We start from the raw sequence: 57,377 nt of genomic DNA, 5'->3' as shown, positions 1-57,377 counted from the left end.
AGGCCGCACTGCTGCTCGGCGCCTTCCGTGAGGCCGCGCACCAGCACACTTCGCTGCCCGCCCTGGCCGATGCCCTGGACCAGAGCGTGGAGCGCTACCAGTCCGAGTTCTCCGAGCCGGAGGGCGAGGTGGGGGAGCGTTTCGTGACCGCCCTGCTGCTGGAGATCCCGGACGAGGGCCACATCACCCGGATGACCACCTGCGGCCACCCGGCGCCGCTGCTGCTCAGCCCGGGCCACTCCGTCACCGTCCCCAGCCTGCACCCCGCGCCCCCGTTGGGGCTCGGTGTGCCGGTCCGTGGCGACCACACGCTCGATGTGTTCACCTTCGAGGTCGGAGACACCCTCGTCCTGTACACCGACGGTGTCATCGAGGCGCGTGATCACGCCGGAGTCTTCTATCCGTTCGCGGAACGAGCCGCGCAGTGGACCGACTGCGACCCCAAGACGCTCCTGCACCACATCCGGCGGGACCTTCTCGCTCATGCCGGCGGGCGCCTCGGTGACGACGCCGCCCTCATCGCGATCCACCGGGCACCCCCGCATCACATGTTCCGCCACGGCAGCTGAACCCGGACCCGGCCGGCGGGCGCACGGCTTTTCGCAACCGGTCCTTGAACCTCCCGCGACGGGAGGTCCTAGCGTGAGCGACGTGATCGGGAAGGACGCCACCGTACGCCGGTGGAGCATCGGAGAACTGGCGGACGCGAGCGGGCTGACCGTGCGTGCGCTGTACCACTACGACGAGATCGGTCTGCTGAGTGCGAGCGAGCGCACCGCGTCGGGCCACCGCCGCTACACCGAAGGGGACCTGCGGAGGCTGTACCGGGTGCGGGCGCTGCGCTCCCTCGGGCTGTCTCTGGAGGAGATCGCGAGAGTGCTGGCGAACCGGCCGGACGATCCGGTGACGATGCGCGGGCTGCTGGCCGCCCAGCTTCGCAGCCTGGAGGAGCAGGCCGAGCACATCGGACGGATCACACACCGGATCCACGGGTTGATCGGCCGACTGGACGACGCGTCGATGCCCGATCCGGATCAGTTCATGACGACCTTGGAGATGATCTCGGTGTTCGAGACCGGTTTCACGCAGGAGCAGCGGGAACAACTGGCCGCGCGGAGGGCCGAACTCGGCTCCGAGGCCGTGGAGGAGGCCAAGGGCCGGTGGGCCGGGCTCGTCGAGCAGCTCCTGGGCCATGTGCGGGACGAGACCCCCGCCGACGATCCGCGGGTACAGGATCTGGCCCGCCGCTGGGACGAGCTGGGCGCCGCGTTCCATGCGGCCGGTGAACAGGGCGAGGGGACCAAGGCCGCGGCCCGGCGCATGTGGCAGGAGAACAGCGCCGGACTCGGCGGGAGCCTGCCCTGGCCCGCCGACCGGATGGCTGCCCTGGTCGCCTACCTGGAACGGGCACGGCAGGCCCGGTGACGAGCCGCTCCCCGGCGCCGGCGGCCGACGCCGGGGTGCGCAGGCCTCGGCCGGCCTGCCCACCCCCGGAGTGTCCGGATCAGAAGGCGATCATGACCTTCAGTGCTTCGCGCCGGTCCATCGCCCGGTAGCCGTCGGGCACCTCCTCCAAGGAGACGGTGCGGTCGAAGACCCGGCCCGGGTCGACGGCGCCGTCCAGGACGGCGGGCAGCAACTCGTCGATGTAGGCGCGCACCGGAGCCGGTCCGCCGGTCAGGGTGATGTTCGGACCGAAGAGGCTGCCGAACCCGACCGGTGCGTCCTCGTACTGCGGTACGCCCACCCGGCTGATCACACCGCCGGGACGGACGACGCCGACGGCCATCTCGTACGCCGGCATGTGACCGACGGCCTCCAGCACCGCACGTGTGCCGTGGCCGCCGGTCAGGTCCCGGAGCTTCGCGATGCCCTCCTCGCCACGCTCGGCGATCACGTCGGTGGCGCCGAAGAAGCGGCCGAGGTCGGTGCGGTCCTTGTGGCGGCCCATGAGGATGATCCGCTCGGCGCCGAGCTGCTTCGCGGAGAGCACGGCCAGCAGGCCGACGGCGCCGTCACCGATGACGGTGACCGTGTCGCCCTCGCGCACCCGGGCCTGCTTGGCGGCGTGGTAGCCGGTGCCGTAGACATCCGCCAGGGTCAGCAGCGACGGCAGCAGCGCCGAGTCCACCCCCGTGGGCAGCTTCACCAGCGTGCCCTGTGCCTGCGGGACGCGCACGGCCTCGGCCTGGGCGCCGCCGATGCCGCCGGCGCCGTACCACCCGCCCTTCGGACAGGAGGTGTGCAGGCCCTCCCGGCAGTACTCACAGGTGTTGTCCGCGAAGGCGAACGGGGAGACCACCAGGTCACCGCGGTTCAGGCCGGTCACCTCGGAGCCGAGCTCCTCGACGACGCCGATGAACTCGTGGCCCATCGGGGTGGGCCCGTCCGCGGCCGGCAGGCTGTGGAACGGGTGGAGGTCGCTGCCGCACACACAGGAGCGCACGGTGCGCACCACGGCGTCGGTCGGTTGCTCGATGACCGGGTCGGGTGCGTCCTCGACGCGTACATCGCCGGCTTCGTGCAGGATCGTTGCCCTCATGGGGACATCTCGCTCTCTGAATCAGTGATCAAGGGGGACGGGGCCTGCCACACCGTGCCCGGTCAGCGGTCCTGCGGGCAGCGCGCGCCCTCTCGCGGCCGGGCCCGTCGGGGTGTGGAGGAGGTGCCGGACGATGTGGTCGTCGACGCGGACATGCGTCCCGCCTCCGGAGGCGGGCGGCCGTGCAGGAACTAATGGCTGCGGGTGCGCGGGCCGCCGTACTGCTCGTCGGTGACCTTCTCCAGCCACGTGGTCTCGGGCCGCTCGTCACCCGCGCCCTCCCACATGGCCAGGTGTTGCATGAACCTCTCCGGCGTCGCGCCGTGCCAGTGCTCCTCGCCGGGCGGGCAGGTCACCGTCTCACCGGGGCGGGCCTCGAAGACCGTGCCGTCGCGGGTGCCGATCAGAGCGACGCCGTCGACCACGTGCAGGGTCTGCCCGACGACGTGGTGGTGCCACGCGGTACGGGCGCCCGGCGAGAAACGCACCATGTTGGCACGCATCCGGGACGGTTCCTGGCCGGCGCAGATGACGTCGAACCACACGTCCCCGGTGAACCAGTCGCCGGGGGCCTTCGTGGTCGGCCGGGGCTTGATGAACTCCATGTACTGTCCTTCTTCTTACGGGGCGCGGGGCGGGCGGCCCCGTGCCGTGGGGGCCGCTTCCGGCACGACACCATTCCTCTCACATTTCACCGGGTGTTCCGTGAAGAGGCTCGACGGGTCGGGCCGATTCGCTTCTCCCGGTGACTCGGATTCCAGGTTTGCACCCGTGTCCGCGCCCGCAAAGAGGAGATTTTCCTCCCGGGAGAGAAACATCCTGGGAGGAAATCCTCCCCCTCGGCGGCGGGGCGGCCGGTGCCACAATGGAGGCCATGAGTTCCGACGCACACCTCAACGAGCTGGGTGAGTTCCTCAAGGCCCGCCGGGCCGAACTCAGCCCGCGTACCGTCGGGCTGCCGCACGGTGCAGGCCCGCGCCGGGTCGCCGGGCTGCGGCGGGAAGAGGTCGCGCAGCTCGCGGCGATCTCCACCGACTACTACACACGCCTGGAGCAGGGACGCATGCAGGCCTCCGCCCCCGTCCTGGAGGCCATCGCCCGAGCCCTGCACCTCGACGACGACCAGCGCAACTACCTCTTCGGTCTCGCCGGAAAGGACATCGCGCGCCCCCGGCGCCGGGCACGGCAGAGGGTCCAGCCGCAATTGCGGCGGCTGCTGGACGACCTCACCGCCACTCCGGCCGTCGTCATGGGCCGGCGCATGGACGTCATCGCCTGGAATTCCCTCGCGGCCGCACTCGTCACCGACTTCGAGGAAATACCGGAAAAGCAGCGGAACTACGTCCGCATTCTCTTCACCGACCCGGCCATGCGGACGCTGTACGCGGACTGGGAGACCGTGGCCCGTACCTGCGTCGCCCAGTTGCGCATGGAGGCCGCGAAGTACCCGGACGATCCCCGCCTGACCGCGCTCGTGGGAGAGCTGTCCGTGCAGGACCCGCACTTCCGCCAGTGGTGGGCCGCCCACCACGTCGCCACCCTCAGCGTCGGAACCAAGACCCTCAACCATCCCGTCGCCGGCCGACTCGACCTGGACTGGGACACCCTCACCGCCAGCACCGACCCCGACCAGCAACTCGTCATCTGGACCGCCGAAGTCGGCACCCGCACCCACGACGGTCTGCGCATCCTGGCCTCCTGGGCCGCCGAGCAGCAGCGGCCGGCCGCCCCGGTCCACTGAACGGCACTGCCGCGTCACCGAGTCGGGGGCGGACGGGTGCGGGGCGGCCGTGCTCGCCGCGGGCGAACTCCAACGTCCTTGGTGCGCAACCGCGTTCACGCCCTCCGCCGTCCCAACGCTCGGGTAACATCGACGGCTCCGGGCGAGCGGCATGGGAGAAGGCGGGAATGGTCGCCAAGTACTTCGTCTCGCCACGTGGCGGCCGTCGCACCTACCCCGACATCACATCGGCTCTCTCCGCCGCGGCCGCACGGGGGCGGGCGGCGCTGATCGAGATCGCTCCCGGCCGCTACGAGGAGGCACTCACCGTCCGGGGCGAGGTGCGGCTGGCCGCGGTCGACGGCCCGGGATCCGTGCTGGTGAACCGGGCTCGGGGTGCCGTTCTCGACGCCTTCGGGTCGGTCTCCGTCCACGGCCTCGTACTGATCGGCCGTGAGGCCGACGTCGTCTCCTGCCGTACGGGAACGCTCACGCTCGAACACTCGGAGATCCGGGCGCACAACGGCGTCAGCCTGCACGCGAGGCCGAACACCGCCGTGACGCTGCGGGACAGTGCGATCCTGCACGGCCGTGTCCTCTTCGCCGGCTCCTCCGGGCTCGTCGAACGGTGCCGTTTCACCGACGCGGCGGACAACGCGGTCGCCGTGATCGAAGGAGCCCGCGTCTCGGTCCGCGACAGCTGGATCGGGGGCAGCAGGCTGCACGGCGTGCGCGTCAGCGACGCACAGGCCGAGATCTCCGGCTGCGAGCTGACCGGCACCGGAAAGGCAGCCGTCATGGCGGACACGCGCGCGGAACTCACCGTGACCGGCTGCGTGATCGGCGCCGTGCACGCAGAGGCGATCATGTTCATCGAGCAGTCCAGGGGCTCCGTCGACGGTACGCGCGTCACCGATGCACAACACGGGATCGGGGTGGCGAGCGGCGCCGACCCGGTGGTGCGCCGCAGCACGTTCACCGAGTGCCGCGACACCGGTATCAACGTCCAGACCTCGGGCCGCGGCAGATTCGAGGAGTGCGAGGTCGTCGCCGCCGGCAACGTCGCGGTGTTCTCGACCAAGGGCGGCGCTCCGGAGGTCCACGGCTGCCGCATCGCGCAGGGGAACGTCGGTATCGCCGTCACCGCCGCCGCCCGAGGGCGCTTCACCCGGATCGGGGTCGAGGATCTGACAGGCGTCGCCCTGCGGGTACTCGACGAGTCCCGGGCCGTGTTCGAGCAGGTCCGGGTGGAACGGTGCCCGTCCGGCCTGGAGACGCGGGGCAACGGGGGCACCGCGGCCGATGTCACCGACGCGGTGTTCCGCGACTTCGACATGTCCGCGGTGGAAGTCGTCGGCCAGTCCCGGGTCACGCTCAGAGGCGTGACGGCGGAGCGCGGGGGTGTGGGCTTCGGTGTCGGCGAGGACGGTCAGCTGTTCGTGCACGACTGCGACGTCAGAACGGTGAGCGCCGGTGGGGCCATCGGTTTCGGCAAGGCGAGGCTGGTCGCGAGGAACCTCACCGTGACCGGCTCGGAGGCATTCGGCCTCTGCGGGAAGGACTCCGCCTATCTGGACGTCGTGGAAAGCGAGTTCACCGACTGCGCGGCCGTGGGTGCCACCTTCCACGACGCGTGTGCCGGCCGGCTGGTGAACTGTTCCGTGAACGGAACGCAGGGCATGGCCGTGCAGCACAATGGCTACGTCGACCTGGTCTCGCTCAGCACGTCGCTGCCGGTCGTCAAGCAGATCACCAAGCCGGTCGAGCGACCGCCGACGATCGTCAACAACTTCTACGGCCCGGTTTTCAACGCTGCGGTCTACGGCGCTCAGCTGGCCTGGAACAACAACTCCGTGCAACAGCAGACCGACGAGGACGGTTCCGGCACATGAGCGATCCGCAGAACGTCAACAACTACGACGGGCCGGTGTTCAACGCCGCGGTCTCAGGCGCCCAGTTCGCCTGGAACAACGGCACGGTCACCCAGAACCAGCAGAACAACAGCGCGGTGACCCCGGGCTTCGAAGCGCTCGCCGAGCTGGTCGGCGCTTTGCTCCGGCAGCTGCCGCAGGCAGGCCTCGCCGATCACGACCGAGAGGACGCCGCAGCCGCGGCCGAAGAGGTCCTCGCGACGATCACCCAGCCGGGGCAGCCCGAGCAGGGCAGGCTCCGCCGCGCACTCGCCATGCTCAAGGGGGCGCTGGCCCCGGTCGCGACCGGAGTGGTGACCGGTACGGCGGTGGGCGCGCAGGAGTGGGCCCGGACCGCGATCGAAGGCCTGACCGCCCTCGTCTGATCAGCGGTCGCCCGGTCGTCACCGATGCGGCCGGTGCCGACGACGTCAGGCGGACCGCACCGGGTCGGCGGTGTCCCGCACAGCGGGATGCCGCCGCGGGCCGATCGGTCCGGAAGCCGGGCAGGGCCGCACAGGGCGATGCGCGGCCGGGCGGGGATCCGTGACGGCCCACCCGCCCACGGCGGGCGGGCCGATGCCACCGCACGCCCGACCGCCCCCTGTGCCCATGCCTACCTCAAGGCTGCGCGCGCGGCGGCGAGAATCTCCTCGGAGACGGGGAAGTCCCTGGTTGCCCGGGCCAGGGTCAGTGCGCCGATCATCGTGCACAGCCGGGTGATGCCGTCCTGGTCCTCGGTGGCGAGCCACCCGGCGAAGTCGCCCACACCCTCGGCGTAGACGCGGCGGGCCTCGCGGTCGCCGTGTCCCCGGGCCATGTCGGTGGCGAGCCCCGCGACGGGGCAGCCGTCCCCGGGGTCGTCGCGGTGCTGGACGGAGAGATAGGTGTCGATCAGCGCCTGCTGGGCGGCGTCCTGCTGCCCGGCATGGCGTTCGAGTCCCGCCGTGTGGAGCCGGGTGAGTCCGTCGAAGGCGTGCGCGGTGGCTTCGTCGATGAGCGCCTCCTTCGAGGCGAACTGCTTGTAGAAGCCGCCGTGGGTCAGGCCGGACGCCTTCATGAGGTCGGCGACGCTGACGTGTGTTCCGTGTTCCCGGATCAGCCGGGAGGCGGTTTCCACCACCCGCTCGCGGTTGTCCCTCGCCTGCGCCTGCGATACGCGGCCCATCGGCCACCTCCCTGTTGGATGTCGACTTGCATCTATCCTGGTCCTTGTTTAGATTGTAATCGTAATCTAATTGGCGGCCCTGAGTCGCCCGGAAAAAAAATGGAGCAGACATGGAGCTGAAGGATTCGGTAGCGGTGATCACCGGCGCCAACCGGGGGCTGGGGCGCCATCTGGCCACTCAGCTTCTGGAGCGTGGGGCGAAGGTGTACGCGGCGGCGCGCCGTCCCGAGACCGTGGACCTGGCCGGCGTCGTGCCGCTCCAGCTGGATGTGACCGACGAGGAGTCGGTCCGGGCCGCGGCCCGCATCGCGTCCGACGCGACGCTGCTGATCAACAACGCGGGGGTCTCCACCGGCACGACCCTGGTCACCGGTGACCTGGATGCGGTACGGCTGGAGATGGAGACGAACTTCTTCGGCCCGCTCGCCGTGACAAGGGCCTTCGCCCCGGTCGTCGAGCGCAACGGTGGCGGCGCCGTGCTCAACGTCCTGTCCGTGCTCTCCTGGCTGCACCCGGCCGGGCTCGGGTCCTATGCGGCGAGCAAGGCCGCTGCCTGGGCGCAGACCGACGCCGTCCGCGAGGAGCTGGCTCCGCGCGGCATCGTCGTCTCCGCACTGCACGTCGGATACATGGACACCGACATGGCCGCCGCTGTTCCCGCCGAGCAGAAGACCGACCCCGCCGATGTCGCCGCCCAGGCCCTGGACGGTATCGAGAAGGGCCTGCCCGAAATCGTCGCCGACGAGCTCACCCGCCAGGTCAAGCAGGGCCTGGCCACGTCGCCGAACCCGGTCTGAGGTGCCGCCCCGTCGCGACGGAGCCCGCCGGTGCGAGTGGGCGGAACATTTCTGCCCACCGACCGGATCTGCCCATCGACCGGATCGCCGCCGACCGGATCGCCGCCGACCGTTCCTTCTGTCCGGGCAAACAGAGGAGAAGCCGGCAAACGGCCGGCGGCGGTCGGTAGCGACCGGAGTCAGACGCACGAGGTGTGTCCCGTCCCTTCCGGCGGCTCAGGGTGGCCGAGGCCACCCTGAGGACCCGTCACTTCCGCCAGAACAGGTGGTGCGTCACCCCGCCAGGGCTGGGAACGACATCCAGGTGGAACCGGTCGAGCAGCTCATCGGGGGACTCCCAGAGTCGTACTCCGGACCCGAGCTTCACCGGCGAGACCGCCACGTGCAGGGTGTCGACGAGGTCGGCGTCGAGGAACTGCCGGATGGTGGTGGCCCCGCCGCCGAGCCGGACGTCCTTGCCCTGCGCCGCCGCCCGGGCCTGCTCGAGGACCTCGGCGGGGTCGCCGTCGACGAAGTGGAACGTGGTGTCGGAAAGCGTGAGCGAAGGACGCTTGTGGTGTGTCAGGACGAACACCGGGGTGCGGAACGGAGGCTCGTCACCCCACCAGCCCTGCCACTCATGGTTGTGCCAGGGCCCGCGCTGAGGCCCGAACTTGTTGCGACCCATGATCTCGGCGCCGATGTTGCGCGCGTAGTCCCGTGTGAAGTAGTCGTCCAGGCCCCGGCTCCCTCCGGGATCGGTGCGCATGGGCCAGCTCGCCGTGGCGCCGGCCCAGGAGAACAGTCTCTCGGGATCGACATGACCGAACGGCCTCTCGAGGGTCTGGTCCTCACCGGCGCCGATTCCGTCGCTTGAGACGTTGAAGTTCTGGACTCGTAGTAGTTGGGGCATGTGTTCCTCCTGTGTTGTCGGCAATGGTGATGAGACCTGCCGGGCCGGGGAATCTCATCGCTCGTCCGTGACCGGTCAGGATTGGGCTGCCTGCTGTCCTGATCCGTGGGGTTTGCGCGGTTGCACTGAGGTCGGACAAGCCGACCAGGGTCTCGTCCGCGTTGTGGCAGCGGTCGCGGAAGAGGTCGGCGCCGGCGTCCTCCTGGGACCGTCCCGTCATCGGACGGCGAGCGGTCGCCAGGGGTTCGCGCTGCAACCGCCGGCTCGCCACCCACGTGCGGAAAGGGCGGCCTTGCCCGGATTCGCGCGGCTGGCGGCTGACAAGTCCGTGCCATGGCAAGGACTTGCCTTCATCAGGCCTTCTCGTCGGCGTCACCGGCCGATAGACCCATGGCATGTTCTCTCCTTCACTCTCTTCCGCCTTCCGGCGCAGACGCTGGCAGCTGCTCTCGGCCGCCACCGTGGTGCCGCTGTTGGCGTCCGGGCTCGCAGTTCTGCAAGAGCCCGCGCAAGCCGCTCCGAGCAAACCCACCGTTCCTGCCAAGCCCTCGGCGACCCACAAGGTCACCCTGGTCACCGGCGACGTCGTCACGGTCACCACGATGGCCGACGGCAAGCAGACCGCCGACGTCGACCGGCCGGACAACGCCGTCGGCGGCGTGAAGATCCAGGAGATCAAGGGTGACCTGTTCGTCGTCCCGGACGAGGCGGCGCCGCTGCTGGGCGCGCACGAACTGGACCGGCGACTGTTCAACGTCACCGACCTGATCGAGATGGGCTACGACGACGCGAAGTCGGCCGCGGTGCCGCTGATCGCGACGTACGCCCAGCCGAAGTCCCGCTCGGCCGTCGAGCCGACGGCCCCCCGCGGCAGCAAGCTGACCCGCAAGCTCAAGGGCATCCGCGGCGCCGCACTCAGCACCGAGAAGCGGCAGGCCCGCACCTTCTGGACCACCGTCGCGCCGCAGGGCAGCGCGAAGTTGGGCGCGGGTGTGGCGAAGCTGTGGCTCGACGGTCGCGTGAAGGTCAACCTGAAGGAGAGCGTGCCGCTGATCGGCGCGCCCGAGGCCTGGGCGGCCGGCTACACCGGCAAGGGCGTCAAGGTCGCGGTGCTCGATACCGGCATCGACGTCAACCACCCCGACTTCGACGGCGTGATCGACGGCACGACCAGCTTCGTGCCGGGTGAGGGCGTCACCGACGTCAACGGGCACGGCACGCATGTGGCCAGCACGATCGTCGGCTCCGGCGCCGCCTCCGGCGGCGACTACAAGGGCGTCGCCCCCGGCGCCGACCTGTTCGTCGGCAAGGTGCTCGGCGGCGCGGAGGGCTACGGCCAGGACTCCTGGGTCATGGCCGGCATGCAGTGGGCCGCCGAGTCCGGTGCGGACGTCGTCAACATGAGCCTCGGCGACTCCTACCCGACGGACGGCAGCGACCCGATGTCGCAGGCGGTCGACGCGCTGTCCGCGCAGTACGGCACTCTGTTCGTCATCGCCGCCGGCAACGCGGGCCCGGAGAGCATCTCCGCCCCGGGCGCGGCCGCCTCGGCGCTGACCGTGGCCGCCACTGACAAGCAGGACCAGCTCGCGTCCTTCTCCAGCACCGGCCCGCTGGCCGGCTCCGGCGGCATGAAGCCGGACATCGCGGCGCCCGGCGTGGACATCACCGCGGCCCGCTCGCAGGAGATGACCGACGGTGGCGAGGGCCTCTACCGCACCCTCAGCGGTACCTCGATGGCCACCCCGCACGTGGTCGGCGCGGCGGCGATCCTGGCGCAGCAGCACCCGGACTGGACCGGCGCGCAGCTCAAGGAACACCTGATGAGCACCGCGAAGGGCCTGGACAGCGGGTACTCGCCGTACGAGGTCGGCACCGGCCGTGTCGACGTGGCAGCCGCCGTGCGCACCACGGTGCGCGGCACCGGATCGCTCTTCTTCGGCAACTACACATGGCCGCACGAGCCGACCGACGTTGCCGTCACGAAGGACCTGACCTTCACCAACACCGGTTCCGCCGACGTCACGCTGAACCTGGCGCTGACCGACGACGGCGGCCCGTTCACGCTGGGAGACACCACGGTGACCGTCCCGGCGGGCGGCACCGCCGCCGTCCCGGTGACCGGTGACCCGCAAGCCGCCTCGGCAGGCCGGCACGTCGGCTACGTGATCGGCACCGACGCGGCCACCGGGAAGCCGGTGACCCGCACGTCCGTCGCGCTGCTCAAGGAGGAGGAGCGCTACGACCTGAACATCAAGCTGGTCGGCCGGGACGGCAAGCCCGCCGCGGGCTGGGTCACGGTCAACCTGGCCGGCGACCTCTGGCCGTGGAATGTCTACGTCGACGGCTCGACCACCATGCGCATGGCGCCCGGCCTGTACACCGTCGCGGCGTACGTCGACGTGGCCGGCGAGAAGGCGGACCGCTCGGGTCTGGCCGTGCTGGTCGACCCGGAGACCGTGCTCAAGGACGGCTCCGTTGACGTGGTGCTCGACGCGAGCAAGGCACGCCTGCTGCAGACCGAGGCGCCGCAGCGCACCGAGGACCGCCAGCGCAAGGTCGACTTCAACGTCCACTACAAGGGCCAAGACCCGTACACGGACTACCGCAGCGCGTACGTGCTGCCGCCGTCGTACGACGACGTCTACGTCGCGCCGACGGAGCCGATGAAGCAGGGCGAGTTCATGCTGACCACCCGCTGGCGCAAGGGCGAACCGCAGCTCAGCCTGAGCACGCTGGGCGGTCGGCTCCGCTTCGAGACACTGGTGCAGGCGGGCAGCGCGCTGGGCACCGCCACGGACAAGCTGGACGCCGTCTACGCGGGCAACGGCGCGGCGGCCGAATACAAGACGGTGAAGGCCAAGGGCAAGGTCGTCGTCATCAAGCGCAGCGACGAAGTCTCGCCGGAGGAGCGCACCGAGGCCGCGGCCGCGGCCGGTGCGAAGGGGCTGATCGTGGTCAACGACGGTGTCGGTGCCCTGATGGAGTACGTCGGCGAGTCGACCATCCCGGTCGCCACCGTGCACCGCGACGCGGGCAGGACCCTTGTCTCGATGGCCAAGACCGGCTTCTTGAAGCTGACCGCGAAGCAGACCGAGTACACGCCGTTCGTCTACGACCTGACCCGGGAATACCCCGGCCAGGTGCCGGACCGGGCCCTGGTCTACAAGCCGACCAAGGGTGACCTCGCCCGGATCGATGCCCGCTACTACTCGGCCACGGACGGCGGGTTGGCGGAAGGTTACCGGTCCGACTTCACCCTCAGCCCGTCGTTCAACCTCCCCGAAGCCGAGTGGCACCCGGGCACCCGCACCGAATGGGTGACCCCGGGCCAGGTCTGGAGGGAGTTCCATGCGCAGGGCGTCGACGGAGACCTGCCGTGGGTGATGGTGTCGGGCGACAACACGTATGCCAAGGGCAGCACCACCCGTCTGGACTGGTTCGCTCCGGCGACCCGGCCCGGCCAGGGCGAGTCCTTCGGCGTGTACAACTCCCGCTGGCAGAACTACATGACCTGGAACGTGCAGGCATGGGCCTCCGCCAGCGACAACATGCGGCTGGGCGGCTTCCTGGACTGGGGTGAGACGCCGACCCACCTGCAGGTCTTCCAGGGCGACAAGCTGATCCACGACAACCCGAACAGCACCGACATGCAGTGGGTCGAGGTGCCGGCGGGCAACTTGCCCTACCGCGCCGTCCTCGACGCGGAGCGGCCCGGTGACGTGTTCCGGCTGTCGACACGCACCCACACCGAGTGGACGTTCATGTCCGACACCGTCGACTCGGACTTCTTCGAGCGGTTCTCGGTGCTGAACCTGAACTACAAGCTGGAGTCGGACCTGCACGGCGACGTCAAGGCCGATGCGACCCAGAAGATCGCGCTCAAGCCGGTGTCGATGGACCTCGGCACCGTGCCGGGCAACGTCACCAGGGTGAAGCTGGACGTCTCGTACGACGACGGTGCCACCTGGCAGAAGGTGACCCTGGCCAAGGGCGCCCACGGCTACTGGACGGGTTCGTTCAGGACGGCGAAGAAGCGCGGCGGCTTCCTCTCGGTCCGCGCGAGCGCCGAGAAGGACAGCGGCTTCAGCGTCAAGAACGAGATCATCCGGGCATACGGCCTGCGATGAACCGCACCGTCGGGCCCCGGGGAGGCGACTCCCCGGGGCCCTTCCCGTCACACCTGCTCCCAGCAGGGACTATTCAGGGTCTGCCGCCATGGCGCATACTCTCCCCGCTGCGGCAAGCGGAAGAGAGTCGGTCGCCGATGCTGGATGTTCTGGGCCTCGAACCCGATGACGAGCGCGTCTACCGGACTCTGCTCGGAAGGCCGAACTCCACCGCGATGCTGCTGGCGGATCTGCTCGTCCTATCGCAGGACGACGTCGACAAGGCCTTGTCCCGCCTGGTCGGGTGGGGACTGGTGATCAGGTCGGCGGACGAGCAGTTCACGGCCGCGCCGCCGGCCATGGCGCTCGGCGCTCTCATCGGCCAGCGCCGGGACGGGCTGCGCATGGCCGAGCAGGCACTGGTGACCTTCGCCGAGGAACACCGGGCGGCGATGACCGGGAGCAGCATCAACGATCTCATCGAGGTCGTCACGGGCGTCGACGCCATCCGCCATCGCTTCCTGCAGGTGCAGCAGGCAGCCCGCACGGAGGTCCGCAGCTTCATCACCGCACCGTTCCTCGCCGTGCCGCCGGACGAGAACACGGCCGAACCCGTGGCCATCGGCCGCGGCGTGCGCTTCCGGGCGGTCCTGGACCGGGCCGTGCTGGCAGAGCCGGGCATCATCACCGATGCGATCGATTCACTGCGCAACGGCGTGCAACTGCGTGTCGCCGACCAGCTGCCGATGAAGCTCGTGCTGGCCGACGCCGACCTCGGCCTCGTCCCGCTCGCGGTCACCCCGGCCGGAGAGCCGGGCGCCGTGCTGCTGCACCGCAGCGGCCTGTTGGACGCGCTGGACGCGCTGTTCGAGACGGTCTGGCGCACCGCCCACCCGCTCGAGCTGTCGGGCGCCGGCGGAGAAGCCGAATCCACCGTCGAGCTCGGTGCGGAAGGCCCGACCGACCTCGACCGGAGGATCCTCGCGCTCCTGCTGGCCGGCCTGACCGACCCGACGGCCGCGACACAGCTCGGCCTGTCACCGCGCACCCTGCACCGACGTCTGCGCCATCTCATGGACATAGCCGGGGTCCGGACCCGGATGCAGCTCGGCGGTCACGCCGTCCGACACGGCTGGGTGGAGTCACGCTGACGGTTCCTGTGCCGTTCGGAGAGGCGACTGTGCGCCGCACTCCGGCACGACCCCGGCCTGGACGATCACCTCTGCCATCAGAGGTCACTTCCTGGTCGCAGGTCCGCCGTCGACCACTGCCCCGGGCACGCGCACACCGGGATGCCGCACCACCCCGGTCCGGCGTGGTGCGGCGAGATCGTAGGCTCTGTGCATGGTGGGTATGCAACCGCGCGGGACAGTACGGGGACCGGGGCGACCGAGGGAGGAGCGGGTCACCGGGGCCGTCCTCAATGCGGTCGTCGGCCTGGTCACCGAGCAGGGGATCGGGGCGGTCACGATGGATGCCGTGGCGGCGCGGGCCGGGGTGAGCAAGCCCGCCATCTACCGGCGATGGCCCACCAAACAGGATCTGATCATCGCCGCCGCGGAGAGCCGCATCGGCGTCCTGTCAGTGCCTGATCTCGGCGACTTCCGTGCCGAGCTGCACTTCGTACTCACCGCTCGTCTGGAGGCCTACCGGCTGCCCGGGTCGGACCGGCTGATCGCGGGCCTGATCGGAGCGGCGGCCGAGACGGGCGCGGTACGGGGTCAGTACGCGGAATACACCGAGCGGATCACGAGCGAGACGAGGCGCATCCTCGAGCGCGGGATCGCCCGCGGCGACGTGCGGCCCGGCACCGATGTCCGGGCCGCGGCCACCTTGGTGGCGGCACCGCTGCTGTTCCGGCTGATCGGCGAGCAGGAGATGCCCGACTCCGGGCTCGTGGACACCCTGGTGGATCTTGTGGCGCGCGCTGTCGGATCGGCGTCCTGACCGCGTCGACCGCGCCGGGCACCCTCGTTTCACATCGACGCTGTCAAGCCCTTGCCACACCATGCCCGAATAACGATACTGCCAGGAACGAAATACCGATCGTCGCCTCGGAGCAGCCATGGACAGCGTCGTCACCACCCCCGCCCCCGCCCTCGACAAGCCCCTGATGCACTACGGGAAGCGCGTGCTGGAGCGCACCGCGCCGGGCGGGGACCAGGTCGAGTACCAGCACCTGGGCATCCGTCCGCTCACCCCGCACATCGGCGCCGAGATCGACGGCGTCGATCTCTCCCGGCCGCTCGGCGAGGACCTCGCACGGGAGCTCAAGCAGGCCCTGCTGGAGTGGAAGGTGATCTTCTTCCGCGACCAGCACGCCTTCGACCCGCAGTCCCAACTCGCGCTCTCCGCCCTGTGGGGCGAGCCGGAGCCCAACCCCTTCTTCCCCAAGGGCGACACCGCCGGCGTCTCCCGGCTGGCCAAGGACGCCATGGCCATCGGCAACGAGAACATCTGGCACAGCGACCACTCCTTCATGGCCGCCCCCGCCCTGGGTTCGATCCTGCGCGCCGTCGAGGTCCCGCCCGCGGGCGGCGACACCCAGTGGGCCGACATGGCTGCCGCGTACGACAACCTCTCGGCGCAGACGCAGGCCCGTATCGAGGGGCTCACCGCTGTGCACGACTGGGTGCCCAGCTGGGGGGCGATGATGACGGAGAGCCAGATCGCCGCCTTCCGGGACACCCTGCCGCCCGTCGAGCACCCGGTGGTCGTCCGCCACCCGCGCACCGGCCGCAAGCTGCTCTACGTCAACGAGCCCTTCACCACCCGGATCGTCGGCCTCTCGGACAGCGAGAGCCGCGACCTGCTCGACGAGCTCGTCCTGCAGGCCCGTATCCCCGAGTACCAGGTGCGCTTCCGCTGGCAGCCGGGCTCCGTCGCGATCTGGGACAACATCGCCACCCAGCACTACGCGATCAACGACTACTACCCGCAGCGCCGTGTCATGGAGCGCATCGCGATCGCCGGCGTCCCGCTCTCCTGAGCGGCGCCGGACCGTACGCCCACGGGCGAGGGGCTGCCGGCCCTTCGCCCGCCCTCCCCTTCCCGCTCGTCTCTCGCGGAGCCCTTGTGACCGACACCGACGTCGTACCAGCTGTGCCCGCCGATGCTGCGAAGACCGCGAGCGACCCACGACTGCGCGCATGGGTCGTCACCGCTCTGCTCGTGGTCCTCATGATGATCAACTTCGCGGACAAGTCCGTGCTCGGCCTGGCGGCCGACCCGATCCGCAAGGATCTGGGCCTGTCCGCATCCGCCTTCGGGCTCGCCAGCAGCGCCTTCTTCCTGTTGTTCTCGATCTGCGGCGCCGCGGTGGGGCTGCTCGCCGACCGCATACGCCCCAAGTGGCTGCTGCTGGGGATGGCCGTCCTGTGGTCCGTCTCCCAGGCACCCCTGGCCCTGGGCGGAGGGCTCACGGTGCTCATCGCCTCGCGCGTCCTCCTCGGCGCCGCTGAGGGGCCCGCCTTCCCTGTGGCCCAGCAGACCACCCTGTCCTGGTTCCCCAACGATCGGCGCAACCTGCCCGGGGCGCTCATCGTGCTGGGGATCACCCTGGGAGTCCTGGTCGCCGCTCCCGTACTGACCTGGGTGATCCACCACCACGGCTGGCGCTCGGCCGTCGCCGTGGTGGCGGTCGCCGGCGTGGTGTGGGCGCTGCTGTGGATCCCCTTCGGCGGAGAAGGACGGTACGGAACCGACTCGCCCGCCCTTGCCGAGGGCACCGAAACCGCAACCCGCCCGGCAGCCTGCAGGACGCCGTACCGCCGGATCCTCGCGACCCGTACCTGGATCGGTGCCACGATCGCCTACTTCGGCACCTACTGGGTCATCGCCTTCGCCCTGGTCTGGCTCCCCTCCTACCTCCATGACGGCCTGGGCTACTCCTCGGCCGGGTCCGCCCAGCTGCTGATGCTGGTCTGGGGCGTGAGCGGCATCGTGGTGCTCGGACAGGCGGGCCTGACCGGGTGGCTGCTGCGCCGCGGGACCGCAAGCCGGTGGGCCCGCGGCAGGGTCGGCGGCATCCTCATGCTCTTCGGCGCCGCGGCGTGCCTGGCCCTGCCGTGGGCCCCGGCCGGTGCCGTGACCGTCGTGCTCCTCGTCGCGGGAGTCGCACTCTCCGGAGCGATGGGCAGCGTCGCCGCCACAACCGTCGTGGAACTGGCGCCGGCCGACCGCCGCGGCGGCTCACTCGGCATCATGAACGCCGTGGTGACCACCGCCGGTCTGATCGCCCCGACGCTGATCGGGCACCTCGTGGACGCCCATGGAGCCGGGGGCTACCGGTACGCGGTCGTGATCACCGCTGCCCTGCTCCTGCTGGGCGGCCTCGCCGCCGTCACGCTGATCGACCCGGACCGCGACGCGCGCCTGCTCCGGCCCTGACGACGCGACACCGTCGTGTCCCCGGGGCGGGGGTCGGCCGCTCCTCGCACAGCGCACGGAGCACGGCCCCCGCCCGCCCTCAATCCACCTTCCACGAGGAATGACGTGAACCCCAGCGCCCTCGACACCTCTTCCCTCGACCAGGCCGTCGCAGATCTGCGCATCGGCGCCGCGTCCTGGTCCGCCACCCCGCTCACCGAACGCATCGCCCTGCTGGAGCGTCTGCTCCCGCGCGTGGCCTCCGGCGCCGCCGACCTGGCCGCTGCCGGCGCCCGCGCCAAGGGCTACGACCCCGCCTCCCCATGGGCCGCCGAGGACTGGATCGGCGGGCCATGGGCCCTGGTCCAGAACGCCGCAGCATATCTGCACGTACTACGGCGCATCGCCGCGGGAAAGGATCCGGTCGACGCCAAGGCCGTGCGAGCCCGCGACGGCCGTACCCACGTCGACGTCTTCCCCGCCACCGGCTGGGACACGCTGCTGCTCAACGGCTTCACGGCGCAGGTATGGCTTCGGCCCGGCGTCACGGTGGAGCAGGCACGCGCCCGCGCCGCGGGGGAGTACCGGGGCCGGCCGGGCCGTCCCGCGGTGGCCCTGGTACTCGGTGCCGGCAACGTCGCCGCCATCACCGCGCTCGACATCCTGCACAAGCTCTATGTCGAGGGCCAGGTCGTCATCGCCAAGATGAACCCCGTCAACGCCTATCTGCGCCCCCACTTCGAGCATCTCTTCGCCGAGTTCGTCGAACGCGACTGGGTCCGCTTCGTCGACGGAGGCGCCGCCGAGGGCGCCTACCTCACTCGCCACGAAGGCATCTCCTCCATTCACGTAACCGGCAGCGACCGCACCCACGACGCCATCGTCTGGGGCTCCGACGAGAGCGCGGCGCAGCGCCGACGCGACGACCGGCCCCTGGTCGGCAAGCCCTTCAGCAGTGAACTGGGCGGCGTCAGCCCGTGCATCGTGACCCCCGGGCCATGGAGCGACGCAGACTTCCGCTTCCAGGCCGAGCACATAGTCACCAGCAAGATGAACAACTCCGGCCACAACTGCATCGCCAGCCAGATCCTGGTCGTGCCCCGCGACTGGGACGGCACCGAGCGACTGCTGAACGAGATCCGGCGGGTGCTGCGCGCGCTGCCGCCGCGCACCGACTACTACCCAGGTGCCGAGCAGCGCCTGTCCGCCGTGCTGGCGGCCCACCCGAAGGCCGAGACCCACGGTGACGGCTGTCGGCTCCTCGTCCCCGACATCACCGACCACGACGACGTCCTGATCACGGGTGAGGTCTTCGGCAGCGCCCTCGGCGTCGTACGACTGCCCGGCGACACCCCGGCCGAATTCCTGCGCCACGCCGTCGACTTCGCCAACGACACCCTCCCCGGCACTCTCGGCGCCACCCTGATCGTCCACCCCGGGACGGAGAAGACCGACCGGGCAGCGGTCGGGAAGGCCGTCGCCGGGCTGCGGTACGGCACCCTGGGCGTCAACTGCTGGTCCGCGGTGGGCTTCCTCCTCGGCTTCACCCCCTGGGGCGCCTTCCCCGGCCACACCCGCCAGGACATCGGCAGCGGGATCGGCTTCGTGCACAACGCCTTCATGCTGGAGGACATCGAGAAGACCGTGCTGCGCGCACCCTTCACACCCGCCCCGCGCGGTCTGGTCACGGGCGACCCGTCCCTGTCCCCCCGCCCGCCGTACTTCGTCACCAACCGGACGGCGCTGGCCACGGTGGAACGCGTCACCCGCTTCACCGCAGCGCCCGGACTCCTGAAACTGCCCGCCATCTTCGCCTCCGCGCTGCGCGGCTGACCCCGCACCACCACATCCCTACGGAGATCTCATGCTCAATCTCGCCGCCATGCTCGAGAGCAGCGCCCGTGCCGTGCCGGACCGCGTCGCGGTCATCCTGGGCGACCAGCAGCTGACCTACGCTGAACTCGACGACGCCGCCTGCCGCGTGGCCGACCTGTTGCGCTCGCGCGGGATCGAGCCCGGCGAAAAGGTGGCGCTGTCCTGCCCGAACCTCCCCTGGTTCCCGATCGTCTACTACGGCATCCTCAAAGCTGGTGCGGTGGCCGTCCCGCTCAATGTGCTGCTCAAGGGCCGGGAGATCGCCTACCACCTGTCCGACTCGGAAGCCAAGGCCTACTTCTGCTTCGAAGGCACTCCCGAACTCCCCATGGGCCAGCAGGGGTGGACCGGTTTCGGTGACACCGAGAGCTGTGAGCACTTCTTCCTCATGACCGCTGCCCCCACCGAGGTGTCCCCGATCACGGGCGCCCAGACACTGACTACGGCGCTGGCCGGCCGGAGCACCGACTTCGAGACGGTCGCCACCGAAGCAGGCGACACCGCGGTCATCCTTTACACCTCCGGCACCACCGGCCGGCCGAAGGGCGCCGAACTCACTCACGCCAACGTGACGCTCAATGCGGTGACCTGCCACAAGCTGTTCGGCGAGGTCGAGCACGACGTGCACCTGATCACCCTGCCGCTCTTCCACTCCTTCGGCCAGGTCGTCCAGATGAACGCCGGCCTCGCCTCGCGGGCGACGCTGGTGCTGCTGCCGCGCTTCGACGCCCGCTCGGCCCTCGCCCTGATGCAACGCCACGCCGTCACCTTCTTCGCGGGCGTCCCCACCATGTACTGGGCCCTGCTCGAAGAGGACGCGTCCCATGTGGACCTGGAGCAGATCGCCGGGAATCTGCGGATGGCCGGCTCGGGGGGCTCGGCGCTCCCGGTCGAGATCCACCGCCGGTTCGGCGAGCGGTTCGGCGTCACCATTCTGGAGGGGTACGGCCTCTCGGAGACCAGCCCGGCGGCCACCTTCTCGCCGCGCGGCGAGAAGGTGCGCCCCGGCTCCATCGGACGTCCGGTCTGGGGCGTGGAGGTGGACCTGGTCGCCGAGGACTGGACCCCGGTCAAGGGGCCCGACGCGGTCGGCGAGATCGTCATCCGTGGGCACAACATCATGAAGGGCTACTACAACCGGCCCGAGGCGACCGCCGAGGTCATACGTAACGGCTGGTTCCGCACCGGCGACCTTGCACGCCGGGACGCCGACGGCTGGTACCACATGGTCGACCGCGCCAAGGACATGATCATCCGCGGTGGCTTCAACGTGTACCCGCGGGAGATCGAAGAGGTGCTGCTCACGCACCCCGCCGTGTCTATGGTGGCTGTCATCGGCGTACCGCACGAGCGCCACGGCGAGGAGATCAAGGCATGCGTGGTGCGTACCCCGGGTACGGAGCTCTCCGAGGAAGAACTGATCGCCTGGTGCAAGGAGGCGATGGCGGGCTACAAGTACCCCCGCATGGTGGAGTTCCTCGGTGTCCTGCCCACCAACGCCACCGGCAAGATCCTCAAGCGTGAACTCCGTGACGCGCACCGGGACCCTCTCGGCCGGCCGGTGACACGGACGGCGGACGCGGGTACCACAGAGACCCGTGTGAAGGAGGAGGCCGGATGAGCACCTCGCCTGACAGAGCCGACTACGTCGTCGTCGGAGCCGGGTCGGCCGGAGCCGCGCTCGCCGGGCGGCTGACCGAAGGCGGCACGACCTCGGTCGCTCTCCTGGAGGCGGGCGGCCCGGGCCGGAAGACCGCAGTCCGCATCCCCGCCGCCTTCTCTCAGCTCTTCAAGACCGAACTCGACTGGGACTACACGACCGTCCCGCAGACCGAACTCTCCGGGCGCCCGATCTACTGGCCCAGGGGCCGCATGCTCGGCGGCTCCTCCTCCATCAACGCCATGATGTGGGTGCGCGGGTTCGCCGCCGACTACGACGAGTGGGGCAACCTCTGCGGGCCGGACTGGTCGTGGCAGGGCCTGCTGCCGTACTTCCGCCGCATGGAAAGGATCTCAGGAGCCACCGATCCGGACCATGGACGCTCAGGGCCCATGAACATCGAGGCGCAGCGTAGCCCCAATCCGCACACCGCTGCCTTCCTCGACGCCGTCAAGGAGCTCGGCCATGCCGTCGAGCCCGCCAATACGGCCACTCCCACCGGCTTCTCCCAGACCATGGTGAGCCAGCGGGGCGGAGCGCGGTTCAGCACCGCGGACGGCTACCTCAAGCCCGCCCGCAGCCGCTCGAACCTGCGCGTCATCACGGACGCGCAGGCCACTCGGGTGCTCTTCGAGGGGCGCCGGGCGGTGGGTGTCGAGTACGTCGGCGGGGGTGTCACGCGCCAGGTACTGGCACGCCGCGAGGTCGTTCTCAGCGGGGGCGCGGTCAACACCCCGCAACTGCTCATGCTCTCCGGCATCGGCGACGCCGCTCATCTGCGCGGACTGGGGATCGATGTGCTCGTGGACGCCCCCGAGGTCGGCGCCAATCTCACCGACCACCTCATCTCCGGCCTCGCGGTCGACGCCTCGGAGAGGACACTGTTCTCCGCCGAGCGGCCCGGCGAGCTGCTGAACTACCTCGTCCGCCGCAGGGGAATGCTCACCTCCAACGTCGGCGAGGCGTACGGCTTCGTCCGCAGCCGACCCGAACTCGAACTCCCCGACATCGAAATCATCTTCGCCCCGGTGCCGTTCACCGGTGAAGGCCTCGTCAAGCCGTCCGGACACGGGGTGACGGTGGGTGCGATCCTCCTCCGGCCCCGGAGCACCGGATCGATCACCCTCGCCTCGCCGGAACCGCTCGACAAGCCGGTCATCGACCCCCGCTACCTCACGGACACGGGCGGGACCGACCGTGCGGCCATGATGGCAGGGCTCGGCGTCTGCGAGCAGATCATTGAGCGGTTCACTGCCCGGGGACTGTCCTCGGGCCGCTTCCTCATGCCCTCCGGGGGCGAGCTCGTCTCCCGCGAACGGCGTGACGCGCTTGCATTGGCCCATCACGCCCATACTCTCTATCACCCGGTCGGAACAGCCCGGATGGGCAGCGACGACGCCTCGGTCGTGGACCCGCACCTTCGCGTACGAGGGGTCGAGGGCTTGCGGGTCGCGGACGCGTCGATCATGCCGACGATCATCCGGGGCCACACCAACGCCCCTGCCGTCGTCATCGGAGAAAAGGCCGCGGATCTCCTCGGAGCGAGCTGAACCGGTAGCGGCCACGCCCCACCCGAGGGTTGAGCAGCCTCTGTTGTGACCGGGGTGGGCGCTTGCCGTCACATCAGCCGGCTTCATCGGGCCGGGCCGAGTACCTCGTCGGCGCTGCGGGGTTCGGTGCGCGGCTGCTGGTTGAGCTTGTGTCGCTCGATGGAGGACCGCCGGTAGACCTCCTTGCGAGCCCGCATGATGTTGCCCAGGGGCGCGTGCTCGGCGGTGACCCGCCAGGGCGTGAAGGACAGTGAGTCCATCTTCTCCAGGTTCTCCGGGCCTGAGATGTCCTGCTGCGGCAGCCGCAGTCTGGCCACGGTGACGGGCGGCGAAAGCTGCTCGGGCCACTCCACGGTGGTGTCCTCCACCGGCATGCGCTCCAGGTCGGTGCAGAGCTGGACCTGGATGTCGAAGGCGTAGGGGCGCTCCTGCAGTTCGGCCTGCAGGGCCGGTCGGAAGACCTCCGCCCCCGAGGCCGGGTCGATGGTGCGCCGGACCACCGCGGCGGCGAAGGACGGATCGGGGGCGATGCGCACCTTGGCGATGTAGTCCCCGTGCCGGACCGCGCCCATCGTCCAGTAACTCGACAGCAGCAGGTTCGCCGGAGGGGTCTTCGACAGGCGCAGGAAGGCGAGGAACTCGTCCCACGCCCAGTTGTCCTGGTCCAGCGTTCCCTTTCCGGTCACGAAATCGGTGAAGAAACGATGTGCGCCTCGTCGGCCCTGGGAGAAGTAGGCCGGCGCGTTCAGGAACAACTCCTGGATGAACAGGTAGTGCTCGACCGTGTTGCAGAAGAAGACCGGTCCGTTGATGTTGGCGTAGTCGAAGGTGCCCGTGTCCGGCTCGTCCTCCAGCAGGGTCGGGCCGGGGATGTCGAAGATCTTCAGGGCCAGTCCGGTGGCGGCGCCCAGTCGTGCGTCGGCTCCGGCGTGAGGCGAGCCGTTGGAGAAGCGGATGAGCGCATCGTGGGTTCCCGGAGTCGCGTAGATTCCTTGGGCATACTGGGGCGGAAGCCCGTCCAGGATCTCAACTTCGCCTCGGACCAGCCCGTAGCCCTTGGCGTGGGCGTCGCGCAGGGCTCGTCCAGTGCCACCGGCCTCGACCGACTCGGCGATGTAGCTCTCGGTCTTCTCGATCACCGTCCGCAGGTTCTGGTCGAAGTCGGGGTCATTGTCTTCGACGTCAGGCGTGTAGGAGACGAACTGTGCTGCCATGACTTCGACCTCTCCTGGGAGACCGTGGTGGGACCGCGGGGTGGGAATTGCCGTCAGTCCTCCAGTTCGGCGAGCCAGCGCAGGGCGCGCAGACCCGGTACGAAGCAGTACTCGCCGCCGCGGGTGACCACGAAGCTGGGCAGGTTCTGCAGACGGCGCCGGACCGGCCTCTCCGGGATGGTGACGCTGCCGGTTCCGTCGTGGTGCCCGGCTACCGGGTCCTTCTCGCCGGGGTAGCCGATGAAGTTGCCGTCGTTGACCCACTCGGCCTTGATGAACTCGAACTGCCGTTCCAGATGGGCTCCGAGGAAGACCCCGACCAGGCCCCGGTCGGCACCGTCGTCCTCCAGCACGCCCTCCGGCAGCGGTGGGCCGTAGGTGGTGCCGCGGCGGATGAGACGGTGCATCCGCGCATCGCCGATGATGGTGGAATCGCGGGGGTTGGTGCGCCGGATGTGCGCACCGGCGGGGCACCGGAAGCCGCGGTCGTCGTTCTCCCGGTACAGGAAGTCGTTGACGCGGTGCGGATCGGCCGCCAGCTCCGGATCATCGTGCTCCGGGGCCAGCGCCAACGGTGCACCGCTGGGCCAGCGCCCGACCAGCTTCGCCGCCAGGAGTGCCTCCTCCTCGGCGCCGGAGCTGTTGGCACGCAGGTACCGGCGCCAGGCCGCCACGTTGGTGTGGGCCTTGCGGACAGCCGCGTAGGTCCCGTTGCGCCCCAGTACATCGGGGCTGGGCATGGGCGGCAGGCTGCCGGTCTCGTCGGGGTAGCCGAGGATGAACTCACCGGCCTTGATGGGGACTTCCTGCGGGTTGGAGCCGGGCAGTCCGACGCCCTCGATGTGGGGATGGCTGATGCCGTCGCGGAATCCGAAGGTGGTGCGCCCGGTCGGGAGCTGGTGGACGTCCTGCTGCCAGATCACCTGGACACCGGGCGTGTCCTCGTACGCGACGCGGGCCCGCTCCAGCTCCCTGTCCAGCTGCGCCGCATCGGAGGAGAGAGCACTCAACGCGATGTGGACCTCGCCCGTTCCGAACGGTGGCTCCCAGTGGGCCGGTGCACTCTCGCCCACGTCACCGATCAGCTCCGCCCGAGCGGCCATGCCCTCACGGAACGCCCGCGGAAAGCTGTCCAGTGAGTCCTGGGGCACCCCCAGGGCCCTCAGCCCCTGGTAGGTGAACGCCACGGCCACCCAGGCCTCCTGGCTCCGGTCCGCGCTGGGCAGGCCACCCGAGGTCACCGGGAGCAGCCGCCGCAGCAGGGCGCGCCCGGCGTGGCGGTCATCGACGCGGAGGAAGACGAACTTTCCCTCGTAGGGCACGGGCCGTGGCCGCAGCGCCCCGCTCTGGACGTCGTCGATCTCGACGCACACGCCGGCCGTGCTGCTGCTGTCCGCGGTGTTCATGATCGCTTGTGCCTCCGCATCGGTCACTTCTTGGGCAGCCCTGGAGCGGCCGACCCGTGCCCGCCGGCGCGCTCCACCGGGTGTCGGTCCGGTTCTGAGGATGGGTTGTGTCTGTGTCGGGTTTCTAGGCCGCGGCTTCCTCCAGCAGCTTCTGGAAGGCCGGGGTGGCCACCAACTCCGCGTTGGCCGGGTTGTCCAGCGCCGCCCGGAACTCGGGGGTGTCCAGCACATCCTGGAACGCGTCGTCCACGCGCTGGTCCTTGTAGATCTGCTGAACGGTCAGATCGGGATAGGCGCTGACGAAGACCCCCGCAGGCTCCTGGTGGGCGAGGAACCAATCCTTCGCCCCTGGATCGGTGACGCCGGGGAACCCTTCGCTGTGCGAGAAGACCTGGTCGAAGCGGGCCCCGACCACCGTCTTGGCGAAGTCGTCGATGTAGGTGTCCCAGGAGCCGTCGAAGACGCTGGCAAACATGAACCGGGTGTCGTCGTCGAAGATCACGTGCCGTGCGTCATGCAGGGTGCCGATCTGGCGCACCGCCGCATGGACCTTCTCGTCATCCGCCGCGTCGGCGAGCGCTGCGAGATCCCCACGCAACGCGTCGGCCTCGCCCGCCTTGATCTTGGTGAAAACGGTGAACTCGTTGCAGACCCCATCCGTCCTGCCCGGGTGCTCAGGGTGAGCCGACTGGGTTGCACCTGCCGTCGCAGCCATCGCGAGGTCCTCCTGCCACGGATCGTTCCGAGGGGCGCCAGGCGCTCGGACATGAGGCACCGTCGCCCTCGCCTCCAAGCCTGACCCCCCACGCACCGCTTCGCACCCCCGGTTGGCCAGGTGATCACCCGCGGGATCCCCGGGAGCTCCGGAGCTCCGCCACAGCGGGATCCAGCCTGTCGAGTCCCAGGAAGGCGGCGACGCCGGTGGCCGGCAGGCCGAGGCCAGGGCCTCGGCGAACTGAAGAACTCCCGAGGACAGATCCGGAAAAGCGCAGGAAGATGGAGTCGGGACCTGCCGAGTACGCCGTCGTCACGTTCTCGGGCAGCCGCTTCCGCCTCGCCGTGAAAGACGGCGGCGCAGCCGGCTGCGCAACAACCCGTCACTTCGCCCAGGCGCCGTCCCCGCTGCAGCACAGACGGGTTCGAGCGGCGAGATGCTCAGCGGTCCGGAACGTCCGGGAGAGGTGGCGGACAGCTGCTGACCGCCGAGGAGTGCGCCGTTGTGGATCGCCACCCTGATCCCCATCTGGAGGCAACCATGGGCGCAGTTCTCGGTGACGTGCTGGGTTTCGCGGCCGCCGTCACGATCAGCCCGCTCCCGATCATCGCGATCATCCTCATACTCGCCACGCCTCGGGGACGTCTGAACGGACCGCTCTTCACCCTCGGCTGGATCCTGGGACTCTCGGTACTGGGCGCGGTGATGCTGGTAATCGCTTCCCCCGCCGGTGCTTCGGCCCACAGTCAACCTGCCACCTGGGTCGGGGCCCTCAAGCTGGCTCTGGGCGTGCTCCTCGTCCTCTTCGGTGCGCGGCAATGGCACCGCCGCCCGAAGGATCCCTCACAAGCCCGACTGCCGAAGTGGATGGGTGCGATCGACCGCCTCACGCCGGTCAAGGTCCTCGGTCTCGGACTGGCCCTGGCCGCGCTCAACGCCAAGAACGCCCCGCTGACCATCGCCGCGGCCGCCTCCATCGGCTCGGCCGGACTGCCGGTCGGGCAGCAGATCGGATCGCTGGCAATCTTCGTCCTGATCGCCACCCTCGGCCTGCTGGCCCCACTGGGAGTCTTCCTGCTCGGGGGAGAGCGAGCCAGGACCACGCTCGGCAACTGGAAGGACTGGGCAGCACAACACAATGTCGCCGTGATGGCGGCCCTGTTCTTCGTCCTCGGGCTGAAACTGCTCGGGGACGGCATCTCCATCCTCACGTCCTGACAGGCGGGGACGGGAACGAACTAACCGGCACGCTCGTGATCGATGAACGCGGTCAGCGCGTCCACAGTTGCGTCGGGCTGCTCGTCGGGAATGAAGTGTCCGGCTTGTGGGATGAAGACGCCGGTCACGTTCTCTGCCCACGGGCTGATGGAGGCGGCCATGTCGGGGATCGAGCCATGGGAGCTGGAGATTCCCAGGGCCGGGACGGTCAGGTGCCCTCGTTCGAGAGCGTCATGATTCTTACGCGCTGATTCCGCGGCGTCGCGGTAGTAGGCCAGAGATGCTCGGAGCCCACCCTCGGCCGCGATGGCGGCGGCGTAATGGTCGATCTCGGAGCCGTCGAACGTGTTCGGCGACAGAGCTTTGACCTTCAGGAACCAGCCGACATAGTCACGCTCGCGGCCGGTGAGCAGAGTCTCGGGCAGTTCGGGCACCAGGTGGAACGCGAAGTGCCAGGTCTTCCAGGCCCGGTCGGGATCCGTCGGGATGGAGTCCGGGAGGGTGATTCCGGGAATGCCGGCGTCAAGCAGAGCGACGCCATGCAGGCGCTCTTCGTACTTCAGGGCCAGCGAGAAGGCAACCCAGGCCCCGATGTCGTGGGCGACGAGCCAGTACTTCGGCACGTCGAGCGCGGTCAGCGCAGCCTGGACACGCGAGGCGACGGTGTGCGTGTCGTAGTCCCCTTGAGGGCGGTCGGAGTGGCCCTGCCCCGGCAGGTCGATCGCGATCACGTGGAATCGCTCGCCAAGGCCCGGCATCACCTTTCGCCAGGCCCACCAGGTCTGCGGGAATCCGGCGAGCAGGACGACGGTGGGACCGGCCGACCGGCCGCCTTCCACGGTGTGAAGTCGGATTCCTTCCGCGTCGACCCAGCGGTGAGTGAAACCCGCAAGGTCGTGCAGCGGCAACCCGGGGACCGGGTTCTGGCCGCAGGAGCGGTCCGGGGCTATGGCGTCGTCGGTCATGTCCTGAGCCTACTCCATCTTGGACTGACCAGTTCAAGATAGGATGGGCAGGGCAACAACGACTGGTCCAAGAACGAGGTGCATGCGCGATGGCCGGGAAGAAGCAGTTCGACGTGGGCATCGTGCTCGACGCGGCGATGGTCCAGTTCTGGCAGGCCGGATATGCCGACACGTCTCTCGACGACCTCTCCAGGACGACCGGATTGAACCGCAGTTCCATCTACTCCTCGTTCGGCGACAAGGACGCGCTCTATCTGCGCTGCCTGGACCGCTACGCCGCGCGGTACGGAAACAGGTACGACCAGGCGCTTTCACGTGCGTCCGAGGAACCGCTCCAGGCGGTACGGGCGTTCTTCGAGGTCACCCTGCAGCGTATCGCCGACCCCGACGTACCTGATGGATGTCTGATCGCCCAGACCGCGATGGCGACACCGGTGCTCAGCCCTGCCATCGCCGCACGCGCGATCGAAGCTCTGGGCTTTCAGCATGCGCGGCTGCGGACCGCCTTGAACGCCGCGAAGTTGACCGAGGTCGATGCCGACGACTTCGCGGTTCACATCATGGCGGTCAACCAGTCGCTGGCCGTGATGAGCAGGACCGGTGCGAGCCAGAAGCAGCTCCGCACGGTCATCGACATCAGCATGAGCGCGCTCTCGCACGCCTTGCATGCCCGGAGCGGGGACATTCCGGTGTGCAAGCGAGTAAGCCCATGACAGAGCTGAAAGACGAGAACTCCCTGGTCAGCCCAGCTGTAGCAGCCATCGGCCCGCCGTCACGCCGCCCCTGACGCCCGCCGCCCCTTGTAGTTGATCTTCATCGTGTCCATGTCCGTGGTCGTGCAGCGCAGGTCGCGGAAGCCGTAGCCGTGCTCCTTCAGCGCCGTCTCCGCCCGGTCCTCGGCGATCGCCGACGCCATCTCCTCGCCGTCCTCGGCGTCCGAGACGACCACGTACCGGAAGCTGAAGTGCTTGAGCACCTTGTCGTAGGTGAGCGACCCCTCCTCGGTGAACTGCATCGCCGCCAGGCCGTGCTGCTCCACCTCGGCCAGCAGCCGGGCTCGGGCGTCGTCCGTCAGCCCGTCCCACGTGCCGCGCACGATCACCCGGTAGGTGTGCTGGGTACTCATCCTGTTCTGCCGCCTTCGTCGTACAAGTCGTTGAGGACCCAGGCTACGACGGCGAGGATGCCGGGCATGCGGAATATCGTGGTCGTCGACGCCCGTCCAACCTGGGGCTGCTGCCGGCGCAGCGTGCCGACGTGCTCGACTCCGCCGTCGTGCCCGCCGTCGACGGTCCCGAGGACGACGGACTGCTCCCCGACGAACTGGGCCCGCTGCTGCGTGCCTTCGTCCGTTCGCCCCGCTGCGTCGGTCTCGACGTCACGGTGTACGACCCCGACCTCGACCCGGACGGCACCGCCGGGGCGCTGCTCACCGATCCGATCGTGGCGGCTTTTGCCGAAGACTGACGGCTGCGCCCCTGGTCGGGGCGGCTTCCAGCGTGTTCCATGGTCAACGGGGGGCGCCCGGACCTGCGGCGGCCCGCGCGAGGGAGCGAGGTTGCCTTGGCCACGACCGTACGACGTGCCGTACTGACTCTGCCCGCCGCACCGCTGGGTCCGGAGAATCCATTGCCGGCGCTGCGGCCGCTCGACGAGATGCATGTCGTCGACGACCGCGACCGGTCCGCTCTGCCGCGCGACATGGCACGGCAGCTCGGCTACGAGCCGCTCGGCACCGTTCTGCCCGTGCGCATACTCGACGGGTACGGCCGCCGGCGCACCCCCATGGACCTGGACGCGGTCGTCATCGAGAACGACCGGCTGCGGGCCACCGTGCTGCCGGGGCTCGGCGGCCGGATCCACTCCCTCCACCACAAGCCGACCGGTCGCGAACTGCTCTACACCAACCCCGTCCTGCAGCCCGCCGACTTCGCGCTGAACGGCGCCTGGTTCTCCGGCGGCATCGAGTGGAACATCGGTGCGACCGGCCACACCACCCTGTCCTGCGCCCCGGTGCACGCGGCGCGCGTCACGGCCCCCGACGGCGGCGAGATGGTCCGCCTGTGGGAGTGGGAGCGGCTGCGCGACCTGCCGTTCCAGGTGGACCTGTGGCTGCCGGAGGACTCCGACTTCCTCCACGTCGGGGTGCGCATACGGAACCCGCACGAGCACACCGCGCCGGTCTACTGGTGGTCCAACATCGCCGTCCCCGAGGATGCGCGGACCAGGGTCCTGGCCCCCGCCGACGAGGCCTGGCACTTCGGTTACGAGCGGACCCTGACCCGGGTTCCCGTCCCGGAGACCGGCTCCGTCGACCGCACGTACCCGCTGCGCAGCGACTTCCCCGCCGACTACTTCTACGAGGTCCCCGACGGCGCCCGCCGCTGGATCGCCTCCCTCGACGAGGAGGGGCGCGGACTCGTCCAGACCTCCACCGACCTGCTGCGCGGACGCAAGCTCTTCGTCTGGGGCAGCGGGCCCGGAGGGCGCCGGTGGCAACAGTGGCTCACCGAACCCGGCACCGTCGGCTACGCGGAGATCCAGGCCGGACTCGCCCGTACCCAGCTGGAGCACATCCCGCTCGAACCCGGCGCGGAGTTCAGCTGGCTGGAGTCGTACGGTCCGCTGTCCACCGACCCGCGGACCGTGCACGGGGACGACTGGGCGGCGGCTCGCGCCGAGACCGAACAGCGGCTGGCCGACGCCCTGCCGCGGGCGGATGTCGACGCCGCGTACGCGGCCTGGCGCCCGTACGCCGACACCGAGCCCGGCGAGTCCCTCGCCACCGGCTCCGGATGGGGCGCCCTCGAAGTTCGTCGCGCCGGATACAAGCTCCCGGGCACCCCGTTCGCCGAGTCCACGCTCGGCGAGGAGCAGGCGCCCTGGCTGGACCTGCTCGACCAGGGCGGTTTCCCGCAGCCGCGCCGTGTGACGCCGCCCGGCCCGTCGCTCGTCTCCGCGCACTGGCGCGACATGCTGGAGACGGCGGACGCCGAGCCTCTCACCGAGTACCACCTGGGCGTCGCCCAGTGGCACGCCGGTGACCGCGCCCAGGCCGTCCGCAGCTGGGAACGCGGTCTCGCGCTCGCCCCGTCCCGCTGGCCGCTGCTGCGCTGCCTCGCCGTCGCAGCCGAGGAGAGCGGCCAGTGCGAGCGGGCCGCCGACCACTACATCGAGGCGTTCGACGACCTGTGCGCGGAACGCCGGGACGACGGGGACGCCTGGACAGCCGCCACGGCGGCCCTCGGCCGTGAGGCGATCGAGGCGCTGCTTGCCGCCGGACGGACCGGGGAAGCCCGTACGGTCTGGTCCGGACTGCTGCCGGCGATCCGGCGACGCGGCCGGTTCCTCCTGCTGGAGGCCCGGTTGCTGATCGCCGAGGGTGACCTCGCTGCGGCCCGTGCCGTCTTCGACGAGGGTCTCGAGGTCGCGGACCTGCGGGAGGGGGCGGAGATCCTGGACGAGGTCTGGTCCGCGATCACCGACGAGCCGCTGCCCGATGTCTACAACTACCGTATGCGGCCCAGGAACTGACAGGAGCGAGCCGAGGAGTGAGCCGCGCGTCGCCGCCCGGGTGTCCAGCGGGTCCGGCGGGGAGGATCATGCCCCGCCGGACCGCGCCGACATGTGGGACCGGAACCCGCCGGTTCAGACCGGCGGGTTCCGGTCGACGTACTCGAAGACCGAGCCGTCCGGATGGACGGCTATCAGATTCCGTCCGACCGGGGTCGGCACCGGACCCGCGATGACCCGGGCGCCGACGCGGACAAGGGCCTCGTGGGCGTCGTCGACGTTCTTCACCGCGATCGTCGCCGTCACCCTGCGCAGGATCTCCAACTCCGACTCGGGACCGCTCATCAGCAGAAAGCAACTGATCGCGGCGACCGAGACCCCGCCGCGCTCGAAGCGCAGCGCCGGACGTGCCGTGAGGTCCTCGTAGAAGGCCACCGCGGCCTCCAGGTCGTCGACGCAGATACGCAGCGTGGTTCCCAGAATTTCCATGCCGAACAGGGTAGTTGGCGGGTTTGGGTCATGTGATCCAATCCGGTCGCCGGGTCGCGGGCGCACACCGCCCCGGCCGCTTCGGACGCGGCACGGTCAGGCGCGGCAGAGCACCTCGCCGTGCGGGACCATGAACCACGCGTCGTCGTGCTCGCCCCAGGTGCGCCAGGCCGCGGCGATCTCCTCGAGCTGCCCGGAGGCGGTGTGGCCGCCGTCGACGGCCAGCTTTGCGTACCCCGAGCTGACCGTACGGTCCGCCCACAGCCCGCTCCACCACGCACGGCTCTCCGGGGTGGCGTAACACCAGGAGCCGGCGGACGGGGTGATGTCCGTGAACCCGGCCTGTCGCGCCCAGGAGAGCAGCCGCCTGCCCGCGTCCGGCTCGCCGCCGTTGGCACGCGCCACCCTTCTGTACAGCTCCAGCCAGGTGTCCATGACCGGGGCTTGCGGGTACCAGGCCATCGCCGCGTAGTCGCTGTCGCGGGCCGCCACGATGCCGCCGGGACGGCAGACCCGCCGCATCTCGCGCAGCGCCTGTACCGGATCGCCCACATGCTGGAGCACCTGATGGGCGTGGACGACGTCGAAGGAGTCGTCGGGGAAGTCCAGCGCGTGCACATCGGCGATGGCGAACTCGACATTTTCCAGGCCGCGTTCGGCGGCCTCCGCGGCCGCCTGGTCCAGGATCTCCCGGGTGGTGTCGACTCCGGTGACCCGGCCGGGGGCGACCAGCGCGGCCAGGTCCGCGGTGATGGTTCCGGGACCGCATCCGACATCCAGCACCGCCATGCCGGGGCGGAGTTCGCCGGTCAGGTAGGCCGCGGAATTGGCGGCGGTGCGCCAACGGTGCGAACGCAGCACGGACTCGTGGTGCCCGTGGGTGTAGACCGCGGTTTCCTTCGGCATGGCTGTGCGTCCTCTCTCGGAGCGTGATGCGAAGCGCTGAGCGATGCCCCAACCGTACGCCGACATGTCGAATGATGAGATACGCGTCTTGCTATATGGACCTCGCTTCTGCGGTCACACCTGCATCGGGCAGTAGACGGTCAGTGCCTCCGTAAGTTTGTCGATCACCAACTCGCGCTGGCTGTGGGCCACTTCGCCGTCGTAGGCGTAGGGCGTCCCCGGGGTCAGGCCGGCGATCCGTACCCTGCGGCGGCGTACCGCGGCATGCACGGGGGAGCGGGTCAACGGGCCCGCGAACGCCGCCGCGAGGAGGCGCAGGCCGGGTGTGCGGCCGCCGTGCACGACCCGGACGTCCAGCAGCCCGTCCGCGAGGTTGTGGCGCCGGCCCGGGGCCGGTCCCACTCGCTGGAACAGCCCGTTGCCCACGAAGAGCAGCCACAACGGCCGCCTCCTGCCCTGCAGTTCCGCCTCCAGTGGACGCTCTCCGCGCAGGACCTGCAGCGCGGCGAGGACGCCTGCCGGCCAGCCGCCGATCCGTGGCGACCAGCGCTCCCGCGTCCGGACCAGTTCCGGATAGGCGCCCAGGCTGAAGGCGTTGAGGAAATATCCGTCCGCACCCCCGGGCCCGCCGGGTCCCGGCCGGAAGCGGCCCAGGTCCACCCGCACCGCATCACCCGCGGCGAGCGCCTTGCACACGTCGTCCACCGTCTCGATGCCCAGGTCGTACGCGAAGTGGTTGAGGGTGCCGCCGGGGAACACCGCCAACGGCACGCCGTGCGTGGCGGCGACGGCCGCCGCGCTGTTCACCGTTCCGTCACCCCCGCAGATTCCGAGCGCCCGGCCTTCTTCGGCCGCCTTCTCCAGTTCCTCGGAGAGCTCTCCGGGCGCGCACTCCACCACCTCGGCCAGCGGTAGCGCGTCCCGTACCAGCGCGGCCGTGGCGGTGGCGGTGCCGGACTCCTGATTGACGACGACCACCAGGCCCCGGCCGCCCGGCAGGGCGGGTGCGTGAGCGGGTGGTCTACCCGGTGCGGGCAGCTGTCCACGCGTCGGCACGACACCGCGCAGTGCGAACGCGGCTCCTATGCCGAGCGCGGCACCGGCCAGTACATCACTCGGATAGTGGACCCCCGTGTAGACGCGGGAGGCGGCGACGGACAGTGCGACCGGGGCGACGACCGCACCCCAGCCCTTCGATTCGAGAGCCACGCCCGTCGCGAAGGCGGCCGCCGACGCGGCATGCCCGGACGGGAAGGAGGTGGTGAACGGCTGGCGTGTGAGACGCCGTATCACCGGAACGGTGTCGAGTACCGGACGCTCCCTGCGCACCATCCCCTTCCCCACGGTGTTGATCGCGGCCGAGGCCACCGCCAGGGAGGCGACGCCGCGGAGCGCGGCGCGCCGGGCCCGGGCACTGCCGCCGAGCGCCGCCATGCCGGCCGCGGCGCCGAACCACAGCAGCCCGTGGTCGGCGCTGCGGCTCAGCCGGGGCAGCACGGGGCCGGCGCCGGGCCAGCGCCGGACGGCCAGCCCGCGGAAGACGGTGAGATCGCGCTGGTGCAGCCAGCCGCGGAGTCCGGCGGGCGACAGGGCGGAGGATGCGTTGTTCGGTGATGACATGGGACTGCGGATACCCCTTTCGGCCACGCCGAAGCAGCGGACGCGCTCGCACGCGGCTCTCCGGGCGGAGACAGTGGTCGTATGACATCTCACTCCTCCTCCGCCGGTGATCTGCTCGACCGCCACGCCGAGGCGCTCCAGCTCTTCACGGACCGGGTGCACGCCGTGCGCGACGACCAGTGGTCCGCCCCGACGCCGTGCACCGAGTGGTCCGTCCGCGATCTGGTCGCCCATCTCACATCCGAGCAGCTCTGGGTTCCCGCGCTGGTGACGCAGGGCCTTACCGTGGCCGCAGTCGGCGACGCCCATGACGGTGATCCGCTGGGCGGTGAACCCGTCGCCGCGTGGGACCGTGCGGCCGCCGGGGCGCGCGAGGCTTTCGCGGCGCCGGGTGCGCTGCAGCGGACCGTGAATCTGTCGTACGGGGACACCGCCGCCGACGCTTACTGCGCGCAGATGGTGAGCGACGCGGTGGTGCACGCCTGGGACCTGGCCCGCGCGATCGGCGTCGACGAACGGCTCCCGCAGCCCCTGGTCGATTTCGTCCGGCGCGAGGTCGCACCGTATGTGAAGGAGCTGTCGCAGACCGGCCTGTTCGCCCCGCCCGTCAGGACTGCGAAGGATGCCGACGCGCAGACCGAGCTGCTCGCGATGCTCGGACGCCGCATCTGACATAGCGGAACACAACGGGCAGATCGCCGTTTCCTGGGGACATTTGGCCACGTCACCGGCATTGCCGTGGCAAGTGCACTGCGATTAGCCTGTGTTCGCTATTCCGGTCACTGGTCGGAGTGTCGAACGCGAGAGGTGGGTGCACGACCATGGGGCGACTCGTCCCTGCGGTGACGCGGGCCCTGGATGTACTCGAACTCTTCCTCCAGAGCGATGGGACGCTCTCCGCACCGGAGGTCACCCGCAGGCTCCAGCTGCCGCGCACCACCGTCCATGAGCTGCTCACCACCCTGGCCGCCCGCTCATACCTGGTGACGGTCCCGGGACAGCCCGGCCGCTACCGCCTCGGAGTCCGGACCTATCAGCTCGGCAGTCGGTACGCCGAGCAGCTCGACCTCGCGGCCGAGGGGCAGCAGGTGGCCCGCGAGGTCGCCGAGACCTGCGGCGAGACGGTCCATGTGGCGATCCTGGAGGACGCCGACGTCATCTACATCGCCAAGGTGGATTCCACCCACGCGGTCCGGATGGTCTCGGCGGCCGGACGGAGGCTGCCCGCCCACTGCACCTCCGTCGGCAAGCTGCTGCTCGCCGCGCTGCCCGACCGGGAGCTCGACGCCAGGCTCGACGGGCGCGAGCTGACCGGCATGACACCCAACAGCATCACGGACGCCACCGAGCTGCGGAGGGCGCTCGACACCGTCCGGGAGCGGGGCATCGCGGTGGAGCACCGCGAGTCCAACCCCGATGTGAGCTGCGTCGCGGCGCCGGTACGCGACCGGTCGGGCCGGATCGTCGCCGCGCTCTCCATCTCCGTGCCGGTGATCCGCTGGACGGAGCAGCGCGAGGAGGAGCTGGCGGCCCTGGCGGCCGGCGGCGCCGAGGCCCTCTCCGCCCGCCTCGGACACCACACGAGGGGGAAGTGATGACGGGGACGCGCCTCGAAGTGGCCGTGCGGGAGCACGCCGAGCTCGGTGAGGGGCCGACCTGGGACCTGGCGTCCGGTCGGCTGATCTGGGTCGACATCCTCTCCGCCCGCGTCCACACGTACGACCCGGCGAACGGGCGCCGGACGGTCATGGCCACCGAACAGCACGTCGGCGCGGCGAAACCGCGGGCCGGCGGCGGCCTCGTGGTCAATCTGCGCGACGGTGTCGGCCTGTACGACCGCGACGGCGCGTTCCGCTGGCTGGTGCACGACCCGGAGCCCGGACGGCGGGGCAACGACGCGGCGGTCGCGCCCGACGGGGCGCTCTGGGTGGGCACCATGCGCTACGACGCGGCGGAGGGCGGTGGCAGCCTCACCCGGGTGGCACCCGACGGTACGGCCACCCCGGTCCTGCCCGAGGTCGCCATCAGCAACGGCACCGGCTGGAGCCCGGACGGTACCCGCCTCTACTACATCGACACCCCGACACAGCGCGTCGACGTCTTCGACTTCGATGGTGAACACGCCGTGAACCGGCGTACGTTCGCCGTCATCGAGAACGGATCGGGCTCCCCGGACGGGCTGACCGTCGACGCCGAAGGAGGCGTCTGGGTCGCGCTGTGGGACGGCGCCGCGCTGCGCCGCTACACCGCGGACGGTGCGCTGGACCGGACCGTCCGCCTTCCCGTACGGCGGCCGACGGCCTGTGCGTTCGGCGGTCCGGACCTTCGCGACCTGTACATATCCACGGCCCGGACGGGGATCGGCTCCCCGCACCCGCTGTCCGGTTCACTGCTCGTGCTGCCGGATGCCGGCCAGGGAATGCCGGGGACGGCCTTCGCGGGCTGAGAAGGGCCCGCGGTGGGTCGGTCACGGCCCGGAGCGGGCGGAGTCCGGCTCGTTCGGGCGGGGAGGGGCGGAGTCGCCCCTCCCCGCCCGTGCTAATCGATCGCGAAGCGCCGCAGCGGGCCAGGCAGCCGGGAGCCGGGCGCGGACATGTTCCCGCCGGCGCCGTGCCGGGCCAGCAGATCGAGCACCAGCCGACCCCGGCGGACCCGCTCGCGCGCCGTGTCCAGTGCGACGTCGCGCAGCTGTGCGCCGTACGGGTAGATGCCGGGTGCCTTGGACAGCCCGAACTTGAGATAGATCGGGGCACCGCGACGGATCAGCTCGGCCGCCTCGTACATCCGCACGTAGCCGCCGAGGTCGTCCGGTGCCTCGATGTAGAGATCCATGGGCGCGCCGGACACCCGTCGGATCTCGGTGAGGTGAGCGGGCGTCAGGTCGGACGGGACGTTGACGGAGTCGGCGCCGAGACGCTCGTAGAGCGCGTACGAGGCGGGGTTCACCGGGCCGATGAGCGCCGACACCTTGAACGTCGTATCGGCGGGAAGTGCGCCTTGCGTCCGCAGCCGGTGCAGCGTCCAGAGCACCCCTTCGTCCGCGACCAGCAGGCATTTCACTCCCAACCCGGCTGCCCGCAGGGCGTCTTCGACGCATCCGGCCAGGCCGTCGTGGCCGCGGGCGCGCGGTCCTGCGCCGCCCGAGTCGGTCCGGGTGGAGGCTCCCGTGTCCCAGCTGCCGCGCGGTCCGGTGAACAGGCAGAGCTCGATGCCACGTTCGGCGCAACCCTCCACCATGTCGGTGATCTCGGCGTCGCTCAGCATCCAGATGCCGCTGCCCTGGCTGATCCGGTGGACCGGCACGTCGAGCCGGGCGGACTCCTTCAGTACGGCGGAGAGGGCCTCGGGGCCCTCCACGGACGGGATCTCGGTCCGCCAGGTGCCGCCGTCCGGAAACGCGTACGCGGAGGAGTCGGCCGGGTCGGCCGCGGGCGCGCCCAGCCCGAGCCCGGTGAGGACGGGTTCGCCGGGCCGGCGGACGAGGGAGTCGGATGAGGTCATGAGTGACCCTTCATGTTCGGTATACCGGACGAGGTTCGGGTTATGGGGCGTGCAGGCCGGCGGCGGCACGGGAGGCGCATCATGGCCGCAGCAGCACCTTGCCGGTTCCGGGATCGCCGCCCCCGACCAGCTTCACCGCCTCCGCGAACTCCTCCAGGGGGAATTCGTGAGTGATCAGCGCCGCCGGATCGAGCAGACCGGCCGTGAACGCCCGCACCGCATATGACCAGGCGGCCGACGAGGCCCCGAAGACGCTGCGTACGGTGAGCTGGCTCAGTGACAGATGGACCGGGTCGATGCCGACGGCCCCCGGCGTGAACATGCCCGTGAGCACCACCCGGCCGCCGCGCCGCGCCAGCAGACACGCGTCGGCGGCGGTGGACGGCGCGCCCGCCGTCTCCACGACCAGGTCGTAGCGGCCGCGTACCGCCGTGGCCTCCTCGGGGGAACGCGCCTCGCTCGCGCCGAACGACACTGCCTGGAAGGCCCGTTCGTGCCGCGGGTCGATCACGGTGAGCTCGGCGGGCGACAACGCGGACAGCAGTTGCACGGCGAGCAGTCCGAGTGTCCCCGCACCGACGACGGCGACCCGCTCACCCGGCTCCGGCGCCCCCGCGCGCACCGCCGCTGCGACCACCGCTGCCGGCTCCAGCAAGGCGGCGGCCCGCAGATCGGCGTCGTCGGCCAGCGGATGCAACAGCCGTGCGGGGACGACGACATGGTCGGCGAAGGCCCCGGGCCTGGTGAAGCCCGTCTCGTCGTAACCCGCCGTGCACAGCGAGGTCTCCCCGCTCCGGCACCGTTCGCAGCTGCCGCAGGACCGGAAGCCCTCGGCGACCGTCCGGCGCCCGATCAGCGCCGGGTCGACGCCCGCACCGAGTGCGTCCACGACGCCGGACCATTCGTGGCCGGGCACCACCGGGTAGCGGACGTAGCCCGGGTCGCGGTGGCCGTCGTACACCTCGCGGTCGCTCATGCAGATCCCGGCCGCGGCGACCCGGACCCGTACCTCGCCGGGACCCGGCTGCGGAGCCGGTCCGGTGGTCAGCGTGTGCTCTCCGGGCCGGTCGACGGTGATCGCCCGGGACGGGACGGTGCTCACTTGGGCTGCCTCTTCTCCCAGCCGTCCGCCCACAGGTCGAACCGGGCCTGCTGCTGGGGGAATTCGGCCGCGGCGTCCACATCGAGCTCGACCCCGAGTCCCGGGGCGTGGGAGAGCTCGAAGCAGCCCGTCGCGGGGTCGACCTGCGGAGCACCCTTGACGACCTTCTTGATGTCCGCGTCCGCGAAGTCGTTGAAGTGCTCAAGAATCTTGAAGTTGGGTGTGCATCCCGCGAGCTGGAGGCTGGCCGCGGTCAGCACCGAGCCGCCCACATTGTGCGGCGCGATCAGCGTGTAGTGGGTCTCGGCGGTCGCGGCCAGCTTGCGGGTCTCCAGGATTCCCCCGATATGGCCGACGTCGGGCTGGATGATGTCGGCCGCCTGCGACTCGAAGAGCTCGCGGAACTCGGTCCGGTCATGGATGCGCTCGCCGGTCGCGATCGGCAGGTCGACCTTGCCGGCCACCTTGCTCAGCGCCTTGAGGTTCTCCGGCGGTACCGGCTCCTCCAGCCAGGCGGGGCGGAACGGAGCCATTTCGTGCGCGATCCGCACGGCGGTCGAGGGGCTGAACCGCCCGTGCATCTCCAGCATCAGTTCGGCGTCGGGGCCGATGGCGTCCCGCACGGCCTCGATCAGCGACACCGCGTACCGGGTCTCCTGCTGCCCCAGCTCGAAGTGGCCGGTCCCGAACGGGTCGATCTTCAGGGCGCGGTAGCCGCGCTCGACGACGGCCCGGGCCGCCTTGTGGTACGCCTCGGGGGTGCGCTCGGTGGTGTACCAGCCGTTCGCGTACGCCTTGACGCGGTCCGTCACCTTTCCGCCGAGCAGCTGCCAGACCGGGACACCCAGGGCCTTGCCCTTGATGTCCCAGCAGGCCATCTCGACGACGGCGATGCCGGACATCACTATCTCCCCGGCCCGCCCGTAGTCGCCGTACTTCATCCGGCGTACCAGGTCCTCCACGGCGAACGGGTCGGAGCCGGCGATGTGATTGGCCTCCGCCTCGCGCAGATAGCCGATGAGCGCATCGGTGCGGCCGAGCATCCGGGTCTCACCGACACCGGTGAGACCTTCGTCCGTGTGGACCTGGACGTAGGTGAGGTTGCGCCAGGGCGTGCCGACGACATGTGTGCTGATTCCGGTGATGCGCACGGGAGTTGCCCCTCGACTTGTTCGATATTTCGTCATCCGTTCGAAATCCTGGCGTGACCGTAATGATGTGGCGGGGCGAGTGTCAATGGGGACGTCGGTTCCGGATGGGGTTCACCGGCCGGAAGGCGCCCTAGGCCGGACGGGTCCGCCGGCCGGTCCGGCGGAGGCCCCGTGTGCCGCTCTCGCCGGGCGGGCGGTGGCGCCCGAACCTCCGTATAAAGGGCCCTGAGGGTGTGACAGGGCGGGACACGGCGGAACGCCGGCGAAGGAGGCCCGGGATGGCGCGGGAACGGACCGAGGGGGCGGGGTCGAACGGGGGTGCGAGGCGGGCCGATGGCGCCGGGCGTGCGCCCCGGCGCCTCCGGGAGGACCGCGGGCCCGTACGGTACGGGCCGCCTGCCCCCGATCCGGGGCTGCCGGTAGTGCCGGAACTGGCCCGCGTGCTGGCCGCTGCGGCCGGCCGCAGCGAGCCCGAACCGACCGGCGGCGGCGAGCCCCTGCGCGCGGCGGCCGCCGCCTACTGGACCCGGCGCGGACTGGGCTGCGGACCGGAGCACGTCGCCGCCGCCCCCGGCGCCTCACCGCTGCTGCTCGCCCTCATCGCCGCGCACGGCGGCGACGTCCTCACCCCGCGCCCCTGCCCCGCCACCTGGATCCCGCAGGCGCGGCTGCTCGGCCGGCCCGCCTACCATGTGCCGACACCGGCCGAATGCGGTGGCGTGCCCGACCCGTACGCACTGCTGGAGACCGTACGCAGAGTGCGCGCCGAGGGCGGCAGGCCCCGGCTGCTGCTGATCTCCGTAGTCGACGACCCCACCGCCACCGTCGCCCCGCCGGAGCTCGTCCGCGAGGCGTGCGAGGCGGCGGTCGCCGAGGGACTGCACGTCGTCAGCGACGAGACCTGGCGCGACACTCTGCACCGGCCCCACGACACCGTTCTGCTCAGCCCCGCCGAAATGTGCCCCGACGACGTCACCGTCGTCTGCGACCTCTCCGGCGCGCTGACCCCGTCCGCGTGGCCGGTCGCGGTCGCCAGGTTCCCGGCCACCGAACGGGCGGCGGTGCGGCACGCCCGTACCCTCGACATCCTCACCGCGCTCGGCGCCCTCGTCGCGGGCCCGGTCGCCGCCGCTGCCGCCCATGCGCTGCACGAGCCGGAACCCGTCGCCACCCGGGTCCGGCAGGCGGCCGGGCTGCAGGCGCAGGTCGCCGCCGCCGCCCACCGGGCGGTACTCGCCTCCGGTGCCCTGGCCAGACCCCCGCAGGCCGGCCGCCACCTCTACGCCGACCTCGACCCGCTGCGGTCCCGGCTCGCCGCCCGCGGCGTCACGGACTCGCTCGAACTGGAGGAGTACCTCTCCGAACGGCTCGGCGCGCCCACGCCCGGCGGCCATCGCTTCGGCGACGAACTGGGTGCGCTGCGGGTGCGGCTGGGGACCGGGCCGCTGCTCGGAGCGACCGAGGAGCAGCAGAGGGAGTCCCTCACCGCGGTGGAGCCCCTGGGATTGCCACACGTGGCCCGCGCGCTGAGCATTTTCGGAGCGGCCCTCGACGAACTCCGATGACGGCGACGTACGTGCCGGCGCGCCCGGCACGTGCTCGACGACGTATCTGACGACGGATGCGACGACGCACTCCGAGACGGGAGTCCTGCGATGACGGAACAGACCGAGCGCCCCCGCGCCGGGGCCGCGTCCCCGGCCGCACTCGGTGAGATCGTCTCGCCGCGCCCGCTCGGGGAGGTGAGGGAGTGGCCCGACTCGTTCGCCGACCGGCTCACCGCCCCGCTCCCGGGTGTGCGGGGCATGAGCAGACTGACCAGGGAGCACGCCGTCCGGCCCGGCGCGGAGGGGCTGCGCGGCATCCACCGGCTGCCGTACGCCCCCGAGCCGCTGCCGGCCACCGAGGCGGGCACGAGCTGTGTCACCTGGGCCGGACACGCCAGCTGGGTCGTCCGCACCGGCGGGCTGACCGTCCTCACCGACCCCGTCTGGTCCCGCCGCATCCTCGGCACTCCGGCCAGGATCACACCCGTCGGCGTCCGCTGGGACGATCTGCCGGCCGTCGACGCGGTGGTCATCAGCCACAACCACTACGACCATCTCGACGCCCCCACCCTGCGCAGACTGCCGCCTGACACCCCCATGTTCGTCCCCGCGGGGCTCGGTCGCTGGTGCCGCCGCCGCGGCTTCTCCCGCGTCACCGAGCTCGACTGGTGGGAGCACGCGGAGCTGGGAGGCGTCCGCTTCGACTTCGTGCCTTCCCATCACTGGTCCAAACGGACCCTCACCGACACCTGCCGGTCCCTCTGGGGCGGCTGGGTCATCGGCACGCCCGGGGGCGGGCAGCGGATCTACTTCGCCGGCGACTCCGGCTACGGGCACTGGTTCACGGAGATCGGCCGTCGCCACCCCGGGATCGATCTGGCCCTGCTGCCGATCGGCGCCTACGAACCGCGCTGGTGGCTCGGCGACGTGCACATCGATCCGGAGGAGGCCGTGCAGGCGTACGCGGATCTCGGCGCCCGCGCGATGGCGCCCATGCACTGGGCGACATTCCTGCTCTCGGCGGAGCCTGTGCTCGAACCGCTCACCCGGCTCCGTGCCGCCTGGCAGCGGGCCGGCCACCCGCGCGAGGACCTCTGGGACCTGCCGATCGGCGGGTCCCGGCTGCTGGACGGTGCCCGTACCCCGTGGACACCGCGCGGCATCAGTGGCTGAAGCGGGCCCGCGCCCTGCGCCACACCGCGGGTGTTCCGCTGATCAGGAGCGTCAGAGCGACCGCCGCGACCACGCCCTGCCAGGGCTCGGGGAACAGCAATCCGCCCAGAATGCCGATCAGCTGGTAGGTCGCCGCCCACGCGAAGCAGGCCGGTATGTCCCCCCGGGCGAACCGTCGCATCGGCATCCGTCCCAGCAGGCACGCGAGCATCACCGGTATCCGCCCGGCCGGAACCAGCCGCGACAGCACGAGCACCACGGCGCCGTGCTCGTCCAGCTGCCGTTGCGCCTGAGCCAGCCGCTCCGGTGCCGCGCGGTCGCGGATGGTCCGCAGCCACTTGGAACCGTTCTTCGACCGGACACCGCGCTGTCCCAGCCAGTACAGGCAGATGTCCCCGAGGAAAGCGGCCGACGAGGCGACCGCGAAAACCACCAGCAGCGCGAACGGGTCCGTCTGATGGAACGCCACCACGGCGGCCGAACTCACCAGCGCCCCCGTCGGCACCACCGGCACCAGCGCTCCCAGGGCCACCAGCGCAAACAAGGACGGATAGCCGACCGCCTGCTGCGTCGACTCGGGGGGCAGCTGCCCCACCACCTCGTGGATCACCTGGCCGCCTCCGGCCGCACCCGCTCGCCGTGGTCCAGCCGGTGCACCTTCACGTCCGGTGCCAGCAGCGCCGCCTGCCGGACGAACTCGTCACCCGGTGCGTGGAACTCGTGCGGCCGGATCCCGTCCATGCCGATCGGCCAGTACGTGCCGTAGTGCACCGGCACGGCCGAGCACGGCGCCAGCCGGACCAGCGCCTGCGCGGCCCGTCCCGCGTCCAGATGACTCTGCCCGAGGAACGGGCCCCAGCCGCCGACCGGCAGCAGCGCCACATCCACCGGACCGACCGCCTCCGCCATACCGTCGAAGAGCCCGGTGTCCCCGGCGAAGTAGGTACGGGCCTCGCCCTCGACGACATAGCCCAGTGCGGGCGAGCGGTGCAGACCCACCGGCAGCCGCCGGCCGTCGTGCAGGGCGGGGACGGCCCGCACCCGCACCGCGCCGGCCCGCACCTCGTCCCCGGCCGCCACCTCGGTGATCCGCAGCTGCCGCGCCCGGCGCAGCATCCGCAGCCCCGGCACGGATCGCATCGCGCCCGCCGGCACGATCAGATGGCTGCCGGGCGGGAGGCGGGCCAGCGACGGCAGATGCAGATGGTCGGAGTGCAGATGGGAGACGAGGACGACATCGGCGACGGCGGCCTCGGGGCCCGGCAGCGCGCCGCGGCGCCGGCGCAGGTGCGCGAAGCGGCGCGCGAACAGGGGATCGGTCAGGACGCGGACCCCGGAATCCTCGATGGTGCAGGTGGCATGACCCCACCAGGTGACCTCCACCGGCACCGTCCGCCTCCCGACCGTCGTGACTCCTCGTTCCGGTCCCCCGAGCGTAGTGCCGGGACAGGTGGACGGAGGGCGCGCGGGGGTGCCGCGTCCGCCGGGGCCGCCGAACCGCCCCCTGCCCGGCGGGCCGCCCGGCGCGGCGGCGGTTCGTCAGTCCGTCAGTCCCAGCGCCCCCGCCGCCTGGATCGCCAGCCAGACCTCCGCCAGCGCCCCGGTCGACGACAGATCGCGGCCGGCCAGCGCGCCGAACCGCCGCAGCCGGTACGTCAGGGTGTTCGGATGGATGTGGAGCGCGGCCGCGGCCGTCTCCGTGCGGCGGTCGCGCTCCATCCAGGTGCGGGCGGAGACCAGCAGCTGCGAGTCGTGCGTCTCGTCGTAGCGCAGCACCTCGCCCAGGACGTGCTCGACCAGCGCGGTGAGCACCGCCGGGTCGTCAGGCAGCCAGCGGCCCATCGAGTCGTCCCCGTAACGGATCACCGGGCGCCCCGACTCGACGGCCTTCGAGACCGCCCAGAGCGCCTCGCGCTGCGCCACCCGCAGCGCCGCGCCCGGCAGGAACGGGCGGCTCATCCCGGCCGCCACGCCCGGCAGCCCGCCGATCTCCACGGCCAGCTGCGGCGCCCCCAGGACATAGCGGTCCTCACCTCGGGTGAGCAGCAGATGCGGATGGTTCTGGAGGCAGCGCAGCAGTGCCTCGTCCGTGGTCTGCCTGACCACGAGCAGCACGGTGTCGCCCTCGATCGCGTGCCGGGCGAGCCTGCGCCGTGCCGCCTCCGGGTCGAGGACCTCCTGGAGCAGCTCGGCGAGGGTCTCCGCCCCCTCGCGGCGCAGCGTCTCGCGCTCGGTGCGCACCATCGCCACCCGCAGCGCCGCGACCGTGGCGATGTGCTGGACGACGGCGAGCCCGGCGGGCTGGGCGCCCTCGCGTTCGTACGCCACGAGGAAGCCCGCCGGACCGCCGGGCGCCGGAACGGGCAGCACGAAGCCGCCGGGGACGGTCGGCGGGGCGTCGACCGAATCGGGCAGTACTCCGGGCTCGGGAACCGGCACGCCGGGCAGCAGCGGGCGCCCCTGGGGCGTACAGAGGTACACGTCGTACCCCGACAGGCGTTCGAGTCGGCGCATCAGTGTGGGGGTGTCGAGATCCTCGGCGACCAGCCAGCGCAGCGAACCGAACACCTGCAGCTGGGCGCCGAGCCGGTGCCGGGCGTCCTCCTGCACGGAGGCGGCGACCTCCTGGGAGACCGCGATGAACGGCACGGCGAGCGGCACTTCCAGGACCGGGAAGCCGCGCTCCTCGGCCGCCCGGAAGAACGCGTCGTGCAGCGGGGGCATGTGCAGCTGCGCCGAGAGGGCCAGTCCCGAGACCCCGGCGTCGTCGAGCCGCTCCAGATACGCGCGCTGTCCGGCGGCGGTACGGGGGATCGCCAGACCCGTCGTCATGATCACCTCGGCGCCGAGCAGCCAGGGTGTCGGATCGGCCAGTTCGCTCGCGTGCGCCCAGGACACGGACCGGCCCAGACCGCTGCTGCCGGCCTTCACGGAGAGCTGGAGCGCGGGGTAGGAAAGCAGGTCCTCCACGGTCAGTTTGTCGTTGGCCACAGACAACAGGCTATCCCTTTGTGACTTTCACAATTGCCGCACTCCGCTCGGGACCACAGACTGAGGGGCCAGCACTCATGAATGAACAGTAGGTGGAGCGCCCGTGACCACTTCGATCACCGAAGTCGAGACCAACGGCGTGGAGCGGATACCCGAGGCGGACCGCACCGCACGTCCCATCGACCTGTTCCGGCTCGCCTTCGGCGGCGCCAACACCTTCGCCACCTGTGTGCTCGGCGCGTTCCCGATCCTGTTCGGACTCTCCTTCTGGCAGGGGCTGGCCGCGACCGTGCTGGGCCTGCTGGTCGGCGCCCTGCTGCTCGCCCCGATGGCTCTGTTCGGGCCGGCCAACGGCACCAACAACGCCGTCTCCTCCTCCGCCCACCTGGGCGTGCACGGCCGGATCGTCGGCTCCTTCCTCTCACTGCTCACCGCGGTCGCGTTCTTCTCGATCTCGGTCTGGTCCTCGGGGGACGCACTCGTCGGAGGGGCCCACCGGCTCGCCGGACTCCCCGAGTCCGACGTGAGCTACGGCGTCGCCTACGCGATCTTCGCCGGACTGGTCCTGGTCGTCTGCGTCTACGGCTTCCGGTTCATGCTGATGGTCAACAAGATCGCCGTCATTGCGGCCTCGGCGCTCTTCGTCCTCGGCGCCTTCGCCTTCGCCGGGGACTTCGACGCGGGGTACGCGGGCGCCTTCGCCTCGACCGCCGATCCGCTCTTCTGGCCGGCCTTCATCGGCTCCGCGCTGATCGTCCTGTCCAACCCGGTCTCGTTCGGCGCCTTCCTCGGGGACTGGTCCCGCTACATCCCGACCGCGACGCCGCGCCGCCGGGTCATGGGCGCCGCGTTCCTCGCCCAGGCCGCCACCCTGCTGCCGTTCCTCTTCGGCCTGGCCACCGCCTCGATCATCGCGACGAAGGCCGCCAAGTACGTCGACCCGGCCGCCCCCAACTATGTCGGCGGGCTGCTCGCCATCTCGCCCGGCTGGTACTTCCTGCCGCTCTGCCTGATCGCTCTGATCGGCGGTCTCTCCACCGGCACGACCGCGCTGTACGGCACCGGGCTCGACGTCTCCAGCGTCTTCACCCGCTTCAGCCGGGTCCAGTCGACGTTCTTCATCGGCGCCCTGTCGATCGCCTTCATCTTCGTCGGCCGCTTCGCACTCAACCTCGCGCAGTCCATCTCCACCTTCGCCACCCTGATCATCACGTGCACCGCCCCGTGGATGATCGTCATGGCCCTGGGCTATCTCACCCGGCGCGGCTGGTACGACGCGGACGCCCTCCAGGTCTTCAACCGCCGTCAGTCCGGTGGACGCTACTGGTTCAACCACGGCTGGAACTGGCGCGCCATGTCCACCTGGGTGATCTCCGCCGTGGTGGCGCTCCTCTTCACCAACCTGCCCGGCCAGTTCGTCGGTCCGCTCGGCAACCTCGCGAACGGCGCGGACATCTCCCTGCCGGTCGGCCTCGCCCTGGCGGCCGTGCTGTACCTCACGCTGCTCGCCGTCTTCCCCGAGCCGCGCGCGGTGTACGGACCGGACGGACCCCGGATCGTCCGGGCGTCGGACACCGAGGTCCCGCCGATCACCGGCGATACGGACGAGGCCGCCGCCCCCGAGCCCGCCGCCGTCCGCTGAGCGCCCGCCCCGCCCGTAACCAGGAGTCATCCATGAGCACGCCCGAGCCCGCCGCCGTCCAGGAGATCCGGGCCGCCGCCGACGCTCTCGTCGCCGCCTTCGCCGAGGGGCGCCTCGACGACTACTTCGGTGCCTTCGCCCCGGACGCCACCTTCGTCTTCCACTCCACCCCGCAGCGGCTCGCCTCCACGGCCGAGTACCGCGAGCTGTGGCAGCAGTGGGTGACCGAGGACGACTTCCGGATCCTTGGCTGCACCTCCACCGGACAGCTGATCCAGCACCTCGGCGCGACCGCCGTCTTCAGCCACGACGTGGAGACCACGATCGCCACCCGCGCGGGTGAGGAGACCGTCCACGAGCGGGAGACGATCGTCTTCGCCCGCGCGGATGACGGCAGCTGGCCCGCCGTGCACGAGCACCTCTCCGCCCGCACCACGAGCTGACCCGGGGCCCGACCGGCGCCCGCACCGCGGGTGACCGCGAGCTCCATCCGTACCGCCGCCCGAACACGAGAGAGACCGGTTCCATGAGCACCACGTTCCGCAATTACATCGACGGCGTCTTCGCGGACGCCTCGGACGGCCGCACGCTCGATGTCGTGGACCCCAGCACCGGTGATGTCTATGCCACCGCCCCGCTCTCCGGCGCCGCGGACGTCGAGGCGGCGATGGCGGCCGCCGCCGCCGCGTTCCCCGTCTGGCGCGACACCACCCCCTCCGTGCGCCAGCTGGCCCTGCTGAAGATCGCCGACGCGATGGAGGCGCGCGCCGACGAGCTCGTGGCGGCGGAGAGCCGGGACACCGGCAAGCCGCTCCACCTCACCCGCAGCGAGGAGCTGGACCCCGCCATCGACCAGGTCCGCTTCTTCGCGGGTGCGGCGCGGATGCTCGAAGGCCGCTCGGCCGGCGAGTACATGGAGGGGATGACCTCGATCATCCGCCGTGAGCCGGTCGGCGTCTGCGCCCAGGTCGCACCGTGGAACTACCCGCTGCTCATGGCCGTGTGGAAGTTCGCCCCCGCGCTCGCCGCGGGCAACGCCGTTGTCCTCAAGCCCTCGGACACCACCCCGGCCTCCACCGTGCTCATCGCCGAGATCATCGGCGGTGTGCTGGAGTCCCTGGAGCTGCCCCGCGGCATCTTCAACGTCATCTGCGGCGACCGGGAGACCGGCCGGATGATGGTCGAGCACCCGACCCCGGCGATGGCCTCCATCACCGGTTCGGTACGGGCCGGCATCCAGGTCGCGCAGAGCGCGGCCAAGGACGTCAAGCGCGTCCACCTGGAGCTGGGCGGCAAGGCCCCGGCCGTCGTCTTCGAGGACGCGGACCTGGAGAAGGCGGTCGAGGACCTGATCGTCGGCGGCTTCTTCAACGCCGGACAGGACTGCACGGCCGCGACCCGCGTGCTCGTCCAGGAATCGGTCCACGACGAGTTCGTCGCCGCGCTGGCCAAGGCCGCCGCGGACACGAAGACCGGGCAGCCGGACGACGAGGACGTGCTCTACGGCCCGCTGAACAACGCCGGCCAGCTCGCCCAGGTCACGGGCTTCATCGAGCGGCTCCCCTCCCACGCGAAGGTCGAGGCGGGCGGTCACCGGGTCGGCGAGAAGGGCTACTTCTACGCCCCGACCGTCGTCTCCGGTCTGCAGCAGGACGACGAGATCGTCCAGAACGAGGTCTTCGGCCCCGTCATGACCGTCCAGTCCTTCACGGACGAGGAGCAGGCCGTCGCGTACGCCAACGGCGTCGAGTACGCCCTCGCCTCGTCCGTGTGGACCAAGGACCACGCCCGCGCGATGCGGATGTCCAAGAACCTCGACTTCGGCTGCGTGTGGATCAACACCCACATGGCGCTCGTCGCCGAGATGCCGCACGGCGGGTTCAAGAAGTCCGGTTACGGCAAGGACCTCTCCGCGTACGGCTTCGAGGACTACACCCGCATCAAGCACGTCATGACCTCGCTCTGACGCACGCCACTCCCGCGCCCCGGCCCCGGGCCCGTCCCGGAGCCGGGGCGCAGTGGCGTTCCCGCGCGCTCCTCCCGTCCTGACATGCGCCTTTTTGTACGGGAGCCGGAGGGGTAGGGTCGCCCGTACGCCTAGACGGGGGGAACGGCATGGAGGACGTACGCGTGGCGGCCATCGCCAGTCTCACGCCGCTCGAAGAACTCGACAGCGACCCGTTCCTCGTGGACACCCGCAGCCAGCAGGCCATGTGCGCCCGCTGGGCCGCCGACAAGGGCTACGTCGTCACACGGCAGCTGCGTCTTTACGGCCTGCGCCCCGACCACCATGCCCTGTGGGCGGATGTCGACGGCGGTGACATCGAACTCTTCGTGGCTCCCAACGACCGGGTGCTCGCCCGGGCCCTCACCTCGGTCCCGGAGTTCGCCGCGGAGTGCGAACGGCGCGGCGTGCGCCTGGAGTTCGCCGCTCTCGACGAGCCGTCGTACAGCGCCCGGACGAAGGCGAGCGTGCACCGTCGCCTCTCCATGCCGACCGCCGGGTACGACGGCTGCTGACCCGGCCGGTCACCGCAGGCACGCAGGCGTGGACCGGCGCACGGACCCGCTGTGAAATTCTGGGGGACGGGTCCGGAACGGCGGGGCCCGGACGCGTGAGGTGGGAACGGCGTGGCTGACGGGAGATGGCGGACGGTCGGCAGTGCCCTGATGCGGGTGATCCTGGTCTGGGCCGTCTCGACCCTCACCCTGCTGGTGCTCGCCGCGATCCTGCCCGACTTCCAGCTCCAGTCGGACGACGGCGACAGCATCACCAGGATCGCGTTCACCGCGGCCTGGGGCGCGGGCGCCTTCGGCCTGCTCTCCGTGCTGGTCTGGCCGGTCCTCGTAAGGGCGCTGCTCATCGTGCCCGCCCTCGTCCTCGGCGCGCTGGTCTTCTTCCTCAACGGCTCGCTGCTGCTCGTCGCCCTGCGGCTCGTCCCGAACGGGCACGGCGCCGCCAACCCCGAGACCGCGGTCGTCGTCGCCGCCGTGATGTCCGCCGTCGCCTCCGCGACCTCCACCGCACTCGCGGTCCGCGACGACAACGCCTACCGGCGCAGGCTCTCGCGCCTCGCCGACCGGCGTCGCCGTCGCAGCGGCAGGGCCGGCAGCCCGGACGGCGGCCGCGGCGGACCGCCGGGAACGGTCTTCATCCAGCTCGACGGCGTCGGCCACGACGTCCTCGCGCGGGCCGCCGCCGACGGTCTGATGCCCACCGTCGCGCAGTGGCTCGCCGACCGGGCCGGCCACCGGCTCATACCGTGGCGCACCGACTGGTCCAGCCAGACCGGCGCCAGTCAGCTCGGCATCCTGCACGGCAGCAACTTCGACGTACCCGCCTTCCGCTGGTACGAGAAGGAGGCCGGAGACGTCATGGTCTCCAGCAGACCCGCGAGCGCCCTCGAACTGCAGCGCCGCGCCATGGTGCGCACCCATGACGGCGGACTGCTGACCCTGGACGGCGCCAGCCGCGGCAATCTCTTCAGCGGCGGCGCCGGCCAGCTCGCGCTCGTCCTGTCGATGGCCGCCCGGCGCGGCAAGGGCCGCCGTTCCAGGGCCGGATATTTCGCCTACTTCGCCGACCCGGCCAACGCCGTCCGTACCGCGCTGTCGTTCGTCGCCGAGGTCGGGCGCGAGATCGGCCAGTCGACCCGCGCCCGGATCCGGAAGGACACCCCCCGGATCAAGCGCGGCGGGCTCTACCCCTTCATCCGCGCCTTCGCGACCGTCGTCGAACGCGATGTGGTGGTCGCCGCCGTCATCGGGGACATGTTCGCCGGGCGCACCGCCGTCTACGCCGACCTGGTCGCCTACGACGAAGTGGCACACCACTCCGGGCCGCACAGCCGCGACGCGGAGAAGGTCCTGGCCCGTCTGGACCGGTCGCTCGCCCTGATCGACAAGATCGCCGAGCACACCCCGCGCACCTACCGGATCGTGCTGCTCTCCGACCACGGGCAGAGCCCCGGGGAGACCTTCGCGGGGGCGTACGGACTGACGCTCAGGGACTTGGTGCGGGCGGGCTGCGGGCTGCCCGTGCCCAGACGGGCGCAGCGCACCAGAAGCGGCTCGGAGGCCCGTGACGCGGTACGGATCGCGCTGCACCGGCCCGTCGAGGAGGGCGGGACGGAACCCGCCGCGGTCCCCTCCGACCCGGTGGTGCTCGCCTCCGGGAACCTCGGCCTCATCTCCTTCCCCGACATCGACGGGCGGGCCAGCCGCGAACAGCTCGACCGCCGTCACCCCGCGCTGCTGGGCACCCTCGCCGACCACCCCGGCATCGGTTTCCTGCTGGTCCGCAGCGAGCGGCACGGATCGGTGGTGCTGGGGCGCGGCGGAGCCGAGGTCCCGGTGGCGGAACTGGCGGACGGAGAGGGCCCGCTGGCCCCGTTCGGCCCCGGTGCGGCGGACGCGGTGCGGCGCACCGACACCTTCCCGCACGTCGCCGACGTCATGGTCAACTCGATGTACGACCCCGTCACGGGCCGCGTGCACGCCTTCGAGGAACAGATCGGCTCGCACGGCGGGCTGGGCGGTGAACAGACCCGCCCGTTCCTGCTCTGGCCGCGCTCCATGTCGGAGCCGGTCGCCGCCCGGAACGTCGGCGGGCCGGCAGCCGGCGGCGGGGACGGTGCGCCGCCGCTGGTGGGGGCCGAGCAGGTGCACGCGGTACTGCGGCGCTGGCTGCGCGAGGGCTCAGGACCGCAGATACCGCTGACCCCGGACGGCGCTTCCGACGAGACGGACGGGACGGTGGCGGCGGCCGGCTGAGCGGCGTTGTCAGTGGTGGGCGGCAGGATGGGGTCCATGACGAACTCAGCTGTCGTGCTCGCCGATGCCGCCGCCTACGCCGCCGCGGTCGAACAGGCGTCGGCGGCCGCCGCCGCTTACTACGCCACCGGCGAGAGCACGCTCGACGACGACACGTACGACCGGCTGGCGCGGGCGATCGCCGCGTACGAGGAGGCGCACCCGCAGGACCTGCTGCCCGCCTCGCCGACCGGGAAGGTCGCCGGCGGCGCCGCGGGCGGGGACGTGCCGCACACGGTGCCGATGCTCTCCCTGGACAACGTGTTCTCCGCCGAGCAGTTCGCCACCTGGACGGCCTCCCTGGAGCGGCGGATCGGCAGACCGGTCGCCGCCTGGAGCGTGGAGCCGAAGCTCGACGGGCTCGCGGTCGCCGCCCGTTACCGGGCGGGCCGCCTGGAGCGTCTGATCACCCGGGGCGACGGCACCGCGGGCGAGGACGTGTCGCATGCGATCGGCACCGTCGTCGGGCTCCCGGAGCGGCTCGTCGCGCCTGTGACGATCGAGGTGCGCGGCGAGATCCTGATGACGAACGAGCAGTTCGAACAGGCCAATACGGTGCGTACCGAACACGGCGGAGACCCCTTCGCCAACCCGAGGAACGGCGCGGCGGGCACCCTCCGTGCCAAGGACCGCCCCTACGTCGTCGAGATGACGTTCTTCGCGTACGGAGCCCTCCCGCTGCCCGAGTCCGGCGAGCTGACCGGCGCCCTGGCCGAACTCCCGCACAGCGAGGTCCTGACGTACGTCGCCGGGCTCGGCGTGCACACCGCGGCGGACACGGAAGTGGCGCCGCGCACCGTCAACACGGCCGAGGAGGTGCAGGCCCGCATCGAGGAAATCGCCGCGCTGCGCGCCTCGTTGCCCTTCGGTATCGACGGCATCGTGATCAAGGCCGATCTCGCTGCCGACCAGCGCGAGGCCGGTTCGGGTACCAGGGCGCCACGCTGGGCGATCGCGTACAAACTCCCGGCCGTCGAGAAGGTCACCCGGCTCCTGGGCGTCGAATGGAACGTCGGCAGGACCGGCATCATCGCCCCACGTGCCGTACTCGAGCCGGTCGAGATCGACGGATCGACCGTCAGCTACGCCACGCTGCACAACCCGGCCGACATCACCCGCCGCGATCTGCGACTGGGCGACCGGGTGATGGTCTACAAGGCCGGCGACATCATTCCGCGCATCGAGGCGCCCGTCGCCCATCTGCGGACCGGCGACGAGCAGCCGATCGTATTCCCCGAGACCTGCCCGCAGTGCGGTTCGGAGATCGACACCGGTGAACAGCGCTGGCGTTGTGTCCGCGGGCGCAACTGCCGCCTCGTCGCTTCCATCTCGTACGCGGCGGGCCGCGACCAGCTCGACATCGAAGGGCTCGGCGCGACCCGTGTGGTCCAGCTGGTCGACGCCGGACTGGTCGCCGACTTCGCCGATCTCTTCACACTCGAACGCGAGCAACTGCTCGGCCTGGAACGGATGGGCGAGACCAGTACCGACAATCTGCTGGCCGCCATCGGGGCGGCGCGTACCCGCCCGCTCTCCCGTGTCTTCTGTGCGCTCGGCGTCCGGGGTACCGGGCGCTCCATGTCGCGGCGGGTCGCCCGCCACTTCGCGACCATGGACCACATCCGCGCCGCCGATGCCGACACGCTCCAGCTGGTGGACGGCATCGGCAAGGAGAAGGCGGCCGCGGTGGTGGCGGAACTGACCGAGCTCACCCCGCTGATCGAGAAGCTGATCGCGGCCGGGGTCAACATGACGGAGCCCGGGGCGACGCCGCCGCCGGCACCTGGGGAGGAAGGCACGGACCCGACGGCTGCCGCCGCGGACGGCGGCCCGGCCGCCGGACGGCCCCTGGACGGGATGACCGTGGTCGTCACCGGAGCGATGACCGGCCCGCTGGAGAAGCTCTCCCGGAACCAGATGAACGAGCTCATCGAGCGGGCCGGAGGGAAGTCCTCGTCCAGTGTCTCCAAGCGCACCGCACTGCTGGTCGCCGGTGAGAAGGCCGGGTCCAAGCGCACCAAGGCGGAGGACCTGGGCGTGCGGATCGCGGCACCGGACGAATTCGCCGAACTGATCGCCGATTTCCTGCCCTCGGAGGTGTGACGGACGCGAACTCCTTGCAATGTGCGGGGGAGTAGCTTTCTCTGCCTTCCTATTGCACAGTGAGGGCTCGCTCGAGCCTTGCTGTCAGCGGGTCGACGGGTGCACGGGCGGCTGACGCAGCAGCCAGGGGCGAGGGGCGATGCATGCTGTGCCGGCCGGTCCGGCGCGGGTGCATCGTCGACCTGCGTGCGAGGGCGGCCCGGCACCCCGGCGCGCACGGCATCCGAGCCCGGACGTCAGGAGTCGAGAGATCTCAGATAGGCCGCGGTCTCCAGGTCGGCGGGCAGGAACGTCTCGATCGCCAGCTCGGCCACCGTCACATCCATCGGCGTGTTGAACGTCGCGATGGAGGAGACGAACGTGAGCACCCGTCCGTCGTGCTCGATCACCATCGGGAGCGCGAACGGCAACGCCGACGGCGGTTCCGCGGGCTCGTCGTCCCCGTCGCCACCCCGTACGGGTACGGCATAGGCGGCGACCTCCTCGTACAGCTCGCGCAGCTCCGCCGAGCGAGCCAGGGCGATCTGACGCTCCATCTGCGCCAGCAGGTCGGCCCGCCACGCCCGCAGATTGCGGATCCGCGGGGCGAGGCCCTCCGGGTGGAGGGTGATCCGCATCGCGTTCGACGGGGGTGCGAGCAGATGCCCGGCGACTCCGTCCAGCAGCATCGCGATACCCCGATTGGCGGCCACCACGGTGTACGTCGCGTCGACGACGAGCGCAGGGTACGGGTCGTACCCCCGCAACAGCTGCTCCATGCCGTCGCGCAGAGCGCCCATCGCCGGGTCGTCGAGCGCGGTCTGCGCGTATCGGGGCGCGTAACCGGCCACCACCAGCAGCGCGTTGCGCTCCCTCACCGGGATGTCCAGATGCTCGGACAGCCGCAGGACCATCTCCTCGCTGGGCCGGGAGCGCCCCGTCTCGATGAACGAGATGTGACGGGCCGAGGAGTCGGCACGCAGCGCCAGTTCCAGCTGACTCATCCGGCGCTGCTCCCGCCAGCTGCGCAGCAGTGGCCCTACCCCCGTGTCAGGCGCGACAGTTGTCATACGAAGACCGTAACGTCACCGGCACCGCACACCGGAATCCGACCTCGTGAAGGAGCCGCCCCATGCCCGCCGCACCGTTGTCGCAGAAAGAGATCGAGGATCGGCTCCGCGAATTGCCCGGCTGGGCGCTGGAGGAGGACCGGATCACCCGCACGTACCGCTTCCCCTCGCACTTCGCCGCCGCCGCGCTGACCGTCCATGTCGCACAGATCCAGGACGAGCTGAACCATCACTCGGACCTGACGCTCGGCTACAACACCGTTTCCCTGGCGGTGCACACGCACGACGCCGGGGGTGCGGTCACCGAGAAGGACCTGACGCTGGCCGCGAGAGTGGAGGCGATCGCCGCGGGGCACAGCGCGGCATGACGGAACGAGGGGTGCGGTGCCGTCCTGGCGCGCCGCACCCCTCACCGCTGCCGCCCTCGGGGCCGAGCCGCCCAGGCCGTGCGTGCCGCCGGAGCTTCCGCTCACGCGGGGCCGTCTCGGTGGAGGTACGGGAGCACCGGAGGCGCCTTGTCTTGCCGAACCGGCAAGAAAATTGGCCGGCGGCCCGGAGCACAGGGAGGCTTGCCGGCATGACCACCCACACCGATCACGGCTCCCACCACGCCGGCACCCACGGGCACCACGACCGCGCCACGCACAGCCACCGCCACGACGACACCGAGTTCGACTGGGATGTCATGGGCCCGCTGCTGGAGCAGAACGGCGAGCTCAGCACCCCCCAGTACACGGCTGCGGCCCGATGGATCGCCGGACTGCCCACCGCCCCGCGTGTGCGCAGGGTTCTCGACATCGGCAGCGGCCCCGGAGTGATCGCCTGTCTGCTCGCCGAGGAGTTCCCCCAGGCCGAAGTCGTCGCCGTGGACGGCACCCCGGCGCTCCTGGAGCACACCAGGGCCCGCGCCGACCGCCTCGGACTCGGCGACCGCGTCCGTACCCTGCACGCCGCGCTCCCCGACGAGCTGGCGAAACTGGGCGAGGCGGACCTCATCTGGGCGGGCAACGCGCTGCACCACATGGGGGACCAGCGTGCCGCGCTCGCGGGATTCGCCGGGCTGCTGCGCCCCGGTGGCACCGTGGCCCTGGTCGAGGGCGGGCTGCCGCCCCGTCAGCTGCCGCGCGACATCGGCTTCGGCCGACCGGGCCTGGAGGCCCGCCTGGACGCGCTCACCGCGGAGCGGTTCGAGGAGATGCGGGCGGCCCTGCCGGGCGCCACCAGGGAGACCGAGGACTGGAGCGCCCTCTTCGCCGCGGTGGGGCTCGCCCCGCAGGGCACCCGCAGCTTCCTGCTCGACCTGCCCGCACCCCTGTCCGGCCCGGCTCTCGGCCATGTCGTCGCCGAGTTCACCCGCCGCCGGGAAGCGCTCGCCGACCAGCTCGCCGCCGACGACGTCGCGGCGCTCGACCGGCTGCTCGATCCCGAGGATCCGGCCGGTCTGCACCACCGCCCCGACGTCTTCCTGCTGACGGCGCGCACGGTCCACCTGGGTCGGCGCGCCTGACGCAGCCCCACGGTCACGACGCCGGTACGACGGCCGGTGCGGCGTCCGCGCCGAGGGCGGGGTTCCCGCGGGTTCACCGATCACGTGCGGCCGCCGCCCCGCGGGGCGCCGCGGGGGGGGGGCCCCCCCTCCGCGGGTGGCGGTGGGGGGGGGCGGGGGCCC

General features: G+C 71.0%; 49 protein-coding genes and 1 pseudogene (1 of these 50 running past the window's edge). 31 read left to right on the top strand and 19 right to left on the bottom strand.

The genetic code is table 11. The annotated features are described in order from the left end of the window. Both ACFVXE_RS00960 and ACFVXE_RS00955 read left to right on the top strand, forming a co-directional pair. Window positions 1-569 carry the 3' portion of a PP2C family protein-serine/threonine phosphatase gene (locus ACFVXE_RS00960; protein WP_389667876.1) on the top strand. It extends 562 nt beyond the left edge of the window, so 569 of the gene's 1,131 nt are visible here — the last part of the coding sequence; the start codon falls outside the window, past its left edge; its stop codon occupies window positions 567-569. A 73-nt stretch (window positions 570-642) separates the two neighbouring features. After that, entirely contained in the window at window positions 643-1,425 is a 783-nt protein-coding gene (locus tag ACFVXE_RS00955; RefSeq protein ID WP_389667874.1) for a MerR family transcriptional regulator, read from the top strand. A 79-nt stretch (window positions 1,426-1,504) separates the two neighbouring features. Here the strand turns inward: ACFVXE_RS00955 and ACFVXE_RS00950 are convergent, their stop codons facing one another. Further along, complete coding sequence (locus ACFVXE_RS00950) at window positions 1,505-2,542, bottom strand: alcohol dehydrogenase catalytic domain-containing protein (RefSeq protein WP_389667872.1); 1,038 nt, start codon at window positions 2,540-2,542, stop codon at window positions 1,505-1,507. A 191-nt stretch (window positions 2,543-2,733) separates the two neighbouring features. Beyond that, entirely contained in the window at window positions 2,734-3,147 is a 414-nt protein-coding gene (locus ACFVXE_RS00945) for a cupin domain-containing protein (RefSeq protein WP_389667870.1), read from the bottom strand. Between the two features lie 269 nt (window positions 3,148-3,416). On the opposite strand from ACFVXE_RS00945, the gene ACFVXE_RS00940 reads away from it, so the two are divergent. From ACFVXE_RS00940 to ACFVXE_RS00930, 3 genes are all read left to right on the top strand, one after another. Further along, on the top strand, window positions 3,417-4,283 hold the full coding sequence (locus tag ACFVXE_RS00940; protein WP_389667868.1) for a helix-turn-helix domain-containing protein: 867 nt from the start codon (window positions 3,417-3,419) through the stop codon (window positions 4,281-4,283). A 167-nt stretch (window positions 4,284-4,450) separates the two neighbouring features. Then, a complete protein-coding gene (locus tag ACFVXE_RS00935; protein WP_389667867.1) occupies window positions 4,451-6,154 on the top strand; it encodes a right-handed parallel beta-helix repeat-containing protein in 1,704 nt (567 codons plus the stop codon). Beyond that, a complete protein-coding gene (locus ACFVXE_RS00930) occupies window positions 6,151-6,558 on the top strand; it encodes a hypothetical protein (protein WP_389667865.1) in 408 nt (135 codons plus the stop codon). Before ACFVXE_RS00935 ends, ACFVXE_RS00930 begins: the two co-directional genes overlap by 4 nt. Before the next feature lie 230 nt (window positions 6,559-6,788). Here the strand turns inward: ACFVXE_RS00930 and ACFVXE_RS00925 are convergent, their stop codons facing one another. Continuing rightward, a complete protein-coding gene (locus ACFVXE_RS00925) occupies window positions 6,789-7,340 on the bottom strand; it encodes a TetR/AcrR family transcriptional regulator (RefSeq protein WP_389667863.1) in 552 nt (183 codons plus the stop codon). A gap of 110 nt (window positions 7,341-7,450) precedes the next feature. Between ACFVXE_RS00925 and ACFVXE_RS00920 the strand changes: the two genes are divergently transcribed. Beyond that, on the top strand, window positions 7,451-8,137 hold the full coding sequence (locus ACFVXE_RS00920; protein ID WP_389667861.1) for an SDR family oxidoreductase: 687 nt from the start codon (window positions 7,451-7,453) through the stop codon (window positions 8,135-8,137). 247 nt (window positions 8,138-8,384) lie between these two features. Here the strand turns inward: ACFVXE_RS00920 and ACFVXE_RS00915 are convergent, their stop codons facing one another. Then, the gene (locus ACFVXE_RS00915) at window positions 8,385-9,029 is read right to left on the bottom strand and encodes a dihydrofolate reductase family protein (protein WP_389667859.1); all 645 of its coding nucleotides are present in this window, start codon (window positions 9,027-9,029) and stop codon (window positions 8,385-8,387) included. 395 nt (window positions 9,030-9,424) lie between these two features. Here ACFVXE_RS00915 and ACFVXE_RS00910 point away from each other — a divergent pair, with 395 nt between their 5' ends. The 8 genes from ACFVXE_RS00910 to ACFVXE_RS00875 all read left to right on the top strand — a co-directional run bounded on the left by ACFVXE_RS00910 (window position 9,425) and on the right by ACFVXE_RS00875 (window position 22,591). Beyond that, window positions 9,425-13,159, top strand: coding sequence for a S8 family serine peptidase (locus ACFVXE_RS00910; protein ID WP_389667857.1), 3,735 nt, complete (start codon window positions 9,425-9,427; stop codon window positions 13,157-13,159). Window positions 13,160-13,296: 137 nt separating this feature from the next. Further along, a complete protein-coding gene (locus tag ACFVXE_RS00905) occupies window positions 13,297-14,289 on the top strand; it encodes a transcriptional regulator TrmB (protein ID WP_389667855.1) in 993 nt (330 codons plus the stop codon). A gap of 193 nt (window positions 14,290-14,482) precedes the next feature. Continuing rightward, entirely contained in the window at window positions 14,483-15,085 is a 603-nt protein-coding gene (locus tag ACFVXE_RS00900) for a TetR/AcrR family transcriptional regulator (RefSeq protein ID WP_389667853.1), read from the top strand. 118 nt (window positions 15,086-15,203) lie between these two features. After that, entirely contained in the window at window positions 15,204-16,127 is a 924-nt protein-coding gene (locus tag ACFVXE_RS00895) for a TauD/TfdA dioxygenase family protein (protein WP_389667851.1), read from the top strand. Window positions 16,128-16,213: 86 nt separating this feature from the next. Then, entirely contained in the window at window positions 16,214-17,527 is a 1,314-nt protein-coding gene (locus tag ACFVXE_RS00890) for an MFS transporter (RefSeq protein WP_389667849.1), read from the top strand. A 105-nt stretch (window positions 17,528-17,632) separates the two neighbouring features. Continuing rightward, window positions 17,633-19,339, top strand: a complete 1,707-nt coding sequence (locus ACFVXE_RS00885; RefSeq protein ID WP_389667847.1) for an aldehyde dehydrogenase family protein — start codon at window positions 17,633-17,635, stop codon at window positions 19,337-19,339. Window positions 19,340-19,370: 31 nt separating this feature from the next. Next, window positions 19,371-21,002 (top strand): long-chain fatty acid--CoA ligase, encoded by a 1,632-nt coding sequence (locus ACFVXE_RS00880; RefSeq protein ID WP_389667845.1) that lies wholly within the window; start codon window positions 19,371-19,373, stop codon window positions 21,000-21,002. Continuing rightward, window positions 20,999-22,591 (top strand): GMC family oxidoreductase, encoded by a 1,593-nt coding sequence (locus ACFVXE_RS00875; protein ID WP_389667843.1) that lies wholly within the window; start codon window positions 20,999-21,001, stop codon window positions 22,589-22,591. The genes ACFVXE_RS00880 and ACFVXE_RS00875 overlap by 4 nt, the downstream gene beginning before the upstream one ends. Before the next feature lie 83 nt (window positions 22,592-22,674). On the opposite strand, the gene ACFVXE_RS00870 is transcribed toward ACFVXE_RS00875, so the two are convergent. The 3 genes from ACFVXE_RS00870 to ACFVXE_RS00860 all read right to left on the bottom strand — a co-directional run bounded on the left by ACFVXE_RS00870 (window position 22,675) and on the right by ACFVXE_RS00860 (window position 25,926). Further along, entirely contained in the window at window positions 22,675-23,805 is a 1,131-nt protein-coding gene (locus ACFVXE_RS00870; protein WP_389667841.1) for a catalase family protein, read from the bottom strand. Between the two features lie 53 nt (window positions 23,806-23,858). After that, complete coding sequence (locus tag ACFVXE_RS00865; protein ID WP_389667839.1) at window positions 23,859-25,211, bottom strand: Dyp-type peroxidase; 1,353 nt, start codon at window positions 25,209-25,211, stop codon at window positions 23,859-23,861. A 124-nt stretch (window positions 25,212-25,335) separates the two neighbouring features. Then, on the bottom strand, window positions 25,336-25,926 hold the full coding sequence (locus ACFVXE_RS00860) for a hypothetical protein (protein WP_389667838.1): 591 nt from the start codon (window positions 25,924-25,926) through the stop codon (window positions 25,336-25,338). A 540-nt stretch (window positions 25,927-26,466) separates the two neighbouring features. Here ACFVXE_RS00860 and ACFVXE_RS00855 point away from each other — a divergent pair. After that, entirely contained in the window at window positions 26,467-27,144 is a 678-nt protein-coding gene (locus ACFVXE_RS00855; protein ID WP_389667836.1) for a GAP family protein, read from the top strand. Window positions 27,145-27,164: 20 nt separating this feature from the next. Here ACFVXE_RS00855 and ACFVXE_RS00850 read toward each other — a convergent pair whose 3' ends face one another. Further along, a complete protein-coding gene (locus tag ACFVXE_RS00850; RefSeq protein WP_389667834.1) occupies window positions 27,165-28,109 on the bottom strand; it encodes an alpha/beta fold hydrolase in 945 nt (314 codons plus the stop codon). Between the two features lie 89 nt (window positions 28,110-28,198). Here ACFVXE_RS00850 and ACFVXE_RS00845 point away from each other — a divergent pair, with 89 nt between their 5' ends. Further along, window positions 28,199-28,822: a TetR/AcrR family transcriptional regulator gene (locus tag ACFVXE_RS00845; RefSeq protein ID WP_389667832.1), complete on the top strand. Its 624-nt coding sequence runs from the start codon at window positions 28,199-28,201 to the stop codon at window positions 28,820-28,822. A 59-nt stretch (window positions 28,823-28,881) separates the two neighbouring features. Here ACFVXE_RS00845 and ACFVXE_RS00840 read toward each other — a convergent pair whose 3' ends face one another. Next, on the bottom strand, window positions 28,882-29,235 hold the full coding sequence (locus ACFVXE_RS00840) for a DUF6204 family protein (protein ID WP_389667831.1): 354 nt from the start codon (window positions 29,233-29,235) through the stop codon (window positions 28,882-28,884). A gap of 125 nt (window positions 29,236-29,360) precedes the next feature. Here ACFVXE_RS00840 and ACFVXE_RS00835 point away from each other — a divergent pair. Next, window positions 29,361-29,576, top strand: a pseudogene (locus ACFVXE_RS00835) (arginase family protein); the annotation flags it as partial. 96 nt (window positions 29,577-29,672) lie between these two features. Beyond that, window positions 29,673-31,643: a DUF5107 domain-containing protein gene (locus tag ACFVXE_RS00830; protein WP_389667829.1), complete on the top strand. Its 1,971-nt coding sequence runs from the start codon at window positions 29,673-29,675 to the stop codon at window positions 31,641-31,643. A gap of 114 nt (window positions 31,644-31,757) precedes the next feature. On the opposite strand, the gene ACFVXE_RS00825 is transcribed toward ACFVXE_RS00830, so the two are convergent. The 3 genes from ACFVXE_RS00825 to ACFVXE_RS00815 form a co-directional block, all read right to left on the bottom strand. Next, window positions 31,758-32,111, bottom strand: coding sequence for a VOC family protein (locus tag ACFVXE_RS00825; protein ID WP_389667828.1), 354 nt, complete (start codon window positions 32,109-32,111; stop codon window positions 31,758-31,760). Between the two features lie 96 nt (window positions 32,112-32,207). After that, window positions 32,208-33,017 carry a methyltransferase domain-containing protein gene (locus ACFVXE_RS00820; protein WP_389667826.1) on the bottom strand — a complete coding sequence of 270 codons (810 nt, stop codon included), beginning with the start codon at window positions 33,015-33,017 and terminating at the stop codon, window positions 32,208-32,210. A gap of 114 nt (window positions 33,018-33,131) precedes the next feature. Beyond that, window positions 33,132-34,637, bottom strand: coding sequence for a bifunctional phosphatase PAP2/diacylglycerol kinase family protein (locus ACFVXE_RS00815; protein ID WP_389667824.1), 1,506 nt, complete (start codon window positions 34,635-34,637; stop codon window positions 33,132-33,134). An 81-nt stretch (window positions 34,638-34,718) separates the two neighbouring features. Between ACFVXE_RS00815 and ACFVXE_RS00810 the strand changes: the two genes are divergently transcribed. From ACFVXE_RS00810 to ACFVXE_RS00800, 3 genes are all read left to right on the top strand, one after another. Beyond that, complete coding sequence (locus tag ACFVXE_RS00810) at window positions 34,719-35,309, top strand: TIGR03086 family metal-binding protein (protein ID WP_389667822.1); 591 nt, start codon at window positions 34,719-34,721, stop codon at window positions 35,307-35,309. Window positions 35,310-35,458: 149 nt separating this feature from the next. Then, entirely contained in the window at window positions 35,459-36,232 is a 774-nt protein-coding gene (locus ACFVXE_RS00805; protein WP_389667820.1) for an IclR family transcriptional regulator, read from the top strand. Next, a complete protein-coding gene (locus ACFVXE_RS00800) occupies window positions 36,232-37,083 on the top strand; it encodes an SMP-30/gluconolactonase/LRE family protein (protein ID WP_389667818.1) in 852 nt (283 codons plus the stop codon). Before ACFVXE_RS00805 ends, ACFVXE_RS00800 begins: the two co-directional genes overlap by 1 nt. Before the next feature lie 92 nt (window positions 37,084-37,175). On the opposite strand, the gene ACFVXE_RS00795 is transcribed toward ACFVXE_RS00800, so the two are convergent. The 3 genes from ACFVXE_RS00795 to ACFVXE_RS00785 all read right to left on the bottom strand — a co-directional run bounded on the left by ACFVXE_RS00795 (window position 37,176) and on the right by ACFVXE_RS00785 (window position 40,391). After that, window positions 37,176-38,138: a hypothetical protein gene (locus ACFVXE_RS00795; protein ID WP_389667816.1), complete on the bottom strand. Its 963-nt coding sequence runs from the start codon at window positions 38,136-38,138 to the stop codon at window positions 37,176-37,178. Between the two features lie 79 nt (window positions 38,139-38,217). After that, window positions 38,218-39,240 carry a zinc-binding dehydrogenase gene (locus ACFVXE_RS00790; protein WP_389667814.1) on the bottom strand — a complete coding sequence of 341 codons (1,023 nt, stop codon included), beginning with the start codon at window positions 39,238-39,240 and terminating at the stop codon, window positions 38,218-38,220. Next, on the bottom strand, window positions 39,237-40,391 hold the full coding sequence (locus ACFVXE_RS00785; protein WP_389667812.1) for a mandelate racemase/muconate lactonizing enzyme family protein: 1,155 nt from the start codon (window positions 40,389-40,391) through the stop codon (window positions 39,237-39,239). Before ACFVXE_RS00785 ends, ACFVXE_RS00790 begins: the two co-directional genes overlap by 4 nt. A gap of 422 nt (window positions 40,392-40,813) precedes the next feature. Between ACFVXE_RS00785 and ACFVXE_RS00780 the strand changes: the two genes are divergently transcribed. After that, complete coding sequence (locus tag ACFVXE_RS00780) at window positions 40,814-41,956, top strand: aminotransferase class I/II-fold pyridoxal phosphate-dependent enzyme (protein ID WP_389667810.1); 1,143 nt, start codon at window positions 40,814-40,816, stop codon at window positions 41,954-41,956. Window positions 41,957-42,046: 90 nt separating this feature from the next. Continuing rightward, window positions 42,047-43,111, top strand: a complete 1,065-nt coding sequence (locus ACFVXE_RS00775) for an MBL fold metallo-hydrolase (protein WP_389667808.1) — start codon at window positions 42,047-42,049, stop codon at window positions 43,109-43,111. Here ACFVXE_RS00775 and ACFVXE_RS00770 read toward each other — a convergent pair. The 3 genes from ACFVXE_RS00770 to ACFVXE_RS00760 all read right to left on the bottom strand — a co-directional run bounded on the left by ACFVXE_RS00770 (window position 43,101) and on the right by ACFVXE_RS00760 (window position 46,102). Continuing rightward, on the bottom strand, window positions 43,101-43,721 hold the full coding sequence (locus ACFVXE_RS00770) for a DedA family protein (RefSeq protein ID WP_389667806.1): 621 nt from the start codon (window positions 43,719-43,721) through the stop codon (window positions 43,101-43,103). The two genes, ACFVXE_RS00775 and ACFVXE_RS00770, sit on opposite strands and share 11 nt — an antisense overlap. Then, window positions 43,718-44,500 carry an MBL fold metallo-hydrolase gene (locus ACFVXE_RS00765; protein ID WP_389667804.1) on the bottom strand — a complete coding sequence of 261 codons (783 nt, stop codon included), beginning with the start codon at window positions 44,498-44,500 and terminating at the stop codon, window positions 43,718-43,720. Before ACFVXE_RS00765 ends, ACFVXE_RS00770 begins: the two co-directional genes overlap by 4 nt. 150 nt (window positions 44,501-44,650) lie before the next feature. Beyond that, window positions 44,651-46,102, bottom strand: coding sequence for a PucR family transcriptional regulator (locus tag ACFVXE_RS00760; RefSeq protein ID WP_389667802.1), 1,452 nt, complete (start codon window positions 46,100-46,102; stop codon window positions 44,651-44,653). A gap of 103 nt (window positions 46,103-46,205) precedes the next feature. Between ACFVXE_RS00760 and ACFVXE_RS00755 the strand changes: the two genes are divergently transcribed. From ACFVXE_RS00755 to ligA, 6 genes are all read left to right on the top strand, one after another. Next, complete coding sequence (locus ACFVXE_RS00755; RefSeq protein ID WP_389667800.1) at window positions 46,206-47,744, top strand: purine-cytosine permease family protein; 1,539 nt, start codon at window positions 46,206-46,208, stop codon at window positions 47,742-47,744. A gap of 32 nt (window positions 47,745-47,776) precedes the next feature. Further along, the gene (locus ACFVXE_RS00750) at window positions 47,777-48,187 is read left to right on the top strand and encodes a YybH family protein (RefSeq protein ID WP_389667798.1); all 411 of its coding nucleotides are present in this window, start codon (window positions 47,777-47,779) and stop codon (window positions 48,185-48,187) included. A gap of 83 nt (window positions 48,188-48,270) precedes the next feature. Beyond that, window positions 48,271-49,710, top strand: a complete 1,440-nt coding sequence (locus tag ACFVXE_RS00745) for a gamma-aminobutyraldehyde dehydrogenase (RefSeq protein WP_389667796.1) — start codon at window positions 48,271-48,273, stop codon at window positions 49,708-49,710. 149 nt (window positions 49,711-49,859) lie between these two features. Next, window positions 49,860-50,264, top strand: coding sequence for a hypothetical protein (locus tag ACFVXE_RS00740; RefSeq protein ID WP_389667794.1), 405 nt, complete (start codon window positions 49,860-49,862; stop codon window positions 50,262-50,264). Window positions 50,265-50,375: 111 nt separating this feature from the next. After that, window positions 50,376-52,517, top strand: coding sequence for a phage holin family protein (locus tag ACFVXE_RS00735; RefSeq protein ID WP_389667792.1), 2,142 nt, complete (start codon window positions 50,376-50,378; stop codon window positions 52,515-52,517). Window positions 52,518-52,544: 27 nt separating this feature from the next. Next, on the top strand, window positions 52,545-54,659 hold the full coding sequence (gene ligA, locus ACFVXE_RS00730; RefSeq protein ID WP_389667791.1) for an NAD-dependent DNA ligase LigA: 2,115 nt from the start codon (window positions 52,545-52,547) through the stop codon (window positions 54,657-54,659). Between the two features lie 236 nt (window positions 54,660-54,895). Here the strand turns inward: ligA and ACFVXE_RS00725 are convergent, their stop codons facing one another. Next, window positions 54,896-55,708, bottom strand: a complete 813-nt coding sequence (locus tag ACFVXE_RS00725) for a helix-turn-helix domain-containing protein (protein ID WP_389667789.1) — start codon at window positions 55,706-55,708, stop codon at window positions 54,896-54,898. Window positions 55,709-55,770: 62 nt separating this feature from the next. Between ACFVXE_RS00725 and ACFVXE_RS00720 the strand changes: the two genes are divergently transcribed. Beyond that, window positions 55,771-56,076 (top strand): 4a-hydroxytetrahydrobiopterin dehydratase, encoded by a 306-nt coding sequence (locus ACFVXE_RS00720; RefSeq protein ID WP_389667788.1) that lies wholly within the window; start codon window positions 55,771-55,773, stop codon window positions 56,074-56,076. 209 nt (window positions 56,077-56,285) lie between these two features. Then, window positions 56,286-57,215 (top strand): class I SAM-dependent methyltransferase, encoded by a 930-nt coding sequence (locus ACFVXE_RS00715; protein ID WP_389667786.1) that lies wholly within the window; start codon window positions 56,286-56,288, stop codon window positions 57,213-57,215. Window positions 57,216-57,377: the final 162 nt, after the last annotated feature.

It is taken from the genome of Streptomyces sp. NPDC058231, assembly GCF_042882275.1.
GTDB lineage: Bacteria > Actinomycetota > Actinomycetes > Streptomycetales > Streptomycetaceae > Streptomyces.
Note: the sequence above shows the minus strand (reverse complement) of the source record. Positions and strands in the feature narration are given on the sequence as shown.

Coding starts and splice junctions, on each gene's coding strand:
- ACFVXE_RS00720 (WP_389667788.1), top strand. CDS start 55,771: ATGCCCGCCGCACCGTTGTCGCAGAAAGAGATCGAGGATCGGCTCCGC.
- ACFVXE_RS00905 (WP_389667855.1), top strand. CDS start 13,297: ATGCTGGATGTTCTGGGCCTCGAACCCGATGACGAGCGCGTCTACCGG.
- ACFVXE_RS00725 (WP_389667789.1), bottom strand. CDS start 55,708: ATGACAACTGTCGCGCCTGACACGGGGGTAGGGCCACTGCTGCGCAGC.
- ACFVXE_RS00840 (WP_389667831.1), bottom strand. CDS start 29,235: ATGAGTACCCAGCACACCTACCGGGTGATCGTGCGCGGCACGTGGGAC.
- ACFVXE_RS00860 (WP_389667838.1), bottom strand. CDS start 25,926: ATGGCTGCGACGGCAGGTGCAACCCAGTCGGCTCACCCTGAGCACCCG.
- ACFVXE_RS00810 (WP_389667822.1), top strand. CDS start 34,719: ATGACATCTCACTCCTCCTCCGCCGGTGATCTGCTCGACCGCCACGCC.
- ACFVXE_RS00850 (WP_389667834.1), bottom strand. CDS start 28,109: ATGACCGACGACGCCATAGCCCCGGACCGCTCCTGCGGCCAGAACCCG.
- ACFVXE_RS00895 (WP_389667851.1), top strand. CDS start 15,204: ATGGACAGCGTCGTCACCACCCCCGCCCCCGCCCTCGACAAGCCCCTG.
- ACFVXE_RS00950 (WP_389667872.1), bottom strand. CDS start 2,542: ATGAGGGCAACGATCCTGCACGAAGCCGGCGATGTACGCGTCGAGGAC.
- ligA (WP_389667791.1), top strand. CDS start 52,545: ATGGGGTCCATGACGAACTCAGCTGTCGTGCTCGCCGATGCCGCCGCC.
- ACFVXE_RS00805 (WP_389667820.1), top strand. CDS start 35,459: ATGGGGCGACTCGTCCCTGCGGTGACGCGGGCCCTGGATGTACTCGAA.
- ACFVXE_RS00875 (WP_389667843.1), top strand. CDS start 20,999: ATGAGCACCTCGCCTGACAGAGCCGACTACGTCGTCGTCGGAGCCGGG.
- ACFVXE_RS00880 (WP_389667845.1), top strand. CDS start 19,371: ATGCTCAATCTCGCCGCCATGCTCGAGAGCAGCGCCCGTGCCGTGCCG.
- ACFVXE_RS00815 (WP_389667824.1), bottom strand. CDS start 34,637: ATGTCATCACCGAACAACGCATCCTCCGCCCTGTCGCCCGCCGGACTC.
- ACFVXE_RS00855 (WP_389667836.1), top strand. CDS start 26,467: ATGGGCGCAGTTCTCGGTGACGTGCTGGGTTTCGCGGCCGCCGTCACG.
- ACFVXE_RS00745 (WP_389667796.1), top strand. CDS start 48,271: ATGAGCACCACGTTCCGCAATTACATCGACGGCGTCTTCGCGGACGCC.
- ACFVXE_RS00945 (WP_389667870.1), bottom strand. CDS start 3,147: ATGGAGTTCATCAAGCCCCGGCCGACCACGAAGGCCCCCGGCGACTGG.
- ACFVXE_RS00750 (WP_389667798.1), top strand. CDS start 47,777: ATGAGCACGCCCGAGCCCGCCGCCGTCCAGGAGATCCGGGCCGCCGCC.
- ACFVXE_RS00910 (WP_389667857.1), top strand. CDS start 9,425: ATGTTCTCTCCTTCACTCTCTTCCGCCTTCCGGCGCAGACGCTGGCAG.
- ACFVXE_RS00925 (WP_389667863.1), bottom strand. CDS start 7,340: ATGGGCCGCGTATCGCAGGCGCAGGCGAGGGACAACCGCGAGCGGGTG.
- ACFVXE_RS00865 (WP_389667839.1), bottom strand. CDS start 25,211: ATGAACACCGCGGACAGCAGCAGCACGGCCGGCGTGTGCGTCGAGATC.
- ACFVXE_RS00845 (WP_389667832.1), top strand. CDS start 28,199: ATGGCCGGGAAGAAGCAGTTCGACGTGGGCATCGTGCTCGACGCGGCG.
- ACFVXE_RS00900 (WP_389667853.1), top strand. CDS start 14,483: ATGGTGGGTATGCAACCGCGCGGGACAGTACGGGGACCGGGGCGACCG.
- ACFVXE_RS00715 (WP_389667786.1), top strand. CDS start 56,286: ATGACCACCCACACCGATCACGGCTCCCACCACGCCGGCACCCACGGG.
- ACFVXE_RS00920 (WP_389667861.1), top strand. CDS start 7,451: ATGGAGCTGAAGGATTCGGTAGCGGTGATCACCGGCGCCAACCGGGGG.
- ACFVXE_RS00800 (WP_389667818.1), top strand. CDS start 36,232: ATGACGGGGACGCGCCTCGAAGTGGCCGTGCGGGAGCACGCCGAGCTC.
- ACFVXE_RS00775 (WP_389667808.1), top strand. CDS start 42,047: ATGACGGAACAGACCGAGCGCCCCCGCGCCGGGGCCGCGTCCCCGGCC.
- ACFVXE_RS00915 (WP_389667859.1), bottom strand. CDS start 9,029: ATGCCCCAACTACTACGAGTCCAGAACTTCAACGTCTCAAGCGACGGA.
- ACFVXE_RS00795 (WP_389667816.1), bottom strand. CDS start 38,138: ATGACCTCATCCGACTCCCTCGTCCGCCGGCCCGGCGAACCCGTCCTC.
- ACFVXE_RS00935 (WP_389667867.1), top strand. CDS start 4,451: ATGGTCGCCAAGTACTTCGTCTCGCCACGTGGCGGCCGTCGCACCTAC.
- ACFVXE_RS00740 (WP_389667794.1), top strand. CDS start 49,860: ATGGAGGACGTACGCGTGGCGGCCATCGCCAGTCTCACGCCGCTCGAA.
- ACFVXE_RS00930 (WP_389667865.1), top strand. CDS start 6,151: ATGAGCGATCCGCAGAACGTCAACAACTACGACGGGCCGGTGTTCAAC.
- ACFVXE_RS00870 (WP_389667841.1), bottom strand. CDS start 23,805: ATGGCAGCACAGTTCGTCTCCTACACGCCTGACGTCGAAGACAATGAC.
- ACFVXE_RS00820 (WP_389667826.1), bottom strand. CDS start 33,017: ATGCCGAAGGAAACCGCGGTCTACACCCACGGGCACCACGAGTCCGTG.
- ACFVXE_RS00940 (WP_389667868.1), top strand. CDS start 3,417: ATGAGTTCCGACGCACACCTCAACGAGCTGGGTGAGTTCCTCAAGGCC.
- ACFVXE_RS00825 (WP_389667828.1), bottom strand. CDS start 32,111: ATGGAAATTCTGGGAACCACGCTGCGTATCTGCGTCGACGACCTGGAG.